Here is a 46,759-nt window from a genome sequence, read left to right as displayed (position 1 = left end):
CCCCCCGCGGCCCCCCCGCCGGGCGGCTGCCGCTGGACGTGCCGGGCGCGGTGCTCGCCACGCTCGGCTGCACCGGTCTCGTCTTCGGGCTCACCGAGGGCCCCGAGATGGGGTGGAGCAGCCCGGCGGTGGTCGGCGCGCTGCTCGCCGGTGCCGCGCTGCTCGCGGTGTTCCTCGTCGTGGAGCGCCGCGCCGAGAACCCCCTGCTGCCGTTCGTGCTGTTCCGCAATCCCGACCGGGTCGCGACGTTCGTGTCGATCTTCTTCGCCGGTGCCGTCATGTTCAGCCTCGCCGCGTTCGTCGCCCTGTTCGTGCAGGACATCCTCGGGTACTCGCCGCTGCAGGCCGGTCTGGCGTTCGTGCCGTTCGCCTTCGGGCTGGGCGCCGCCGCTGCGGTCGCGTCGAAGCTCGCGGTCCGGGTGCGGCCCCGGTGGCTCGTCGTCACCGGAGCCCTGATCATGGCGGTCAGCCTGCTGTACGGGTCGACCATGTCGCACACCGTCGCGTACGTGCCGACGCTGTTCGTCCTGGTGCTCGTCGTCGGATTCGGCGTGGGCCTGGCCGTGGTCCCGCTGCCGCTGTGTGCGATCGCCGGCGTCGGCTCGCACGAGATCGGCCCGCTCGCTGCGATCGCCCAGGTGGCGCAGACGCTCGGCGGCCCGATCGGTCTCGCCGTGATCGGCGCGATGGCCACCTCCCGGACCCTGGCCCTGGGGGGTACGTCCGGCGCCGTCGCCGACATGGACCCCGCCCAGCTCTACGCGCTGGGGGAGGGCTATCTGTTCGCTCTCGTCGGCTGCGCGGTGTGCGCCGTGATCGCGGGGGCTGCGGCGTTGTTCATCCGCTTCACCCCGGAGCAGGTCGCGCAGGCCCAGGAAGCGGAGAAGGCGGCGCAGGGTACATAGACCTCCGCCGCCGGAGGCACAGGGTACATAGACCTCCGCCGCCGGAGGCACAGGGTACATAGACCTCCGCCGCCGGAGGCACAGGGTACATAGACCTCCGCCGCCGGAGGCACAGGGTACATAGACCTCCGCCGCCGGAGGCACAGGGTACATAGACCTCCGCCGCCGGAGGCACAGGGTACATAGACCTCCGCCGCCGGAGGCACAGGGTACATAGACCTCCGCCGCCGGAGGCACAGGGTACATAGACCTCCGCCGCCGGAGGCACAGGGTACATAGACCTCCGCCGCCGGAGGCACAGGGTACATAGACCTCCGCCGCCGGAGGCACAGGGTACATAGACCTCCGCCGCCGGAGGCACAGGGTACATAGACCTCCGCCGCCGGAGGCACAGGGTACATAGACCTCCGCCGCCGGAGGCGCAGGGTACACAGACCTACGCCGCCGGAGGTGCAACAGCACACAGACCTCCGCCGCGGTGGCCGCCCGCAGCGGGGTGTGACCGCCGTGCGTCCCGGGTAGCCGGAGCACATGCTGTCCGCCTTCACCGACCGGGTTCGATACTCGGCGTCGTGGACGGTACGTGCCGTCCGCGAACGAGGCCACGAGCGCCACATCGCCACCCAGGCTGCCAAGGCGTCCGTCGCTGCGATGATGGCCTGGCTCGTCGCCGCCGAGTGGCTCGCGCTGCCGCAGGCCTATCTCGCGCCGTACGTCGCGGTGTTCCTCGTCGAGACGACGGTGTTCCGGTCGGTCCGGCAGGCGTTCGTGCAGATGGCGATCGTCCTGTCCGGGGTACTGCTCGCCGCGGCGGCGATCGCGCTCGTGCCCGGACCGACGCTGTCGATCGGCGCAGCCGTGCTCGTCGGCTGGTTCGTCGGCCGGTGGCGGGTGTTCGGCACCAACGGGATCTGGGTGGCGATCACCGCCCTGTTCGTCATCGCGACGGGCGTCGCGGGCGATCCGGTGATGCTGGGAGACCGGTTGATCGAGACCGCCATCGGCGCGGTCTGCGGACTCGTGGTGACCGCGGTGCTCTTCCCGCCCGTCTACCCGGTCGGAGACGAGCTCGAGGTACTCACCCGGGAGATCCGATCCCTGCTGTGCGACATGGCCGCCGGGACGGGCGACGACGCGGGGCCGGGCACCGGGGGCTGGGCGCGCTGGGCGGAGGAGATCGACCGGATGATGGAGCGCGCGGCGGAATCCTCGCAGTGGGCACGCGAGAGCGCGCGGCTCAATCCGCGTCCGATCGCAGACCGGGTCCGGGACCAGGCCACGGCCTCCCAGGGCGTCCTGGACCGGCTGTGGTACGCCGTGCCGGCGCTGCGCGAACTCGCACGTGTCGCCGAGGCGGCGTCGGACGGTGTTCTCGCCGAGGCGGACGACGCGGCGCGGTGTTCCGTGCCCACCCTCCTGACGGCCCTTGCCGGGCTCGTGGACCGGATCGGGGACGCCCACGACGACCCCGCGCGATTCGACGAGGCCCGCGACCGGTGCGCCCGCCGGCTCGCCGAACTGCAGCGCTCGGCCGCCGGGTCCGGTGATCCCCGGGTGGCGGCCGTGCTCGGGAGCTTCTGGCACCCGGCGCACCGGTTCCTCACCGCGGTGCAGGACACCGGGCGCACACCGCAATCAGGTCAGAATCACGAGTTCGGTGGCTGACGCCGTCTCCACCCGCAGACCCGCGCGGGCCGCGACCCGCGCGACACCGTCGACGTCCGCCGGCTCCGCGCGGGTCAGCACGAGCGCACGTGCCAGCAGGCCCTTGTGGTGCTTGTTGAAGTGGCTGACCACCTTGCGGCTGCCGTCCGGCTGCTCGGTGAGCACGGTTGCCGTGACCGCACCGGGGACAGGTCCGAGTTGCTGGTACACCCCCGAGCGCAGGTCCACGACGAGCTCCCCGGCGGCCTCCGCGGACAGTGCGTCGCTCAGTTCCGGGCGCCACAACGACGCGAGGGTGCCGAACCCGGGCAGCTTCGATCCGCCCGACAGGCGATATGCAGGGACGGGATCGCCCGCACGGACCGCGCCGAACAGCGCCGACCCGATCGCGAGCCGCCGGTAGGCCTTCGCCCGCTGCGCCCTGGTGAACCCGGCGGCGTCGAGGGCGTCGAACAGCACTCCGGTGTATCGCGCGAGCGCCGGTCGCGTGGGCGAGACCCACAGCTTGGCGTTGCGTTCGATCTCGTCCGCCTGCGTGGGACCCAGGCCGAGCGCCACGGTCGACGCCTCGTGGTCCGCGGCCAGGTCGACGAGTGCCTGCACCAGCGCCTCGCGAGTCACGGTCAGCTGCGGCATCGACAGTTCGCCCAGGTCGAGGGGCGCACCGTCGCCGCCGTCGGACTTGGTTTCGGAAGGAGGCAGAAGCACCAGCACAAGCGGTAACCGTACCGAGGCCGGTCCGGGGGCGGCAGGTAGGCTGCTCTCCCGTGATCACCCGCATGTCGCACCTGTTTCTCCGCACCCTCCGCGACGATCCGGCCGACGCCGAGGTCGCCAGCCACAAGCTGCTCGTGCGCGCCGGCTACGTCCGCCGCATAGCGCCGGGGGTGTACTCGTGGCTGCCACTGGGTCTGCGGGTGCTGCGGCAGGTCGAGCGCGTCGTGCGCGAGGAGATGAACGCGATCGGCGCGCAGGAGATCTCGCTGCCGGCACTGCTGCCGCGCGACCCCTACGAAACCACGAACCGGTGGACCGAGTACGGCGACGGGCTGTTCCGGCTGCACGACCGCAAGGGCGCCGACTACCTGCTCGGGCCCACCCACGAGGAGATGTTCGCGCTCACCGTCAAGGGCGAATACAACTCCTACAAGGACTTTCCGGTCACGCTGTACCAGATCCAGACCAAGTACCGGGACGAGGAGCGGCCGCGTGCCGGGATCCTCCGCGGCCGCGAGTTCGTGATGAAGGACTCCTACAGCTTCGATCTCACCGACGAGGGCCTGGCCGAGTCCTACCGGGCCCACCGCGACGCCTACGAGCGGATCTTCGCGCGTCTCGGGGTGAAGTACGTCATCGTCTCCGCGACCTCGGGCGCGATGGGCGGGAGCGCGTCGGAGGAGTTCCTCGCCGAGAGCGAGGTGGGTGAGGACACGTACGTGCGCTGCCTCGAGTCGGGCTACGCCGCGAACGTCGAAGCGGTGCGCACTCTGGCTCCCGAGCCGGTTGCGTTCGACGGGCTGCCCGAGCCGGTGGTGCACGACACCCCCGACACCCCGACCATCGAGACTCTCGTCGAGTGGGCAGCTGGGGCGCTCGACCGCCCGGTGACCGCCGCCGACACCCTGAAGAACATCCTCGTCAAGACGCGGCGACCCGGCGGGGAGTGGGAACTGCTCGGTATCGGCATCCCCGGCGACCGAGAGGTGGACGACAAGCGGCTCGGGGCATCGCTCGAGCCGGCCGAGTACGAGCTGCTCACGGACGCCGACTTCGCGGCCCACCCGTTCCTCGTCAAGGGGTACATCGGTCCGAAGGCGCTGCTGGACAACGGGGTCCGTTACCTCGTCGATCCGCGGGTCGTGGACGGCACGTCGTGGATCACCGGCGCCGACGAACCCGGCAGGCACGTCGTCGGACTCGTCGCGGGCCGGGACTTCGTCCCGGACGGCACGATCGAGGCCGCCGAGGTGCGCGACGGTGATCCGTCGCCCGACGGTGCCGGGCCCCTGGTGTCGGCGCGCGGCATCGAGATCGGCCACGTGTTCCAGCTCGGCCGCAAGTACACCGATGCCTTCGCCGTCGACGTGCTCGGCGAGAACGGCAAGCCGGTGCGGCCGACCATGGGTTCCTACGGTGTCGGCGTCTCGCGGCTCGTCGCGGTGATCGCCGAGCAGCAGCACGACGACAAGGGTCTGCGCTGGCCGGCCGAGGTCGCTCCGTTCGGCGTGCACCTGGTGATCGCCAACAAGGACGAGGCGGCCCGGGCGGGCGCCGAGAACCTGGCGGCCGAACTCGACAAGGCCGGAGTCGAGGTCCTGCTCGACGATCGCAAGGCCTCGCCCGGGGTGAAGTTCAAGGACTCCGAGCTGCTCGGCGTGCCGCTGGTGGTCGTCGTCGGACGGGGATGGGCGGACGGCAAGGTCGAGCTGCGCGACCGGTTCGGCGGCGAGTCCCGGGAGGTTCCGGCCGACGAGGCGCTGCAGGAGATCCTCGGCCGCTGAGGCGCGTCGGACCCCACAATCGGTGTCATGACCGACAGCGACACGGCCGACGACTGGGCCGCCACCGACAGCTACCTCGCCGAGCTCCTCGTCGGCGACGACCCCGCCCTGACCGCGGCGCTCGAGGCCAACGCCGCGGCCGGGTTGCCGCCGATCGACGTGGCACCGGTGCAGGGCAAGCTGCTGCACCTGCTGGCCCGGATCCGCGGTGCCCGGCGCATCCTCGAGATCGGCACGCTCGGCGGGTACTCGACCATCTGGCTGGCGCGGGCCGTCGGCGACGACGGGCGCGTGGTCACCCTCGAGTACGAACCGCGGCACGCCGAGGTCGCCCGCGCCAACCTCGACCGCGCCGGGGTGGGGGAGCGCGTCGAGGTCCGCGTGGGCGCCGCCCTCGACCTCCTGCCGTCCCTCGAGGGCGAGGCCCCGTTCGACCTGGTCTTCGTCGACGCCGACAAGGAGAACAACCCGCACTACGTGCGGTGGGCGCTGCGGCTCGGCCGACCCGGAACCGTGATCGTCGTCGACAACGTGATCCGCGGCGGATCGGTGACCAATGCCGACCTCGACGACGAGCGTGTGCGCGGCGCCCGGGAGGTGCTCGAACTCATGGGGGCGGAGCCCCGCCTCGACGCGACCGCGCTGCAGACCGTCGGGGTCAAGGGCTGGGACGGCGTGGCGATCGCCGTGATGACCGGCTGACCCGCCGCGCCGGACGGCTCAGGGTTGCCCGGGCAGCGCGACGGACGGCGGGGCGATCCCCAGGTTGACGCGCCACCGTGCCGCCCGCATCGCCGACTCGGTGAGCGCCTCGATCGCCGCTCCACGGGTGTGCTCGCTGCGGGCCCGCTCGACGACGGAACGCCACGCCACGGCGACATCGGCCTCGATCTGTACCGCCAGCTGTGCCGCCGAGACCGGATCGGTCACCGGGAAGGGCGTGGTGTACCCGGCGGCAGCGGGGGGCGGGGTCACGCCCGCGGCCCGCAGCGCATCCGTGGTGGCGTCGCGCCGGGCGCGGTGGGCCGCGGTGTCGGCCGAGACCTCGGCCGCCCGGGCGGGGTTGGAGAAGGCGGCGACGATTCCGTACCCGAACACCGCGGCGTACTCGGCGTTCAACGCGTCCACGAGGGCCTGCTGCTCGACACCCAGCGACTGCGAACTCACGGCAGCAGCACCCCCGTGTGCACGGCGCACGCGGCGCTGATCGAGGCGAGCAGGCCCGCCCGGTACCCCTGCAGGGTGCGGGCGAGATCGGCGGCGGCGCGCCGCGAGGTGCCCAGCCGGTCGCGCATCAGATCGAGGGTCGGTGGATCCGCGGCCGGAGCGACGGTCGTCGTCGTGACGTCCGACACCGTCGGGTCGGTCCCGGCGAGCCGGGCCACTTCGGCGTCCAGGGTCTGGGCGTGGGTCGTGCGTTCGGCGGCGACGGCCTGCAGCGCCTGCGCACGGTCCGGAAGCAGCGCGACGAGCAGGGCGGCGGTCGCGGCGTCGACGCGCGCCCGCTCGGCCTGCGCGATCAGCGGATCGACCTCTCCGCTGCCGTCGTCCTCGCCGGCAGCGCACCCGGCGACGGCGAGCGCGCCGAGACCGCCGAGCGCGGCGCCGGACCACCGCAACACGGTGCGGCGGGATACGGGCGGTGAGGATGCGAGCGTCGGCACCGCACCATCGTGCCAGCCCGGTCCGCGTGGATCCGACGGTGGTCGGCCGCGGGGGTTGGTCACGGGGGCACCGAATGCGCGATATCCTGGGATACCTGCCGGTCCGCTCGTGCGCCGGCATGTCGTCCGCTGCGATCACAACTGAACGAGGAGCTTGTCGCGATGCCGGTGCCGCCCCCGGAGAGAATTGCCGAACTCGTCTCCGGACCGATCGAGCGCGAGGGATACGACCTCGAGGACGTCGTGGTCACGTCTGCGGGCAAGCACAGCACGGTGCGGTTGTTCGTCGACAGCGACACCGGACTGAGCCTCGACGAGGCCGCCCGTCTGAGCACTCTCGTCTCGGAGGTTTTCGATTCCGTCGCCGACTTCGGCGAGTCGCCCTACGTGCTCGAGGTGACCAGCCCCGGCATCGGCCGCCCGCTCACCCTCGAACGGCACTGGCGCCGGTCCCAGGCCCGCAAGGCGCGGATCGACCTGGACGACGAGACGATCGTCGGCCGCATCGGTGAGCTCGTCGGCGACGAGGTCCGGGTCGTCGTCCCCGGCCGCAACGGGCCGTCCGTGCGGGTGCTTCCGCTCGCGGATGTGCGCCGCGCCGTTGTCGAGGTCGAGTTCAACGCGCCGAATCCGCGCGAACTCGAACTCGCGGGCGGGGTGCCGGACGGCCGGGTGCGTGCGGGCGAGATCGCCGAGAGCGACGGCGAGGATCCGGACGACGAGAACGGCACCGACTACAACGGCACGGACGAAGTGAAGGTGGACAAGTGAATATCGACATCGCAGCCCTGAAGGTCCTCGAGGCCGACAAGAACATCCCGTTCGATGCGCTGATCGAGACGATCCAGACGGCCCTGCTCACCGCCTACCGGCACACCGACGGGCACCAGCCGCACGCGAGTGTCGACGTGGACCGCAGGACCGGCGCTGTGCGGGTGATGGCGCAGGAGTTCGACGCGGACGGCAACCTCGTCTCCGAGTGGGACGACACCCCCGAGGGCTTCGGCCGCATCGCGGCGACCACCGCGCGCCAGGTGATCATGCAGCGCATTCGCGATGCCGAGCACGAACAGCGGTTCGGGGAGTTCGCGACGCACGAGGGCGAGGTCGTCGCCGGCGTCGTCCAGCGCGACACCCGCGCCAACGCCCGCGGCATGGTCGTGGTGAAGATCGGTGGCGAGACCACCGGCGCCGAGGGGCTGATCCCGCCGGCCGAGCAGGTGCCCGGCGAGACGTACGAGCACGGTGACCGGATCCGCTGCTATGTCGTCGGGGTCTCCCGTGGGCAGCGCGGTCCTCAGATCACGCTGTCCCGGACGCACCCCAATCTGGTGCGCAAGCTGTTCGCCCTCGAGGTGCCGGAGATCGCGGACGGGTCGGTGGAGATCGTCGCCGTCGCGCGGGAAGCCGGCCACCGTTCCAAGATCGCGGTCCATTCGCGAGTGCCGGGGCTCAACGCCAAGGGCGCGTGCATCGGCCCGATGGGGCAACGGGTGCGCAACGTCATGCGTGAACTCGGGGACGAGAAGATCGACATCATCGACTTCGACGAGGACCCGGCGAGGTTCGTCGGCAACGCACTGTCCCCCTCGAAGGTGGTATCCGTCACAGTCGTCGATCCCGACGCGCGTGCGGCCCGGGTCGTCGTCCCCGACTATCAGCTCTCCCTCGCGATCGGCAAGGAGGGGCAGAATGCCCGCCTGGCTGCGCGGCTGACCGGGTGGCGGATCGACATCCGCAGCGACGCCGCGGCCGGTGGTTCGGAGTCGGCGGGGTCGCCCGCGACAGGCAGGTAGGGGTGGAATGCACGGTTCCGGCCCGATCAGCGGTAGAGTGGTCGATGGCTCAGCATGAGCTGCCCTCGGCCGGCCGAGAGCGCATCGCTCCGGTGCGCACCTGCGTCGGGTGTCGGCAGCGGGTGCTGGCTGCCGATCTGCTGAGGGTCGTGGCGCGGGCGACGGAGTCGACAGGTTTCGTGCTGGTGCCGGATCCGGGGCGGAGGATGCCCGGTCGGGGCGCGTGGCTGCACCCCGACCCGGAATGCCTCGGTCAGGCGGAGCGGCGTCGAGCATTCGGCAGAGCGCTGCGGGTGTCGGGAACAATCGACCCGTCCGCGCTTGTTCAGCTGGTCGGGGTCCGGAACGAGGGGAACTCGGCGTAGCGATACGCGCCGGACCGGGGACACCAACTCTGAGAAGAACAGGTACGAACACTCATGAGCACACCGTGAAGCACCAGCGATGAACGTCCATCGGAGATAACCCGAGGTCGTGCGGGCACCAGCCGCTCGACCTCATCAGTGAGGAGAGCAGTGGCAGGCAAGGCCCGTGTACACGAGTTGGCCAAGGAACTCGGTGTCACCAGTAAGGAACTTCTCGCCCGTTTGAAGGAACAGGGCGAATTCGTGAAGTCGGCGTCCTCGACAGTCGAGCCGCCGGTGGCGCGCCGACTGCGCGAGTCCTTCGCGAAGGCGAACGGCGACGGCGCAGCCCCGTCGGCGGCCCCCAAGCCCGGGGCGCCGCGCCCCGGTCCCCGTCCGGCTGCGCCCGCCCAGGCCGCACCGGCACCCGCCCCGGCCCCGCAGCCGGAAGCCGCCGCCCCGGCGCCCAGCCCGGCTCCGGCGGCGCGTCCCGCCGCGTCCGGCCCCAAGCCCGGCGCTCCGCGCCCGGCCGCCCCGAAGCCGGCCACCCCGGAGGCCCCGGCCGCGCAGGCCGCGCCGCAGGCACCGGCCCCGCAGGCACCGGCCCCGCAGACGCCGAGCCCCGGCCCCAAGCCGGGCGGTCCCCGGCCCGGTCCCAAGCCGCCGCGCGTCGGCAACAACCCGTACTCGTCCGCCCCCGCGGAGCGTCCTGCGCCGCGTCCGGGCGCCCCGCGTCCGGTTCCCGGTCAGGGTCGCCCCGCTGGCGGTCCCGGTGGTGCCCGTCCGGCCCCCGGCCAGGGTCGCCCCGCGGCCGGTCCCGGCGGTCCCCGTCCGGCCCCCGGCCAGGGTGGCCCCCGGCCGTCCCCGGGATCGATGCCCCCGCGTCCGAACCCGGGCGCGATGCCGCAGCGTGCTGCACGTCCCGCCCCGACCGGTCGTCCCGGTCGGCCCGGTGCCCCCGGCGGGCGTCCGGCCGGCGGTGGCGGCGGTTACCGCGGTGGTGGTGGCGGCGCTCCGGGTGCCGGCACCGGTGCCGGCGCTCCCGGTGGATTCCGCGGTCGCCCCGGTGGTGGCGGCGGTGGTGCCGGTCGCGGTGGCCGCGGTGGCACCGCGGGTGCCTTCGGCCGTCCCGGTGGCGCTCCGCGCCGTGGCCGCAAGTCGAAGCGGCAGAAGCGGCAGGAATACGATTCGATGCAGGCACCGTCGGTCGGCGGTGTGCGGCTGCCGCGCGGCAACGGCGAGACCATCCGTCTCGCTCGCGGGGCGTCGCTGTCCGACTTCGCGGAGAAGATCGACGCGAACCCGTCGGCCCTCGTGCAGGCGCTGTTCAACCTCGGTGAGATGGTCACGGCCACTCAGTCGGTGAACGACGAGACTCTCGAGCTGCTCGGCTCCGAGATGAACTACAACGTTCAGGTCGTCAGCCCCGAGGACGAGGACCGCGAGCTGCTCGAGTCGTTCGACATCACCTACGGCGAGGACGAGGGCACCGAGGAAGACCTCGTGCAGCGCCCGCCGGTGGTGACCGTCATGGGTCACGTCGACCACGGCAAGACCCGCCTGCTCGACACGATCCGCAAGGCCAACGTCCGCGAGGGCGAGGCCGGCGGCATCACCCAGCACATCGGTGCCTACCAGGTGATGACCCACCTCAACGGCGAAGACCGGCTGATCACCTTCATCGACACCCCGGGTCACGAGGCGTTCACCGCCATGCGTGCCCGTGGCGCGAAGTCGACCGACATCGCGATCCTCGTGGTCGCGGCCGACGACGGCGTCATGCCGCAGACGGTGGAGGCGATCAACCACGCTCAGGCTGCGGACGTGCCGATCGTGGTCGCGGTGAACAAGATCGACAAGGAGGGTGCGAACCCTCAGAAGATCCGCCAGCAGCTCACCGAATACGGCCTGGTCACCGAGGAGTACGGCGGCGACACCATGTTCGTCGACATCTCGGCGAAGCAGGGCCTGAACATCGACCAGCTGCTCGAGGCCGTGCTGCTCACCGCGGACGCGTCCCTCGATCTGCGGGCCAACCCGGACATGGAGGCGCAGGGCGTCGCGATCGAGGCGCACCTCGACCGTGGCCGCGGCCCCGTGGCCACCGTCCTGGTCCAGCGCGGCACGCTGCGGGTCGGCGACTCGATCGTCGCGGGTGACGCGTACGGCCGGGTCCGCCGCATGGTGGACGAGCACGGCGACGACGTCCTCGAGGCGTCGCCCTCGCGGCCGGTCCAGGTCATCGGCTTCACGTCGGTGCCCGGCGCCGGTGACAACCTCGTCGTCGTCGAGGAGGACCGCATCGCACGGCAGATCGCGGACCGCCGCAATGCGCGCAAGCGCAACGCGCTGGCCGCCAAGAGCCGCAAGCGGATCAGCCTCGAGGACCTCGATGCCGCGCTCAAGGAGCACAACGAGCTCAACCTCATCCTCAAGGGCGACAACGCCGGTACGGTCGAAGCCCTCGAGGAGGCCCTCATGGGTATCGAGGTCGGGGACGAGGTGCGGCTGCGAGTCATCGACCGCGGTGTCGGTGGTGTGACCGAGACCAACGTCAACCTGGCTGCCGCGTCCAACGCTGTGATCATCGGCTTCAACGTCCGCGCGGAGGGCAAGGCCACCGAGCTCGCCAACCGCGAGGGTGTCGACATCCGCTACTACTCGATCATCTACCAGGCGATCGACGAGGTGGAGAAGGCGCTCAAGGGCATGCTCAAGCCCATCTACGAGGAGGTCGAGCTCGGCCGCGCCGAGATCCGGGCGATCTTCAAGTCGTCCAAGGTCGGCAACATCGCGGGCTGCATGGTCCAGTCCGGCATCGTCAAGCGCAACGCGAAGGCCCGTCTGCTCCGCGACAACAACGTCGTCGCCGAGACGGTCACCATCTCCTCGCTGCGGCGCGAGAAGGACGATGTGACCGAGGTGCGGGAAGGCTTCGAGTGCGGTCTGACGGTCACCTACTCCGACATCAAGATCGGTGACGTGATCGAGGCGTACGAGCTGCGCGAGAAGCCGCGCGACTGACGCGGCCGGATACACCCGACGGTCTCGTCGGCGGCGGTGGGCGAGATGATCGCCCGCCGCCGTCGGCGTGCCGGAGATCGGCACCGCACGACATCGGAGGACGGATGTATCTCGGGGCTCTGGAACTGGACGTTCTGCTCGGCGACGTGCGCTCGCTCAAGCAGAAGCGGTCCGTGATCCGTCCTGTGCTCGCCGAGCTGCGGCGGATGACGGTCAGTGCCGCCGAGACCGGTGACCAGGACCTCTACCGCCGCGCCGAGATCGGGGTGGCGGTGGCCGCGTCCGCGGTGCCGTACCTCAACGAGGTGCTCGACACGTGCGAGCGGCTCGTCGCCGAACGCCCGGAGTTGCAGCTGCTCTCCGTGCGGCGAAGAATTTTCGGTCCGGAGGACTGACCGGACCGGTCGAACAACATGTGGTCGCCGTCGGCGGCCGGGGAGAGGAACCGACTGACATGGCCGATCCAGCACGGGCACGCCGACTGGCCAAGCGCATCGCCACGATCGTCGCCACGGCCATCGATCACGAGATCAAGGATCCGAGGCTGGCGTTCGTCACGGTGACCGACGCGAAGGTCACCGCCGATCTGCACGACGCCACCGTCTACTACACGGTCCGCGGCGAGAATCTGGACGCCGAACCCGACCTGGCCGCGGCTGCCGCCGGCCTGGAGAAGGCCAAGGGTGTGCTGCGCTCGAAGGTCGGAGCGGGAACCGGAGTGCGATTCACCCCCACGCTGACCTTCGTCACCGACACCGTGCCGGACACCGCCCGGCACATGGAGGAACTTCTCGAGCGCGCACGGGCTGCCGACGAGGAGCTGGCCAAGGCCCGGGAGGGAGCCGCACCCGCCGGCGAGCCCGACCCATACAAGGAGCCCCGGACCCGTCCCGACGGTGACGATCTGTCGCGTCCCGACGACGGTGACGATCTGTAGCGCACCGATGGCCGAATCGACGCAGGCCGCCCCGGCGGTCGATCTCCGCGACGCCGTCGCGCTCCTCGAGGACGCGACGTCGGTGACGATCCTCTGCCATGTCCAGCCCGACGCCGACACCTTCGCCTCCGGCCTGGCCCTCGGCACGGTGCTCGAGCGGCGTGGCACTCCGGTGCAGGTGGCATTCGCGTCTCCGGCTGCCGTTCCGGCCTCGATGCGCGACCTGCCCGGCGGTCACCTACGGGTGCCCGCCGGGCAGGTCCGTCACGAGGTGGATCTCCTCGTCACCGTGGACTGCGGCACGGTCGGCCGACTCGGGCAACTCGCGGGCCGCCTGGCCGGAGCGAAGCGCATCCTGGTGATCGACCACCACCGCTCCAACACGCGGTTCGGCACCCACAATCTGATCGACGAGGCCGCCGAATCCACCACCGCCGTGCTCGCCGATCTGTTCGACGAGTGGGGCGTGCAGATCGACGCGGACCTCGCCCACTGTCTGTACGCGGGGCTGGTCACCGACACCGGATCGTTCCGCTGGGGGCGTGCGGGCTCGCACCGCCTCGCGGAACGGCTGCTGGCGACCGGGATCGACGGCGCCGCGATCACCCGCCGGCTTCTCGACACCCACCCGTTCGGGTGGCTGCCCATGCTGTCGATGGTGCTCGCCTCGGCGACGCTCGTCCCCGATGCCGCCGGCGGTCGCGGACTCGTCCACGCGACAGTGCGCCGCGCGGACTCCGCGCATCTGGGAGCCGAGGAGATCGAGAGCGTCATCGACATCGTTCGAACGACGGCAGAGGCGGAGGTCGCCGCCGTATTCAAGGAGTGCGGGCCGGACGTGTGGACGGTGTCGCTGCGATCGAAGCGGCACATCGACGTTTCCGCGACCGCCGCCGCGCTCGGGGGAGGCGGGCACCGGTTCGCATCCGGCTACACCGCGTACGGCGACCGCGACCTGGTCGTCGCGGCACTGCGCGCGGCACTGGACTGACGATGCCGGCGCCGCAGGACACCGCCGGCCCGGAACCGGACGCCGCGTCCCACCTCGTCCCCGAGGCCACCGCAGGACGCATCTTCGGGCTCGCGGTGCCGGCACTCGGAGTACTCGCCGCCGAACCCCTGTACCTTCTGTTCGACATCGCCGTCGTCGGCCGGCTCGGCGCCCTGGCCTTGGCCGGACTGGCCATCGGCGGCCTCGTCCTCGCCCAGGTCAGCACCCAGTTGACCTTCCTGTCCTACGGCACCACCGCCCGGGCCGCCAGATTCCACGGCGCCGGACGGCGGGACGCCGCCGTCGCCGAGGGGGTGCAGGCCACCTGGCTCGCACTCGCCGTCGGGACGGCGATCCTGATCGTCGGCCAGCTCCTGGCCGAACCGGTGGCCGCGCTGATCGCCGGCGACGAGCAGATCGCCGAGGCCGCGGTGTCGTGGCTGCGCGTCGCCCTGTTCGGCGCACCGCTGATCCTCGTCGGCCTCGCCGGCAACGGCTGGATGCGCGGTGTGCAGGACACCGCCCGCCCCCTGCGGTACGTGCTCGCCGGGCTCGCGCTCTCGGCGGTGCTGTGCCCGCTGCTCGTGCACGGCCTGGCCGGAGCCCCCCGCTGGGAACTCGTCGGCTCCGCCCTCGCCAACGTCGCCGGCCAGAGTGTGTCCGCAGCGCTGTTCGTCGGGGCACTGCTCCGGTCCGGTGTGCCGCTACGACCACAACGGACGGTGATCGCCGCGCAGGTGCGGCTCGGCCGCGACCTGATCGCCCGCAGCCTGGCCTTCCAGGCGTGCTTCCTGTCCGCGGCCGCGGTCGCCGCCCGGTTCGGGGCGGCCGCCGTCGCAGCACACCAGGTGGTGCTGCAGTTGTGGAACTTCGTCTCGCTCACCCTCGACTCGCTCGCCGTCGCCGCCCAGGCGCTGGTGGGCGCGGCCCTGGGGGGAGGAGCCCGCTCCGATGCGAAGCGCCTGGCGTGGCGGATCACCGCGTGGTCCACGGTGTTCGCCACCGGCCTGGCGCTGGTGTTCCTCGGGGGCGGCGACGCGATTCCGGCGCTGTTCACCAGCGATCCCGGGGTGCTCGAGCAGATCGACGTCGCCTGGTGGTTCTTCGTCGCGCTCCTACCCGTCGCCGGTGTCGTGTTCGCGCTCGACGGCGTGCTGCTCGGCGCCGGCGACGCCGCCTTCCTCCGCACCGCCACGCTCGCGTCCGCACTGTTCGGATTCCTGCCCCTCGTGTGGTGTTCGCTCGTGTGGGACTGGGGTCTCGCGGGTATCTGGACTGGGCTTACGGTGTTCATCGTGTTCCGGATGGCGGCCGTCGTGTGGCGGACGCGGTCGGGGCGGTGGGCGGTGACCGGTGCGGACCGGCAGGCTCGGCCCCCGCACGAGACGGCGCGCGACGAGACGAAGAAGGAGAGCCGGTGACGGGGAAACTGTGGGCGGTCAGCGACATCCACGTCGGGCATCGAGGCAATCGCCCCGTCACCGAGGATCTGTACCCGGAATCGCCGGACGACTGGCTGATCGTCGCCGGCGACGTCGCCGAGAAGTCCGACGACATCCGCTGGGCACTGTCGCTGCTGCGCAGCCGTTTCGCGAAGGTGATCTGGGTTCCCGGCAACCACGAACTGTGGACCACCGCCAAGGACCCGGTTCAGATGCACGGCGCCGCCCGGTACGACTACCTGGTGACGATGTGCCGCGAACTCGACGTGCTCACCCCGGAGGACCCGTACCCCGTGTGGCACGGCGAGGGCGGACCGGTGACGCTCGTGCCGATGTTCCTGCTCTACGACTACTCCTTCCTTCCCGAGGGCACCGCGACGAAGGCCGAGGGCCTGGCGCTGGCCCGTGAACGCAACGTCGTCGCCACCGACGAATTCCTGCTCGCGCCCGACCCGTACGTCACTCGGGACGTGTGGTGCCGCGTACGGCTCGACGAGACCCGCAAGCGTCTCGACGCCCTCGATCCGTCGCTGCCGACGGTGCTGATCAACCACTTCCCGCTGGTGCGCGAGCCCACCCGGATGTTGTTCTATCCGGAGTTCTCCCTGTGGTGCGGCACGACCGAGACCGCCGACTGGCACCTGCGCTACCGCGCCCTCTGCGCCGTGTACGGGCACCTGCACATCCCGCGTACCACGTACTACGACGGCGTCCGCTTCGAGGAGGTCTCTCTCGGCTATCCGCGGGAATGGCAGCGCCGGGGCCTGCCGGATCGACTGTTACGCCAGATCCTGCCCGTGCCGGAGTACCCGCCGGGATCGTTGAACAAATGGGGCGGACACTTCCGGGTCACGCCCGAGATGGAAGCCGAAGTCGAGAAGATGCGTGCAGCGCGCACTGCACAGAGCATGCGCGCGGGGCGCGAAGGGAAGTTGCGATGACCGACCCGACCACCGCGACCCGCACCGGGCTGATCAGCCGGATCCTGCCCGACGGGATCGCCGCCGCGGAGTTGTTCGAGGACCCGCCCGGTCTGCGACCGCACCCGCAGGAAGAGCCGCTGGTCGCCCGCGCGGTGGACAAGCGCCGGCGGGAGTTCGCCGGGGCACGGCACTGCGCCCGGCTGGCCATGCGGCAGCTCGGGATGGAACCCGGCCCGGTGCTCAAGGGCGACAAAGGGGCACCGGTCTGGCCGCGAGGGGTGGTCGGCAGCCTCACCCACTGCGACGGATACCGCGGAGCTGTTCTGGCCTATGCGTTGCAAGTGCGGTCGCTGGGGATCGACGCCGAGCCGCACGGACCTCTCCCCGACGGGGTGCTCGAAGCGGTCTCCCTGCCCCAGGAGCGCACCTGGCTCGCGGGCACCGATCCGAGTCTGCACTGGGACCGCCTGCTCTTCTGCGCCAAGGAGGCCACCTACAAGGCGTGGTTCCCGCTCACCGGACGCTGGCTCGGCTTCGAGGACGCCCACATCACGTTCGAGCGCGACGGCGCGGCCGCACCGGGCGCAGTCGCGTCGGGCACGTTTCGCTCCGACCTGCTCGTCCCCGGAGACACCCGGACGGGTGCCCCCCTGGCCGCGTTCGACGGGCGCTGGCTGATCGCCGACGGTCTGGTGCTCACGGCGATCGTCGTGCGCTGACGTCGCAGTCGTCGTGGCAGAATCGGGCCCCGTGTCTGCCTCCGAGAACCCCGCCCTCACCCGTGCCGGTCTGCTCGTCGTCGACAAGGACGCGGGCATGACGAGCCACGACGTGGTGGCCCGCTGCCGGCGACTGCTCGGCACTCGCAAGGTCGGTCACGCCGGCACCCTGGATCCGATGGCGACGGGCGTGCTCGTCCTCGGGGTGGAGCGCGCGACGAAGATCCTCGGTCTGCTCGCCCTCACCACCAAGGCGTACGCGGCGACGATCCGGCTCGGCCAGAGCACCGTCACCGACGACGCCGACGGCGAGGTGCTCGCGACCACCGACGCCGCCGCGGTCACGGACGAGGCGATCGCTACGGCCGTCGCCGCGCTCACGGGGGACATCTCCCAGGTGCCCGCCAGCGTCAGCGCGATCAAGGTGGACGGCAAGCGTGCCTACGCCCGGATGCGCGACGGGGAGACCGTCGAGCTGGCGGCCCGCCCGGTCACGGTCTCCCGTTTCGCGGTACTCGCCCGGCGTGAGGTGCGCGCGGACCGCGGGTGTTTCGTCGACCTCGACGTCGAGGTGGAGTGCTCGTCGGGCACCTACATCCGGGCGCTCGCCCGCGACCTGGGGTCCGCGCTGGGTGTCGGCGCGCATCTGACCGCGCTCCGCCGCACCCGGGTCGGCCCGTTCGGGCTCGAGCACGCTCGCACGCTCGCCCAGCTCGAGGACGACCCGACCGTGAGCCTGGACATCGACGCCGCGATCCGGACGGCGTTCCCGTGCCGGGACGTCACCGCCGCGGAGGCGGCACTGCTCGCGAACGGCCGGTGGCTGGACCCGGTGGGGATCCCCGGCGTGTACGCGGCGATCGATCCGTCCGGCCGCGCCGCGGCGCTGCTCCAGGAGAAGGGCACGCGGGCCTCGGCGGTGTTCGTCGTGCGCCCGGCCACCATTTGACGTCCTCCCCGTCGTGAACAGCGGGGATTCCGGTCTGCGCCGCTCATGCGGTGCTCCCGGCGGGTTCTCGCTTCACGGCCGGGTGCGGGACCGGGGTCCCGGCTGACACCGGCTCCACGAGCGTTGGGCTGTCCGCGCGTCCCGCGGCCAGGATGTTCTTCGCGGCGTTCACATCTCGGTCGTGGACCGCGCCACACGGGCAGGTCCACGACCGGACGTGCAGGGGCTTGGCCTCCCCGATGGCCCCGCACACCGAGCACGCCCGCGTGGAGGGGAACCACCGGTCGACCCGGGCGAAGGTGCGCCCGTGCCGCCGTGCCTTGTACTCGAGCATCGCCGTGAACGTCGACCACCCGGCATCGTGCACCGAGCGGGCGAGCTTCGTCCGGGCCAGCCCGGACACGGCGAGGTCCTCCACGTACACCGCTTGGTTCTCGCGGACGATCGTGGAGGAGAGCTTGTGGAGCCAGTCCCGGCGGGTGTTCCCGACCCGGGCGTGGCAGCGCGCCACCTTTCGGCGCGCACGCTCCCGGCGGGCCGAGCCCTTCTGCCGCCGGGCGAGTTCCTTCTGCGCGGTCCGCAGCTTGGCCTGCGCCTTGCGGGCGAGGCGGGGGGCGTCGACCTTCGTGCCGTCCGACAGTACCGCGAAGTGTGTCAGCCCCAGGTCGATCCCCACCTCGTGCGGCACGAGGGGCAACGGCTGGTCGGGGACGTCGACGACGAACGAGGCGTGGTACCGCCCGGCCGCGTCCATCGTCACCGTCACGCTCGACGGCGCCGAGGGCAGGTCGCGCGACCAGCGCACCGGGACGTCCCCGACCCCCGGCAGCCGCAGCCGCCCGTTCGGGAGCACCCGGAACCGGGCGGCCTTGGTGAACCGGATCGACTGGGCCCGGTCCGTCCGTGACCGGAACCGGGGCGCGCCGAGCTTGCGACCCTTCCGGGTGCCGTCGAGGGAGGCGAAGAAGTTCCGGTAGGCGGCGCAGGCGTCGGCGAGGGCCTGTTGCAGGACGACGGCGGACACCTCGGCCAGCCATGCCCGTTCCGGGGTCCGTTTCGCCGCGGTCAGCGCCTTCGACAGCGCCGCGTCGGTCGGGAACGGCGCCCCCGCCTCGTGCGCCGCCCGCCGAGCGGCGATGGCGTCGTTGAACACCACCCGGGCGCAGCCGAACACCCGCGCCAACACTCGGCGCTGGGCCGGGGTCGGGTCGAGCCGGTAGGCGTACCGGAGCTGCACACAGACCACTGTACCGTATTGGTTTATGGGCGATGAAGACGACATCCGCACTGGCAGACACTGCACGTTCCTCATGCATGTGCACTTGGTTTTCGTCACGAAGTACCGGCGCCAGGTGTTCGGTGACCGGCACCTGAACCGGATGGAAGAGATCATGCGCGCGGTGTGCACGGACTTCGAGGCCGAGCTGGTCGAGTTCCACGGCGAGGCCGACCACGTACACCTGCTGGTCCACTACCCGCCCAAGGTCGCCGTCTCGAAGCTGGTCAACAGCCTGAAAGGCGTCTCCTCCCGTCGTCTGCGCCAGGAGTTCCCCGAGCTGGTCCGGCACTACTGGCGCGCGCAACGGCTGTGGTCCGGGTCCTACTTCGCCGGGTCCGTCGGCGGCGCGCCGCTGAGCATCGTGCGCCAGTACATCGAGCAGCAGAACCGTCCCGTCCAGGGCACGGCTCGGCCCTGGCGGCCCTTCCCGCGCGGGCCTTCACCACCGCCGTGAACGGCGGCGCACTGACCCACATCCCGGTAGCGGCGGAGCCGCCTACACCAGCCAGATCGCGTCGGCGGCGGGATGTCCCAGGTCGACCGTGCTGCCGGCGTCGCCGCCGATGCGAACCGCGACGGTGCCTGCGAAGTCGCGGCGTTCGACGACGCGGATGTCGGTGTCGAGGGCGATGCCCACGTCGTCGAAGTAGCGCAGCATTGCCGGGTCGGCGTCGGAGATGCGGGCGACCCGGCCGTGCTCACCGTCGACGAACGCGCTGAGCTGGCGGGCCGGCGGCGTGGGGATCGTGCCGTCGACCGCCGGGATCGGATCTCCGTGCGGGTCCCGTTCCGGATGGCCGAGCTTGGCGTCGATCGCGGCGACGAGCCGGTCGGAGACGGCGTGCTCGAGCACCTCGGCCTCGTCGTGCACCTCGTCCCAGCCGTAGCCGAGTTCCCGGACCAGATACGTCTCGAGCAGGCGGTGCTTGCGGACCATGGCCACGGCCGCCGCGCGCCCGGCCTCGGTGAGCGAGATCGCGCCGTAGCGTGCGTGGTCGACGAGACCCTGCTCGGCGAGCTTGCGGACGGCCTCGGAGACGGTCGAGGCCGACACTCCGAGCTTCTCGGCGAGCAGCTTCGTCGAGACCTTCTCACCCGACCATTCCCGGACGGTCCAGATGATCTTGAGATAGTCCTGCGCGACCGGCGTCAGCATGTCCGTCGCCGCCACCTCGGTCGCCCCGCTCCTGTCGCCCACGGGGACAGCTTAGGCAACTCTCACCGTCGAATCATCCGGCTCGCGCAGCCGAGTGCGCCGTCGCAGGGCTCCGGTGACGAGTCCCTGGTGGGGCGAGAACAGATAGGCCATCGTGAACACGACCGCTTGGGCCAGAACGACGACGCCGCCGGTGGAGGCATCGGTGTAGTAGCTGACGTATACGCCGGTCGCCGACGTCAGTGCAGCCAGGGTGGGAGCGAGCACCAGCATCCGCGACAGCCGTTCGGTGAGCAGGTACGCCGTCGCACCGGGGATGATCAGCATCGCCACGACGAGGATGACCCCGACGGCCTGGATGGCGGCGACGATGGTGACCGCCAGCAGCGCGAGCAGCAGCGCGGACAGCCGGGCCGGGGAGATCCCGAGGGCGTGGGCCTGCCCCCGGTCGAACGCGAACAGGGTCAGGTCGCGGCGCTTGGCGATCAACACGACGAGCACCACCACTGCGAGCGCGGTGACCTGCCACATGTCCGCGGTGGCCAGGCCCAGCAGGTTGCCGAACAGCACATGGTGCAGGTCCACCTGGCTCGGGTTCTTCGAGATCAGCACGACACCGAGGGCGAACAACGTCGTGAAGACCACGCCGATCGCGGCGTCCTCCTTGACCTTGGTGGTGTTGCGGACGAGCCCGATCAGAGCGACGGCGGCCCCGGCGAACAGCAGCGCGCCCACCGCGAACGGCGCTCCCACCAGGTAGGCCAGCACCACGCCGGGCAGCACGGCATGGGAGACGGCGTCGCCCATCAGCGACCACCCGATGAGTACGAGCCAGCAGCTGAGCAGGGCACACACGATCGTGGCGGCCACCGCGACGACGAGGGCGCGCTGCATGAAGCCGTACTGCAGAGGTTCGACGATCAGTTCGACGAGGTTCACCGTGCCTCCTGGGCGACGTGGGGGGCCGGCAGCAGGGGGTCGACGCCGAAGGCGCGCGCGAGGTTCTCCGGCCGCAGCACCTCGTCCGGGGCGCCGTGGACGAGGATGCGCCGCTGCAGCAGCGCGGCCTCGTCGCACAGCAGCGACAGTCCGGCGAGGTCATGGGTGGCGACGAGGATCGTGTGCCCCGAACCGGCAAGGTCCCGGATCACCTCCGTCAGGGCAGCCTCGGTGCGCTTGTCCACGCCGGCGAACGGCTCGTCGAGCAGGAGCAGGGGAGCGCCCTGGGCGATGGCACGGGCGACGAAGACACGCTTGCGCTGACCCCCGGAGAGCTGGCCGATCTGCCGCTGCACGTAGCCGGCCATGTCGACGCGTTCGAGCGCGGCCCGGACGGCGGCGTGGTCGGCGGGCCGCGGCCGGCGCAGCCAGTTCTGCCGGCCGTAGCGGCCCGTCATCACGACTTCGCCCACGCTGATGGGGAAGTCCCAGTCGACGGCCTCGCTCTGCGGCACGTACGCGACGGCACCGGCCTTCCGGGCGGTGACGGTGTCGGTCCCGCCGATGGACACGGTGCCGGTGCTCGGTCGCACGATGCCCATGATCGCCTTGAAGAGGGTGGACTTGCCCGAGCCGTTGGTACCGACGAGCCCGCACACCCGGCCGGGGATGAGCGTCAGGTCGACGCCGTCGAGCGCCGTGACGGTGCGATAGTGCACGCTGAGCCGCGAGACGGCCAGGGCGGGGGTGGGTGTCGCGGTCATGGACGCAGCCCTTCGGTGATGGTGCGGACGTCGTGCCGGAGCAGGTCGAGGTAGGTGGGCACGGGACCGTCCGGCTCGGAGAGCGAGTCGACATACAGGGTTCCGCCGAACCGGGCTCCGGTGTCCTCGGCGACCTGCCGCTGGGCCTTGTCCGAGACGGTGGACTCGCAGAACACGGCAGGCACGGCGTTGGTCCGGACGAAGTCGACGGTGCGGGCGATCTGCTGCGGGGTGCCCTGCTGGTCGGCGTTGACCGCCCACAGGTAGGCCTCGCTCAGGCCGGCGTCGCGGGCCAGGTAGCTGAAGGCCCCCTCGCAGGTGACCAGCGCCCGGTGGTTCGGCGGCAGCACGGCCAGATCGGCGACGAGTTCTTCGTGCAGCGCCTGTAGTTCGGTGCGGTACGCCGCGGCGTTGGCGGCGTAGTCCGCGGCGTGCTCGGGGTCGAGGTCGGTGAAGGCGGCGGCGATGTTGTCGACGTAGGTCTGGGCCGCCAACGGGGACATCCACGCGTGCGGGTTGTGCCGCCCCGCGTAGGCGTCCTCGCCGATCGGCAGCGGCGGAACCCCGTCGCTGAGCACGGCGTGGGCCGCGTCGGTATCGGCGAGGAACTGCTCGAACCAGCGCTCGAGGCCGAGGCCGTTGTCGAGGACGAGGTCGGCGCGGGAGGCGTAACGCAGGTCGCCCGGGGTGGGTTCGTAACCGTGGACCTCGGCGCCGACCTTGGTGATCGACTCGACCCGCAGGTGCTCCCCGGCGACGTTGCGGGCCATGTCCGCGAGCACGGTGAAAGTGGTCAGTACCAGGGGCCGGTCGTCGTCGGAACTCTGCGCCGCGGCACAGCCCGCCAGGACCGTCGTGGCCGCGACGACCACCACGATTTTGCGTAGTCCAACGAAAATGTTCGGCATGCCGAAATTATGGCGGGACACTGGCGGAGTTGTCCATGAGGCGCTCCGGGCGAGCCGGAGATGACCGCCCGGCCGCCGGGTCGTAGGCTGCAGCGTGTGCAGAGATGGCGAGGTCTCGACGAAATTCCTGCGGATTGGGGTCGTTGTGTCCTGACGATCGGGGTGTTCGACGGTGTGCACCGCGGGCATCAGCAACTGATCGCGCGGGCGGTGAAGTCGGCGAAGGAACGCGGCACGGCCAGCGCCCTGATGACGTTCGATCCGCACCCGATGGAGGTCGTCCGGCCGGGCAGCCACCCGGCACAGCTCACGACCCTGGCGCGACGTGCCGAACTGGCCGAGGAACTCGGCATCGACGTCTTCTGCGTCATGCCGTTCACGCCCGAGTTCATGAAGTTGTCCCCCGAGCGGTACGCCCACGAGATCCTCGTCGAGCGGCTCCATGTCGCCGAGGTCGTCGTCGGCGAGAACTTCACCTTCGGCAAGAAGGCCGCCGGCAATGTGGATCTGCTGCGCACCATCGGCGAGCGTTTCGGCTTCGCCGTCCAGGGCCTGACCCTGCTCAGCGAACATGCGGTGACGTTCTCGTCCACCTATATCCGCTCGTGCGTGGACGCCGGCGACGTCGCCGCCGCGGCCGACGCGCTGGGCCGCCCCCACCGCGTCGAGGGCGTCGTGGTGCACGGCGACGGCCGGGGCCGCGATCTCGGCTTCCCCACCGCGAACGTCGCGCCGCCCATGTACTCGGCCATTCCCGCGGACGGCGTCTACGCGTGCTGGTTCACCGTCCTCGGTCCGGGTAGCGGTGGACTCGGCACCGTCACCCCGGGGGAGCGGTACCTCGCGGCCGTATCGGTGGGCACCAACCCGACCTTCTCCGGGCGTACCCGCACGGTCGAGGCGTTCGTCCTCGACGAGGAGGCCGACCTGTACGGCCAGCACGTCGCGGTCGACTTCGTCGAGCGGCTGCGCGGGATGGAGCGGTTCGAATCGGTGGAGGCCCTCGTCTCGGCGATGCACCGTGACGCCGAGCGGGCACGCGAAGTGCTCGAGCGCGCTCGCGGCTAGGGGCCGTTCCGGCCCGGGATCGCGCCCCGATCGGGGACAATTCCCGGTGTGTCGATACGTCAGTGGCGGCACGCGCGCCTGACCTGGGCAGATGCCGCGAACTACTACGAGTCGAAACCGGGCCGGCCGACCGACTGGTCCGCATTCGTCGTGTTCGATGAGCAGGACAGGACCGTTCGCGGCCCCGGGGACGCGCTCGCTCACCTGCGTTCCCGGACGCATCTGCTGACGGCGCTGGACCGGCGGATCGTCGAGGCGCCCGGCCGGCTGGACTACCCGTACTGGGTGCGGGCGCAACTCCCGCCCGAGCAACGTATCGAGTACCGCGAGTGGGCCGGCGGCTCGTTCACGGACTGCATCGACGCCATCGCCGACCTCTGCGCGGACCCGCTGGACGTCCGGCGGCGTGCGTGGTGCCTGCACGTCTTCGCCGGAGTGTCCGACCCCGACGACCCGACGGCGACCGTGACGGTCGTCGTGCTGCAGGTCAGCCACGCCGTGATGGTCGGTTCGGCGTTGGGTGCCTTCCTCGGCGCACTGTTCGGCGCGGACGGGCAGCCACTGCGCGTTCCCGGTCTGGCGCCGGCCGCGACGCGCCCGCACCACGCCGCCGCAGCGGTGTCGGGGGTGGCACGCTTCGCTCGCTGGTACCTGGGGCTCGGCGCGGTCCTGGTGCGGCGGGCGGCATCGGCGCGGTCCGCGGACACCCCGGCGGTCCCGTCGCCGGCGGCGCGGCCGATGCTCGCCCGCGCCCCCGGGCGCGACCGGGCGATCCGGATCGTGCGTCCGGACCTGGGCAGTCTCGTGGGCCGGACCTACACCGTGACAGCCATGGGCCTGGCGGCGGTATCCCTGGCGCTGCAGCGCTACCTCGGCGAGCACTGCGCGCCCGTCGTCGATGTACGCGTCGCGGTTCCGGTCGCGGTGGGTGCGGCCGGTGTCGCGCTGGGCGTCAACCGGCTGACTGCCGCGATCGTTCCGTTGTGCACCGAGGTCGCCGATCCCCGCGACCGGGTGGCGGCCGTGGCCGACGCGCTCGCCCACGAGCGGCGGATCGCGACGTCTCCCGAGGTGTTGGACCGCCTCGCGGGCGCGGGTGCGGTGCCGTATCCGGTGTACCGCCGGGTGACGGACCGGCACGACCGCGCGGCGTCGGCAGGGGGAGCCCCGGGCCCGGCCCAGACGGCGGTCACCAGTGTCGACTGTGGCGGCGAGGCCGACTGGACCTACGGCGGCGCGGCATTCCGATTCGTCGCCGGCATCCAGTCTCTGCGTCCGGGGATGGGTCTGGTGCACTCCTTCAGCCGGGCCGGCGATTCGTTCGCCGTCACCGTCATGAGCTCCCCGCTGCTGATGCCGGACCTCGATCGGTACGCGACCCTCCTCGAGGAGGGGTTCGCCGAGGTGATCGAGGCCACCGGCGGCCGGCGATCCGGCACCGGCCCCCGGGGGCGAGGGTGACCGAAGCGGGTGCGCACCCCTCTGGTACGCTCATCCGCTGGTGTGTGCTGTGGTTCGCGGTGGCCGCACCGACGGGTTCCGGCCCGTTTCACGAAGCGCGCGGACGTCATCGATCAGGAGTATCACCAGTGGCATTGACCACCGAGCAGAAGAAGCAGATCCTCGGCGAGTACGGCCTCCACGAGACCGACACCGGATCGCCCGAGGCGCAGGTCGCGATGCTCACCAAGCGCATCCAGGACCTGACCGAGCACCTGAAGCAGCACAAGCACGACCACCACTCCCGCCGCGGCCTGCTGCTGCTGGTCGGTCGTCGTCGCCGGCTGCTCAAGTACGTCGAGAAGGTCGACGTCAACCGCTACCGTTCGCTGATCCAGCGTCTGGGTCTGCGTCGATAGGAGCGCGACGAAGCGACGACGCGATCTGCGTTCGCTGATCTTTCCGATAGCCAACGAGGCAATGCTTAGACTGAGCCTCGTTGGCTATCGGTGTTTGGCCGCTGTGCGGTCGGAGACGGGCTACGTGCCCGTCGGACACCGGCAGCGGCACCCGCGGACGGCGACACCGCCCGCGGAACCGTATGCACCGACGGTGTCGGTCTTCGGTAGTGACCTTCCGGACCCGGTCCGGACGGTTTCGATCGACGACCGCCTCCGCACGCTCGGCCCGTGAGACGCGGGTACGGGCGATCGGTGCGCAGCTGCAGCCACGAGGGTTGTGGCGCCCGCGCGGGTACGGCGAAGACGAGAGGGAAGAGAAGAGTAGAGATGACCAGCAATTCCGCAGTCGAGGTCGACGAGGGCGTGTTCGAGTCCGTCGCGGTCCTCGACAACGGGTCCTTCGGCACCCGTCAGATTCGTTTCGAGACCGGCCGCCTCGCCCAGCAGGCCGCCGGCTCCGTCGTCGCGTACCTCGACGACGAGACCATGCTGCTGTCGGCGACGAGCGCCTCCAAGCAGCCCAAGGAGCACTTCGACTTCTTCCCGCTGACGGTGGACGTCGAGGAGCGCATGTACGCCGCGGGACGCATCCCCGGCTCGTTCTTCCGTCGTGAGGGCCGGCCCTCGACCGACGCGATCCTGACCTGCCGTCTCATCGACCGGCCGCTGCGCCCGTCGTTCGTCGACGGCCTGCGCAACGAGATCCAGGTCGTGGTGACGGTGCTCAGCCTGAACCCGAACGACCTGTACGACGTCGTCGCCATCAACGCCGCGTCGGCATCCACGCAGATCGCCGGCCTGCCGTTCTCCGGACCCGTCGGTGGCGTGCGGGTCGCGCTGATCACCTCGGAGGAGAACAAGACCGGCCAGTGGGTCGCGTTCCCCACGGTCGAGCAGCTCGAGAACGCCGTGTTCGACATGGTCGTCGCGGGCCGCATCGTGGGTGGCGGCGACAACCCCGAGACCGCCGACGTCGCGATCATGATGGTCGAGGCCGAGGCCACCGGGAACGTCGTCGAGCTGGTGGCCGGCGGGGCGCAGGCACCGACCGAGACCGTCGTCGCCGAGGGCCTCGAGGCCGCCAAGCCGTTCATCGCGCGGCTGTGCATCGCCCAGCAGCAGCTCGCCGCCGCCGCGGCGAAGCCCACCGGTGACTTCCCGGTGTTCCCGGCCTACGAGGCAGACGTGTACGAGGCCGTCGAGGCCGCCGCGTCGGCCAAGCTGTCCGAGGCGCTGACCATCGCCGGCAAGCAGGAGCGCGACGAGCGGACCGACGAGGTCAAGGTCGAGGTCCTCGAGCAGGTGGCCCCCAACTTCGAGGGCCGCGAGAAGGAGATCGGCGCGGCGTTCCGTTCCCTGACGAAGAAGCTGGTCCGCCAGCGGATCCTGCGGGACCAGTTCCGCATCGACGGCCGCGGTGTCACGGATATCCGTGCCCTGTCCGCCGAGGTCGCGGTGGTGCCGCGCGCGCACGGCTCGGCGCTGTTCGAACGCGGCGAGACCCAGATCATGGGTGTCACCACGCTGGACATGGTGAAGATGGCGCAGCAGATCGACTCGCTCGGTCCCGAGACCAGCAAGCGGTACATGCACCACTACAACTTCCCGCCGTACTCCACCGGTGAGACCGGCCGCGTCGGCTCCCCGAAGCGCCGCGAGATCGGCCACGGCGCCCTCGCCGAGCGGGCCCTGATCCCGGTCCTGCCCAGCCAGGAGGAGTTCCCCTACGCGATCCGTCAGGTCTCCGAGGCGCTCAGCTCGAACGGATCCACCTCGATGGGCTCGGTGTGTGCCTCCACGCTCTCGCTGCTGAACGCCGGCGTGCCCCTCAAGGCGCCCGTCGCCGGTATCGCGATGGGCCTGGTCTCCGACGAGGTCGACGGTGAGACCCGTTACGTCGCACTGACCGACATCCTCGGCGCCGAGGACGCGTTCGGTGACATGGACTTCAAGGTGGCCGGCACGAAGGACTTCGTCACCGCGCTGCAGCTCGACACCAAGCTCGACGGGATCCCGTCCCAGGTGCTCGCCGGCGCGCTGGCGCAGGCTCGCGACGCCCGCGCCACCATCCTCGAGGTGATGGCCGAGGCCATCGAGACCCCGGACGAGATGAGCCCGTTCGCTCCGCGGATCACCACCATCAAGGTCCCGGTGGACAAGATCGGCGAGGTCATCGGCCCCAAGGGCAAGATGATCAACTCGATCACCGAGGAGACCGGCGCGAACATCTCCATCGAGGACGACGGCACGGTGTACGTCGGCGCCGCCGACGGCCCGTCCGCCCAGGCCGCGATCGACAAGATCAACGCCATCGCGAACCCGCAGCTGCCGAAGGTGGGCGAGCGGTTCCTGGGGACCGTGGTCAAGACCACGGCGTTCGGTGCGTTCGTCTCGCTGCTGCCGGGCCGCGACGGCTTGGTGCACATCAGCAAGCTCGGCAACGGCAAGCGCATCGCCAAGGTCGAGGACGTCGTCAACGTCGGCTCGAAGATCCGCGTCGAGATCGCCGACATCGACAACCGGGGCAAGATCAGCCTGGTGCCGGTGCCCGACGAGGACACCGCCGGCGCTTCGGACGCGACACCCGCAGTTCCGGCCGAGTCCGGCGACACCGCCGAGAGCTGACACTCGGATCCCGGCCGCCCGCGTCTCCGTCTGTCCCTGGGACGGACGGAGACGCGGGCGGTCGCGTGTTCTCCCGCCGGCGCGGCGCCTGCTACGGCCCCTGGGAGGTAGTCGGGGCGCCTGCGCTCGACAGCAGTCCGAGTTCCCGCGCCCGCACCACCGCCTGGCGGCGACTCGTGGCACCGAACTTGCGGTACAGAGACTTCAGATGTGCCTTGACGGTGTTCACTGACACGAAGAGCTCGTCGGCGATCTCGGCATTGCTCATCATGGTGGGCAGGAGCAGAAGGACAGCCCGTTCGCGACTGGTCAACGGCTCGAGCAGTTGCGGGGCCTCGGACCGGTCGGCGGTCCCGCCCATCCTGCCGATCAGCATCGAGACGAACTCGCGGTGGGCGTCGTCGAGGCGGTTGTGTCGTTCCAGCAGTGCTCGGACTCGGCCCCCGGCCAGGAGGAACGGCCGCGCGATTCCTTCGGGCGCGGCCACGACGAGGGCACGTGCCAGGGCAATCTCGGCTTCGCCATCCGCCTGCAGCCGGTCGTGTGCGAGTGCGGTGAGCAGCCAGGCATCGACGGTCGGCCCGTTGTCGATCGGTTCTCCCCCGAGCAGCGGTGCCACCAGTTGCAGGCATCGGCGCGGTTCGTCGGACGCCAGGTACGACCGCGCCACGAGGACCACACGGTGCGCGCCGGGGCGCGCGAGATCCGCTCGTCCCTTCTCGGCGGACAGCAGCGCCGCAACCTCGTGGGCCCGTCCTTCGGCGAGCAGGATCTCTGCCTCGACGAGTTCGTACCACTCGGCAAGGAAGCGCGGGATGACCCAGTCGGACATGCGCTGCCGCAATCGCCCCAGGTGCGCCCGTGCCGCCGCCGGGTTGTCCGCCGAGAGCGCGAGCCGTGCCTGTACGAGCCCGAAGCTGGTTTCGATGTAGCGGTCGCGGAACTCGCCCAGGCTCGTGTGCCCCCGCTCGACCGCAACGGAACAGGCCTCGATGTCCGCCTCGAGCAGGCGGATCATGGACTCGGCCAGCAGCGCCGTGGCCGACGGCGGCAGGAAGGTCCATCCCAGCTCGTCGGCGACAGCCAGTCCGAGATCGACCTCTCTGCGTGCCGCCCGCAACCGGCCGGCCATCGCCATGAGCACGGCTGTGTTGCCGTGCAGGTGCAGCGCGAGTACCGGTGTCATCGCCGATCCGGCGGCCAGCGCCGAAGTCGTGGACGCGAGCATCGCCTCGGCGGCATCGAGTTCTCCGGACCACAGCTTGCCCATCGCGAGGACGGTGCCGGCGGCGATTCGGTATACGGGAGAGGCCGGCATGTCCGCCGGCGAGATCCCCTCGAGTTGGCGGATCGCTTCTCGTGCGGCGCTGACCTGCCGCGACGGATCTGCCTTCATCCAGGCGAGCACCGCATCGAGAGTGACCAGGACCGTCCCGGTGAGCCGCGCGTCGGCGGTCGGGAGAGGGTCGAGCAGCTCGCGGGCGCGGGCCATGTGGGTGGCGACGCCGACCGGATCGTACTCCGCATACGCGGCGACCGCGGCGGCCGCCGCCACCTCGGCATGCCCCCCGACCAGCTCGGCGGGTGCGTCCCGCAGCAGTGCCACCAGCGCCGGACGTTCCGGACCCAGGATTTCTGCTCCCGCCGCTCGCAGGACGAACCGGGCAAGTCCGAGCCAGTCCTCCGCGGCGCGCAGGTGGCGGGCCGCCTCGAGGAGTTCGCCGTGGTCCGCGAACCACCGGGCGGCACGCCGGTGCAACACGCGGCGGCGCTCGGGATCCTGGGACTTGAGTCGGTGTCGCAGCAGGTCCCCGAACAGTTGGTGATAGCGGTACCACTCCCGCCGGTGGTTCAACGCGACGACGAACAGGTTGTCCCGTTCGAGCCGAATCAGAAACTGCTGGCCGTCGGTACGCCCCGTCAGGACGTCGGCCAGTTCGGCGGAAATCCGCCCTACGACGCACGTGTCGAGCAGGAACCGGCCCAGTGCCGGATCCTGGTTGGCCAGAACCTCTTCCGCGAAGTAGTCGGCGACCGACCGTTCGTCCCCCGCAAGCGACTCCACGGTGGCCTCCACATCGTTCGAGGTCCGGAGCGACAGGGCCGCGAGCCGCAGGCCGGCCGCCCATCCCTCGGTCTTGGTGAGGAGGGTCTGCATCTGCGCGGGTTCGAGGAGGACATCGTGGTCGGCCAGGAGCTGTTTCGCCTCGGCGGCATCGAACCGCAACGCTTCCGCGCGGATCTCGGTCAGCTGACCGCTCAGGCGGAGTCGTTGCAGGGGCAACGCGGGATCGCTGCGAGTGGCGATCACCAGTCGCACGTTGCCGAGCCCCCTGCGGACGGCTGCCGCGAGCGACTCCACGGCCGGCGTCCCCGCGAGCAGGTGCATGTCGTCCAGCACCAGGACGACGGGATGGGGAAGCCGGCCACACGCATCGGCGAACACGGAGACGAATCGGGGGTCGAAGCTGGGTGGGACCTGCATCGTCGCCAGCAACGACCCGGCGGGGAACCCGCCGACGGCGCGGAGCGAGTCCAGGACCCGGCTCCAGAACTGCGTCGGTTCGGCGTCCTCACGTTCCACCGAGAGCCATGCCACGGGCCCGGGATGTGCCGCTGCCCAGGAGGCCAGCAACAGCGTCTTACCCGACCCGGCCGGTGCCGATACGAGCACGGTGCCGGCACTCACCCCGTCTTCGAGGATGCGTTCGAGACGCGCGCGCCGCACCACCCGGCCGGGAAGCCGAGGCACGAGGGAACGCACCATCGACAACGCGGGAGCATGCTCGTCCTGCGCGCCGGCCGGTGGCCCCGTCATGCGACGAGAGTAGTCCTGTGCGGCGGCCGGTGCCCTCGTCATGGGACGGGTTCGGTGATCCGCGGTGAACGGAGGCGGATCGGAAGCCGGGTCACGTGCCCGGCGAGCCGGTGACGGATCGACCGCGCTCCGGCGCCTGCGACCGTTCCTCCGCGGCGCGGTCGGACCCGGGAACAGTGTCGTTCCCGTAGTCGAACATCGCGGTGATCCGGGTCTTGATCTCTTCGGTGGTCATCGTGGCCGTCGGGGTGAGGCCACCCGCGGTCTGTCGTCTCCTCATGGGGTCCTTCGGGAGTTCCCGGTAGGGATCGTCGAGGGCTGAGGGTCAGGCCCGGATCATCAACGCGGCGGACGCCACGGCCGCGGTCGTTGCCGCCGCAGTGACGACGCCGGCGAGAACGGAGCCGGTGTACGCCCCCACGGGTGCCGCGGCGGCCGCTGCGGCGCCGAGGACGATGGCCGGAATCGGCAGCGACCAGGGCATGTCGTGGCGGGACGCACCGCCCCTGCGTGACGTCGCGTTCTGCGCGCGGGTACGGACGGTGGAGTGAGTGGGTGCGGTCATCGTCGATCCACTTCGTTCGATCGGGACGCGGGTGCGCCTTTCGGCCGCGAGTGAATCCGCGGTCGATTCCGACGGTAGGTCGTACCCCTGTGCGGCGCCTCACCCCTGGAGGGTGAAACCGCAGGCCGAAACCGCAGCCCGAAACCGCAGCCCGAGGGTGAACACCCGGCCTCGAACAGGAGGAGCACCCGCCCCTGCCGCGGCTCCGGGGCGGAACGGACCGTCGGTATTTTCCTCGAATTCACCCCGCGTGCGCGTGTCGATGATTTGCTGGATCCGTGACGGCTTCGGTAGGTGTTACAGAGGCGCGGCGGAGCTCGAACCTCGCGCTGGCAACGTGGGTCTCGGCAATCAATTTCTGGGCATGGAACATGATCGGCCCCTTGTCCACGACGTATGCGGGCGACCTCTCGCTCAGCAGTACACAGGCCTCGATCCTCGTCGCGACGCCCATTCTCGTAGGATCCCTGGGGCGCATCGTGGTGGGCTCGCTCACGGATCGTTACGGCGGCCGCGTCATGTTCATCGCGATCTCGCTGGCCTCGATCGTCCCGGTGCTCGCCGTCGGTGTGGCCGGCAGCGTCGGCTCCTACCCTCTGTTGCTCGTCTTCGGCTTCTTCCTCGGTATCGCCGGAACGATCTTCGCAGTGGGTATCCCGTTCGCCAACAACTGGTACGAGGCGTCCAGGCGGGGCTTCGCGACCGGCGTCTTCGGAGCCGGCATGGTGGGGACGGCCCTGTCCGCGTTCTTCACTCCGCGGTTCGCAGAGTGGTTCGGGCTGCTGGTAACCCACGTCATCGTCGCCGCGGCGCTTGCCGTCACGGCAGGGGTGTGCTTCCTCGTGATGCGTGATTCGCCGCAGTTCCGCCCGAACACCGACGCGGTCGTCCCGAAGCTTGCCGCTGCGCTGAAACTCCGCGTGACCTGGGAGATGTCGTTCCTCTACGCGGTCGTCTTCGGTGGCTTCGTGGCCTTCAGCAACTACCTTCCCACCTACATCAAGACGATCTACGGCTTCTCCGCTGTCGACGCCGGCGCGCGGACAGCGGCGTTCGCTCTGGCCGCAGTGCTGGCCCGGCCGATCGGGGGTGCCCTGTCCGACCGCATCGCCCCGAAGTACGTCGTGCTCGTGTCGTTCGCCGGGACGGCAGCGATGGCCGCGATTGCGATCGCCCAGCCGCCCCCGGACGTGTGGTCCGCGGCGACGTTCATCCTGCTCGCGATCTTCCTCGGCATCGGCACCGGTGGCGTCTTCGCGTGGGTGGCGCGTCGCGCACCCGCCACGTCCGTGGGATCGGTCACCGGCCTCGTCGCGGCCGCCGGCGGGCTCGGCGGGTACTTTCCGCCGCTCGTCATGGGCGCCACCTACGACTCCGCCGACAACGACTACACCATCGGTCTGCTGCTGCTCGTGGCGACCGCGCTCGTCGCGCTCGTCTACACCGCGGTGAAGCTGCACGCGCACGAGCCCGTGCAGGCCGACAGCCGCTGACGATTCCGTCCCGAAGGAGTGCATGTGACCATCCACCACACCGGCGGTGCCGCCGAAGAGTTGCTGCGCAGCAGCGGACGTTTCTTCACCTCGGGGGAGATCTCCGCGGACGGTCGTACGATCACCCGCCGCGGCGGCCGCGAAGGTGACGTCTTCTACCGTGACCGCTGGAGTCACGACAAGGTGGTTCGCTCCACCCACGGCGTCAACTGCACCGGGTCGTGCTCGTGGAAGATCTACGTCAAGGACGGGATCATCACCTGGGAGACGCAGGAGACGGACTATCCCACGGTGGGACCGGACCGTCCCGAGTACGAACCCCGCGGCTGCCCGCGCGGGGCGGCGTTCTCGTGGTACACCTACTCGCCGACGCGGGTGCGCTATCCCTACGCCCGCGGCGTGCTCGTCGAGATGTTCCGCGAGGCCAGGGCCCGGCTCGGTGACCCCGTGCTGGCCTGGGCCGACATCCAGAACGACCCGCAGCGACGCCGCCGGTACCAGCGGGCCCGCGGCAAGGGCGGTCTGGTCCGGGTCACGTGGGCCGAGGCCACCGAGATGATCGCCGCCGCGCACGTGCACACCGTCAAGGAGTACGGCCCCGACCGGGTGGCCGGATTCTCGCCCATCCCGGCGATGTCGATGGTGTCGTTCGCGGCCGGTTCCCGGTTCGTCGAGTTGATCGGCGGCGTCATGACCTCCTTCTACGACTGGTACGCCGACCTGCCCGTCGCATCGCCCCAGGTGTTCGGCGACCAGACCGACGTGCCGGAGTCCGGCGACTGGTGGGACGCGGCGTACCTGATGATGTGGGGATCGAACGTCCCCGTCACCCGGACACCGGACGCGCACTGGATGACCGAGGTCCGTTACCGCGGCACCAAGGTCGTCGTCGTCAGCCCCGACTACGCCGACAACACGAAGTTCGCCGACGAGTGGATGCCGTGCGCGGCGGGCACCGACGGGGCGCTGGCCATGGCGATGGGGCACGTCGTGCTCACCGAGTGCTTCGTGCGACGGCGGGTGCCGTTCTTCGTCGACTACGTCCGCCGGTACACCGACCTGCCGTTCCTGGTCCGGCTCGAGGAACGCGACGGCAGGCTGGTGCCCGGCAAGAACCTCACCGCCGCCGACCTCGGCCAGGACGTGGAGAACGCGGCGTTCAAGCCGGTGCTGCTCGACGGTGCCACCGACACGGTCGCGGTGCCGCACGGCTCCCTCGGGTTCCGCTACGGCGACGACGGAGCCGGAAAATGGAACCTGGACCTGGGCGATCTCGTGCCGGCGCTGACCGTCGCGCATCGGGACGACGCCGCGGACGAGACCGCGCTCGTCCATCTGCCCGGTTTCGACACCGTCGACGGCCACGGCGAGACCGTCGAACGCGGCGTCCCCGTGCGGCGGGTGGGCGGACATCTGGTGTGCACGGTGTTCGACCTCATGCTGGCCCAGTACGGCGTCGCGCGTCCGGGACTGCCCGGACACTGGCCCAGCGGGTACGACGACCCGGCCTCGCCGTACACCCCCGCCTGGCAGGAGCCGATCACCGGGGTCTCCGCCGCACAGGCCGTCCGGATCGCGCGCGAGTTCGCCCGCAACGCGGAGGAATCCGGCGGCCGGTCCATGATCATCATGGGTGCCGGCATCTGCCAGTGGTTCCACGGCGACACCACCTACCGGGCAATTCTCGCCTTGCTGATGCTCACCGGTTCCATGGGCCGCAACGGCGGCGGCTGGGCACACTACGTGGGTCAGGAGAAGTGCCGTCCGGTCACCGGGTGGGCCGCGATGGCCATGGGAACGGACTGGTCCCGCCCGCCTCGGCAGATGGCGGGAACCTCCTACTGGTACGTCCACACGGACCAGTGGCGCTACGACGGGTACCGCGCCGACGCGCTCGCGAGCCCGCTCGGGCGGGGCCGGTTCCGCGACAAGCACACGATGGACGTGATGGTCTCCGCCGTCGCGATGGGGTGGACTCCGTTCTACCCGCAGTTCGATCGCAACACGCACGACCTCGCCGACGAGGCGCGAGCAGCAGGCGAGGACATCCCCGCGTACGTCGCCCGGAAACTCGCGAGCGGCGAGGTGAAGCTGTCGGTCACCGACCCGGACAACCCGCGCAACTGGCCGCGGGTGCTGAACGTGTGGCGGTCCAACCTGCTCGGCTCGTCCAGCAAGGGCAACGAGTACTTCCTGCGGCACCTGCTCGGGACCGACGCCAACATCCAGGGCGCCCCCACCGGCCCGGACCAGCGTCCACACGACGTCGAATGTCCGGACGAGGTGCCCGAAGGCAAACTCGACCTGCTGATGTCGATCGACTTCCGGATGACGTCGACCACCCTGTTCTCCGACGTGGTGCTGCCCGCCGCGACATGGTACGAGAAGGGCGACCTGTCGAGCACCGACATGCATCCCTATATCCACGCGTTCAGTCCCGCGATCGACCCGCCGTGGGAGACCCGTTCCGACTACGAGGCATTCGGCGCCGTCGCGAAGGTGTTCAGCGCGCTGGCGTCGAAGCACCTCGGCACCCGCACCGACATCGTGCTCGGCACTCTGCAGCACGACACCCCGGGGGCGATGGCGTATCCGTCGGGCACGGAGAACAACTGGCGCGTGACCGGGGAGGTGCCGGTCCCGGGCAGGACCATGGGCCCGCTCGCGGTCGTCGAACGGGACTACGGGGCGATCGCCGACAAGTGGTCGACCCTCGGGCCGCTCGTCGACACCCTCGGCCTGACCACCAAGGGCGTCACGACGCACCCGGTGCAGGAGGTCGCGGAACTCGCCGAGAAGTTCGGCGTGATGAATTCCGGTGCGGGCGAGGGCCGCCCGGCGGTCACCAGCGCCGAACGCATGGCCGACGTCATCCTCGCGCTGTCGGGCACCTCGAACGGACGGCTCGCGGTCGAGGGCTTCCGCGAACTCGAGAAGCGTACCGGCCGCCGGCTCGTGCACCTCGCCGAGGGCAGTGAGGAACGCCGTATCACCTACGCCGACACCCAGTCCCGCCCGGTCCCCGTGATCACCAGCCCGGAATGGTCCGGCAGCGAGACCGGTGGGCGCCGCTACGCCCCGTTCACGGTGAACATCGAGGAACTCAAACCGTTCCACACGCTCACCGGCCGCATGCACTTCTACGTCGATCACGACTGGATCGAGGAACTCGGCGAACAACTCCCCACCTACCGCCCGCCGCTGGACATGTCGCGCCTGTTCGGTGAACCGGCCGTCGGCAGCGGCAGCGGCAGTGAACCGGCCGTCGGCAGCGGCGACGGCGTCGGACTGACCGTGCGGTACCTGACCCCGCACTCGAAGTGGTCGATCCACTCCGAGTACCAGGACAACCTGTTCATGCTCTCGCTCTCGCGCGGCGGACCGACCATGTGGATGAGTCCGGCGGACGCGGCGAAGATCTCGGTGCGGGACAACGACTGGGTCGAGGCCGTCAACCGCAACGGCGTCGTGGTGTGCCGCGCGATCGTCTCGCACCGCATGCCCGAGGGTGTCGTGTACGTCTACCACGCGCAGGAGCGCACCATCGATGTGCCGCTCACCGAGACCACCGGTACCCGCGGCGGCATCCACAACTCGCTCACGAAGATCCTGATCAAACCCACCCACATGGCGGGTGGCTACGCGCAGACCGCCTTCGCGTTCAACTACCTCGGGCCCACCGGAAATCAACGCGACGAGGTGACGGTCGTACGCCGCCGGTCGCAGGAGGTCAGGTACTGATGTCGATGCCCACGACCACGACCAGCGAAGCGAGGCCGGCATGAAGGTGATGGCCCAGATGGCGATGGTGATGAACCTCGACAAGTGCATCGGCTGCCATACCTGCTCGGTCACCTGTAAGCAGGCCTGGACCAACCGATCCGGCACCGAGTACGTGTGGTTCAACAACGTCGAGACCCGCCCCGGCCAGGGATACCCGCGCACCTACGAGGACCAGGAACGCTGGCGGGGCGGATGGATCCGCGACCGCAACGGGCGGCTGCGGCTGCGGGACGGCGGCCGGTGGAACAAGCTCTTCCGGATCTTCTCGAATCCGAAGATGCCGGCGATCGACGACTACTACGAGCCGTGGACCTACGACTACGAGAACCTCACCACCGCGCCGCTCGGCGACCAGATCCCGGTGGCGCCGCCGCGAAGTCTGATCAGCGGCAAGCCGATGAAGGTCGAATGGTCGGCGAACTGGGACGACGACCTCGGCGGCTCCCCGGAGATCGTGCCCGACGATCCGGTCCTGAAGAAGGTCGGCGAGCAGGTCCGGCTCGAACTCGAGCAGACCTTCATGTTCTATCTGCCTCGCATCTGCGAGCACTGCCTGAACCCGTCGTGCGTCTCGTCGTGCCCGTCGGGAGCGATGTACAAGCGCGTCGAGGACGGCATCGTTCTCGTCGACCAGGACCGCTGTCGCGGCTGGCGGATGTGCGTGTCCGGATGTCCGTACAAGAAGGTGTATTTCAACCACAAGACCGGCAAGGCCGAGAAGTGCACGTTCTGCTATCCGCGCGTGGAGGTGGGCCTGCCGACCGTGTGCTCCGAGACCTGCGTGGGCCGGCTGCGCTACATCGGCCTCGTGCTCTACGACGCCGACCGGGTGCTCGAGGCCGCGTCCGTCGAGGACGAGAAGGACCTCTACGACGCACTGCGACAGGTGCTGCTCGACCCTGCAGACCCGGAGGTGATCGCCGGCGCCCGCGCCGAGGGCATCTCCGACGAATGGATCGAGGCCGCCCAGCGGTCACCCGTGTACGCGTTGATCAACACGTACCGGGTCGCGTTGCCCCTGCACCCGGAGTACCGCACGATGCCGATGGTCTGGTACGTGCCGCCGCTGTCCCCGGTGGTCGACGCGGTCTCGCGCGACGGTCACGACGGCGAGGACATGGGCAATCTGTTCGGTGCCCTCGAATCGCTGCGCATCCCGATCGAGTATCTGGCGGGACTGTTCACCGCGGGCGACACCGACGCCGTCGAAGCAGTGCTGCACCGGCTCGCCGCGATGCGGTCGTACATGCGGGACATCAACCTGGGCCGGGACACGCGACCGGAGATCCCCGACGCCGTCGGCATGACCGAGGAGCAGATGTACGAGATGTACCGCCTGCTCGCCCTGGCCAAGTACGACGAGCGGTACGTGATCCCGACCGCCTACGCCGCCGAGGGGCACCGGCTCGAGGAATCCGCCACCGACTGCGCCCTGTCGTACGACGGCGGCCCGGGCATGTACGACTCCGGGCCGTTCGGCGAGGCCAGCGGAGGCCCGGTCCCGGTCGCGGTGGAGACCTTCCACGCGCTCCGGCAGCGACAGACCTCCGAGGGAATGGCGGCGAACGCGTCGAATCCCTCCCGCGTGAACCTGCTCAACTGGGACGGTAAGGGCGTGCCCCAGGGGTTGTTCCCGGCCGGGCATCGTGTCGACGACCGGGGGAGTGGGCAATGAGGGCGCGGATACGCCGGGGGCGCGACACCGCGTCGCGGCAACTGCAGCACCGGCTGATCCGGCAGGCGGCTTCGCTGCTGCTGGCATACCCCGACGACGGGCTGCGGTCGCGCCTCGCGACGGTCGACGGTCTTCTCGGGCACATCACCGGGGCACCGGCGCAGCTGTTGAGCCGGACTCTCGCCGCCCTGCGCGACGCCGATCCGTTTGCTGCGCAGGCCGACTACGTCGACACCTTCGACATGCGCCGGCGGTCGACGATGTATCTCACGTACTGGACCGGCGGTGACACCCGCAACCGCGGCACGGCAATCCACGCGTTCGCGCAGGCCTACCGGGAGGCCGGCGTCGAGCCACCGACCGGCGAGGCGCCCGATCATCTGCCGGTGGTGCTCGAATTCGCCGCGACCGTCGACCCGGATGCGGGGGAGCGACTGCTCGCCGCGCACCGGGTCCCGATCGACGTGCTCCGCATCGCACTCGAGGAACGCAATTCCTGCTATGCGGCGACGATCGGGGCGGTGTGTGCGACGTTGCCTCCGGTCGGCGATCAGGAAGTGCACCGCGCCCGGCACCTCGCCGAGGCCGGTCCACCCGCCGAGGCGATCGGTCTCGAACCGTTCACCCTCACGGTCCCGCCGCGCCGGACCGCACCCGCCGCGGCGCAGACCCGAGTCGAAGGAGCCGGCTGACCATGTCCGCAGGGGAGATCTTCTGGGATGTCGCGCCGTACGTCACGATCGCCGTGGTCGTCGTAGGTACGTGGTGGCGCTACCGTTACGACAAGTTCGGCTGGACCACGCGTTCGTCTCAGCTCTACGAGAGCCGGCTGCTGCGCATCGCCAGCCCGATGTTCCACTTCGGGATCCTCGTGGTGATCGTGGGCCACGTGATCGGTCTGCTCATTCCCCAGTCCTGGACCGAGGCGGTCGGCCTGAGCCAGCACGCGTATCACGTGCAGGCGGTGACGCTGGGCACCATCGCCGGGATCGCCACCCTCGTCGGGATCCTGTTGCTGATCTACCGTCGCCGCACCCGTGGTCCGGTGTTCATGGCGACGACGGCCAACGACAAGCTCATGTACGTCGTCCTCGTCGCCGCGATCGTCGCGGGACTCGCCACGACTCTGATGGGCTCGGGTGTCGTGGGGGAGGAGCACAACTATCGCGAGACCGTCTCGCCGTGGTTCCGATCCATCTGGATCCTGCAGCCGCGCGGCGATCTGATGGTGCAGGCACCCCTGTCGTTCCAGCTGCACGCGCTGATCGCCTTGATCCTGTTCGCGCTGTGGCCGTTCACCCGCCTGGTGCACGCCTTCAGCGCGCCCGTCGGATACCTGTTCCGGCCGTATGTGGTCTACCGGAGCCGGGACGTCGCCGCGAAGGGACAGCTCGTCGGGTCGCAGCCTCGCCGCCGCGGGTGGTGACCGGATCGGGTGCACGGCGCCGCGTGTAGTGTGAGTCGTTCAGTCCAGCACACCCACTCGCCTGTAGGACCGTCGAACATCTTCATGGCTGCCACCCGCCGCTCCGCCGCCCCGTCCGTCGCCGCATCCACCTCGGCGCCCACCGAACCCGACGCCGGGGTTCGGCGCACCCTCCTGCCCGGGGGGCTCCGCGTCGTCACCGAGCACGTGCCCGGCGTGCGGTCGGCCGCCGTCGGTGTCTGGGTGGGCGTCGGCTCCCGCGACGAGCAGCCCTCCGTCGCCGGTGCCGCCCACTTCCTCGAGCACCTGCTGTTCAAGGCCACCCCCACCCGGACGGCGCTCGACATCGCCGAACTCGTCGACGGAGTCGGCGGTGAACTCAACGCGTTCACCGCGAAGGAGCACACCTGCTTCTACGCCCACGTGCTCGACGACGACCTGTCCCTGGCCGTCGACCTCGTCGCCGACGTCGTGCTGCGCGGCCGATGCCGCAGCGCCGACGTCGACCTGGAACGACAGGTCGTCCTCGAGGAGATCGCGATGCGCGACGACGATCCGGAGGATCTGCTCGGGGACGCCTTCCTCACCGCGCTGTACGGCGACCACCCGATCGGCCGGCCCATCATCGGCTCGGTCGAGTCGATCGAGGCGATGACCCGCACCCAGTTGCACTCGTTCCACGTGCGGCGGTACACGCCGGACCGCATGGTCGTCGCCGTCGCCGGCAACGTCGACCACGACCACACCGTGGAACTGGTCCGTCGTGCCTTCGCCGGGCACCTCGACCCCGCCGCGACCGCCGCCCCCCGGCGGGAGGGCAGTCTCCGCCTGCGTACGGCGCCGACGCTGAGCATCACCGACCGCGACGGCGAGCAGGCCCACCTGGCGGTCGGTGTGCGGTCCTTCGGCCGCCACGACTCCCGGCGCTGGGCGCTGTCGGTGCTCAACGCCGCGGTCGGTGGCGGCTTGAGCTCACGGTTGTTCCAGGAGATCCGGGAGCAGCGCGGGCTCGCCTACTCGGTGTACTCGGGCGTGGACACCTTCGCCGACACCGGGGCGTTCTCCGTCTACGCCGGGTGCCAGCCCGAGAACCTCGGCGAGGTGGCCGCCCTCGTCCGCGAGGTGCTCACCGACGTCGCCGACAACGGCGTCACCGAGGCGGAGTGCGCCCGTGCCAAGGGCTCGCTGCGCGGCGCCCTGGTGCTCGGCCTCGAGGACACCGGGGCCCGGATGAATCGGATCGGCCGCAGCGAACTGAGCTACGGCACCCACTGGAGCGTCACCGAGACACTCGAGCGGATCTCGTCGGTGAGCGCGGCGGAGGTCCGAGAGGTCGCCGCCGAACTGCTGCACCGGCCGTTCGCTGCGGCCGTCGCCGGGCCGTACCGGCGGCCCCGGGACCTGCCCGCGTCGGTGCGCGCCCTCGTCGCGTGACCGCGGCCTGACCACGGACAGGGACGTCCGGTTGCGTAGGCTGCTGCGGGACGGAGATCGGACGAGGAAGCGTGGAGAGTCAAGTGAACGCAGCAGCAATCCGGGTGGGTGTGCTCGGCGCCAAGGGCAAGGTCGGACAGGCGATCTGCGCGGCCGTCGAGGCGGCCACCGACCTCGAGCTCGTCGCCGCGGTCGACCGGGACGACAGCCTCGAGGACTTCGTCACCTCCCGGGCGCAGGTGGTGGTGGACTTCACCCATCCCGACGTGGTGATGGGCAATCTGCAGTTCCTCGTCGAGCACGGCATCCACGCGGTCGTCGGCACCACCGGATTCGACGAGGCACGGCTCGACCGGGTCCGCGCCTGGCTGGCCGCGAAACCTGAGGTCGGCGTCCTGATCGCGCCGAACTTCGCGATCGGTGCCGTGCTGTCGATGCGCTTCGCGCAGGCCGCAGCTCGGTTCTTCGACTCCGTCGAGGTCATCGAGTTGCACCACCCCAACAAGGCGGACGCGCCCTCGGGCACGGCGTACCGCACCGCGGCGCTCATCGCCGAAGCCCGCGCCGCGGCCGGCGTGGGCCGCAGCCCGGACGCCACGACCACCGAACTCGACGGTGCCCGCGGCGCCGACGTGGCGGGGGTGCGGGTGCACTCCGTGCGTCTGGCCGGTCTCGTCGCCCACCAGGAGGTCCTGCTCGGCACCCAGGGCGAGACCCTGACCATCCGCCACGACTCGATCGACCGCTCCTCCTTCGCACCCGGCGTGCTGCTCGGCGTACGCGAGATCGGCGGCCGGCCCGGCCTCACCGTCGGCATCGACCCGCTCCTCGACCTGTGAGACGCGACCTGGTCAAGGTCCTGGCGCCGATCGTCTTCATCGTTCTCGCGCTGGGGTTCTACTTCGTGCTCCTCGGCGGGCGTGGGCTCGAACTGGTGCGCTCGGGCGAGGCTGCGGCCGTCGGCCTCGGTATCGGCGTGCTGCTGCTGCCGTTGGTGGGTGTGTGGATCGTCTACGCCACCCTGCGGGCCGGTCTCCAGCACCAGCACCTGGCCCGGCGGATCCACGACGAGGGCCTCGAACTCGACGTGAGCGATCTGCCACGCCGGCCCTCGGGACGGGTCGACCGCGACGCCGCCGACGCCCTGTTCGAGCAGGTCAAGGAGGAGTGGGAGGCCGACCCGGACAACTGGCGCCACTCGTACCGGCTGGCCCGCGCCTACGACTACGCCGGTGACCGCGGCCGGGCCCGGGAGACCATGCGCCGGGCGGTCGCCCTCGAGAAGCTCGAACGCACACAGTCCCCCGACTGATCCCGCGCCGAGCGAATGTATCGGTCCTCTCCTCGGCAGTCGCGGGCGGTACATGCGCTCGATCCACGTCGGCGGCACCCGCACCCGGCCCGGCGCGGGTGGCGGGTGCCGTTGCGGGGCACGGACACCGCGCGGCCGGCGACGTACCCTGCAGGGTGTGACCGAGGCTCCTGCCGACGGCGAGCGCACGCTGCTCGTCGTCCACCACACCCCGTCCCCGTCGACCCGCGAGTTGCTCGAGGCGGTGCTCGCCGGGGCGCACGACCCCGACATCGCCGGGGTGCGGGTGCGGACGGTGCCCGCGCTCGGTGCGACGGTGCCGGATGTGCTCGCCGCCGACGGCTACGTGTTCGGCACCACCGCGAACTTCGGGTACATGTCGGGGGCCCTGAAGCACTTCTTCGACACCGTCTACTACCCGTGCCTCGACGCGGTCGCAGGGCGGCCGTACGGGCTGTGGGTGCACGGCAACAACGACACCGCGGGCGCCGTTGCCTCCGTGCGGAAACTCGTCACGGGCCTCGCCCTGGCGCAGGTCACGCAGGACCTCGAGATCACCGGTCCGATCGACGCGAAGGTCCGGGAGCGCTGCTACGAGCTCGGGGCGACCGTCGCGGTGTCCGTGTCACCGGAGGTCTGACCGCGCGGACACCGCGCGGCGCGTCAGAGCAGCTTCTCGACGAACTTCGTCAGCCCCTTCTCGGCGGTCTCCATCGCCATCCTCTGCGCCTTCTTCACCATGAAGCCGGGCAGCGGGATCTTCGGGTCGATCGTGAGGGTGAAGTCCACCCGGGTGCCGCTCTCGGTGGCGGTGAGGGTGTAGGTGCCGTCCTGCTGATGCTGCTGGTGGCTCTCGATCAGGGTCCAGGACATCGACTCGTCGCCGTTCCAGAAGTAGTCCACCACCTGTTCGTCGTGAATTCCGATGATGGACACGGTCATCCGGACGCGGTGGGGGCGGCCGTCCGGGTGGGTGGTCTCGACGACGACGGTCTTGTGCGGACCGGACCACTCCGGCAGTCGATCGACCGCGGCGATGCCCGCCATCACGCGACTCGGGTCGGCCTTGATCTCGAAACTGCTGGAACTGCTGACGGCCATGCGCTCACTTCCTCGGCTTTCGGGTGACGTGCGTCGGCAATGTACCGCACCGCCTCCCGCTCAACCGTCCTCGCGCTCGGAGGTTTCGGACGGACCCGCTCCGGTTTCGTCGGCGGGGCGCCTCGTGGCGCGCTCGTCGGCGCGGCGCTGGTATCGCATCTGTTCGCGCAGCGCCCCCTGGACGGCCTGCGACACCCACGAGTTCAGCGACACGCCGTTCTGGGCCGCCGCCTCCTCGGCGCGGGCCTTGATCTGCTCGACCAGGCGCAGGGTCACCCGGCTGATGTCTCCGGTGACGTCCTCGAAAGTCTGGGCAGGGCTGGGGGTTTCGGCGGACATCTCCGACCGCACCTCGAGTACGGCGTCGTCGCCGTCCAGACGTACGGTGACCACCCGGTCGCCGAGTTCGCCCGAGATCTCCGCCGCCATGTCCGACAGTGCCTGCAGCACGGCCAGGCGGGCGGGCGCAGCGACCGCTGCGGCGAGGGCCGCCGCGGTCCGGCGGGTCTGTTCGTCGCCGAGTTCCGCGGCGGCGACGAGGGAATCGGTGATCGCATCCAGATACGGATCGAGGCGCATGACGCCATCATGACGTCATATGTGATGTCAGTCAAGGCGTCGGAATGCAGCCCGCGGTCGGGTGCCGCCCCGCGCGGCGCTACGGTCGACTGGATCGACAACCTGGAGGAGAACCGATGGCGCCCGAGCCAGTCACGCTCAAGGTCAGGCTGGTGGCCAAGACCGAGTTCGTCCCGCCCGCCGACGTGCCCTGGGAGACCGACGCCGACGGCGGAGAGGCACTCGCCGAGTTCGCAGGCCGGGCGTGCTACCAGAGCTGGTCCAAGCCGAACCCCCGCACGGCCACCAATGCCGGATACCTGCGCCACCTGCTCACGGTCGGGCACCTGTCCGTGCTCGAGCACGGTTCGGTGAGCTTCTACATCACCGGCATCTCCCGGTCCTGCACCCACGAACTCATCCGGCACCGCCACTTCTCCTACTCGCAGCTGTCCCAGCGGTTCGTCCGCGGCAGCGACGCTCCGGTCGTGGTCCCGCCGGCCGTGGCCGGGGACCCGCGACTCGAGGACCTGTTCCTCGCCGCCACCGAGTCCAGCCGGGCCGCGTACATCGAACTGCTCGACGCGCTCGACGAGAAGCTGTCCCATCTGCCCGAGGGGCCGATCCGTGCGAAGCAGGCCCGCGAGGCCGCGCGATCGGTACTGCCCAACGCCACCGAGACCCGCGTCGTCGTCACCGGCAACTATCGATCCTGGCGGCACTTCGTGGCGATGCGTGCGACCGAGCACGCCGACGTCGAGATCCGCCGCCTCGCCGTCGAGTGCCTGCGCCAGCTGCAGGACGCCGCGCCGAACATCTTCGGCGACTTCACTATCACCCGTCTGCCCGACGGTTCCGAGGTTGCCGCCGGTGCCTTCGCGACCGAGACCTGACCGGCAGGTGTGTGTGGAAGAGCCCGGGTCACGCGGTAGCCTTCTGACCATGACCAACGGTGATTCCGCTTCTGCTGTCGAGCTTCCGTTCGGCACCATCGCCACAGCGATGGTGACCCCGTTCACCGCCGACGGCAAGCTCGACGTGGACGCGGGTGTGCGTCTTGCCGCCTATCTGGTCGACGGCGGCTGCGATGCGCTGGTCCTCGCGGGTACCACCGGTGAATCGCCGACCACCACCGAGAACGAGAAGCTCGAGCTGATGCGCGCCGTGCTCGCCGCGGTGGGGGACCGCGCGAAGATCATCGCCGGCGCCGGCAGCAACGACACCGCCCACAGCGTCGAACTGGCCCGCGACGCCGCGCGAGCCGGCGCCCACGGACTGCTCGTCGTCACCCCCTACTATTCCCGGCCGCCGCAGGCCGGGCTCTACGCCCACTTCACGGCCGTCGCGAACGCCACCGACCTGCCCGTCATGCTCTACGACATACCGCCGCGCTCGGTCGTGCCGATCGAAACGGAGACGCTGCGCCGGCTCGCCGAGCACCCCCGCATCGTGGCGGTCAAGGACGCCAAGGGCGACCTCAACGCCGGCGCCGAGCTCATCGGCACCACCGACCTGAAGTTCTACTCCGGAGACGACCCGCTCAACCTCCCGTGGCTGTCGGTCGGTGCCGTCGGATTCGTCAGTGTCATCGGTCATCTCGTGCCCGGCCGCCTGCGGGAGCTGTACGACGCCTTCCAGGCCGGTGATCTCGTCCGCGCTCGCGCGATCAACCTGAGCCTCATGCCGATCCTGCGTGCCGTCTCCCGCCTCGGTGGGGTGAGCGCGTCGAAGGCGGGGCTGCGGTTGATGGGCCTCGACGTCGGCGAGCCCCGCCTGCCGCAGGTGGCGCCGACCTCCCTGCAGATCGACGCACTGGCCGCCGACCTGCACGCCGCAGGGGTGCTCGCATGAGCCGCCCGTCGCGCGGCCGGGGCCGCGCCACCCGCAACGCCGGACCGCCCAGCACCCGGCCCGTCCGCCGGACCGTGCAGAATTCGGCCGACACCCAGCGGCCCGACCCGCGCAAGGTCGCGGACATGTCGGTGCGTCTGGGCACCCCGCCGAAGGCACCGCGCAAGGGTCTGCGCGTCGTCGCGCTCGGCGGCATCGGCGAGATCGGCCGCAACATGACGGTCTTCGAGCACCAGGGCAAGC

At 70.6% G+C, this 46,759-nt stretch carries 44 protein-coding genes and 1 pseudogene; 32 read left to right on the top strand and 13 right to left on the bottom strand.

The window, feature by feature from the left end; translation table 11 throughout:
- Positions 1-905: MFS transporter (locus tag OEY_RS0104345; protein ID WP_010592714.1), on the top strand; the 905-nt coding region annotated here is incomplete at its 5' end.
- Between the two features lie 531 nt (positions 906-1,436).
- Positions 1,437-2,570, top strand: a complete 1,134-nt coding sequence (locus OEY_RS0104340; RefSeq protein WP_010592713.1) for an FUSC family protein — start codon at positions 1,437-1,439, stop codon at positions 2,568-2,570.
- On the opposite strand, the gene yaaA is transcribed toward OEY_RS0104340, so the two are convergent.
- Positions 2,541-3,284 carry a peroxide stress protein YaaA gene (gene yaaA / locus OEY_RS0104335; protein ID WP_010592712.1) on the bottom strand — a complete coding sequence of 248 codons (744 nt, stop codon included), beginning with the start codon at positions 3,282-3,284 and terminating at the stop codon, positions 2,541-2,543. The genes OEY_RS0104340 and yaaA overlap by 30 nt on opposite strands.
- 53 nt (positions 3,285-3,337) lie before the next feature.
- Here yaaA and OEY_RS0104330 point away from each other — a divergent pair, with 53 nt between their 5' ends.
- Both OEY_RS0104330 and OEY_RS0104325 read left to right on the top strand, forming a co-directional pair.
- The gene (locus OEY_RS0104330) at positions 3,338-5,071 is read left to right on the top strand and encodes a proline--tRNA ligase (RefSeq protein WP_010592711.1); all 1,734 of its coding nucleotides are present in this window, start codon (positions 3,338-3,340) and stop codon (positions 5,069-5,071) included.
- Positions 5,072-5,098: 27 nt separating this feature from the next.
- Entirely contained in the window at positions 5,099-5,773 is a 675-nt protein-coding gene (locus OEY_RS0104325) for an O-methyltransferase (protein WP_010592710.1), read from the top strand.
- A gap of 18 nt (positions 5,774-5,791) precedes the next feature.
- Here the strand turns inward: OEY_RS0104325 and OEY_RS0104320 are convergent, their stop codons facing one another.
- The gene (locus OEY_RS0104320; RefSeq protein ID WP_010592709.1) at positions 5,792-6,238 is read right to left on the bottom strand and encodes a ferritin-like domain-containing protein; all 447 of its coding nucleotides are present in this window, start codon (positions 6,236-6,238) and stop codon (positions 5,792-5,794) included.
- Positions 6,235-6,735, bottom strand: a complete 501-nt coding sequence (locus tag OEY_RS0104315) for a hypothetical protein (protein ID WP_010592708.1) — start codon at positions 6,733-6,735, stop codon at positions 6,235-6,237. Before OEY_RS0104315 ends, OEY_RS0104320 begins: the two co-directional genes overlap by 4 nt.
- Positions 6,736-6,897: 162 nt before the next feature.
- Between OEY_RS0104315 and rimP the strand changes: the two genes are divergently transcribed.
- The 11 genes from rimP to truB all read left to right on the top strand — a co-directional run bounded on the left by rimP (position 6,898) and on the right by truB (position 17,860).
- Entirely contained in the window at positions 6,898-7,506 is a 609-nt protein-coding gene (gene rimP / locus OEY_RS0104310; protein ID WP_010592707.1) for a ribosome maturation factor RimP, read from the top strand.
- Positions 7,503-8,531 carry a transcription termination factor NusA gene (gene nusA, locus OEY_RS0104305; protein WP_003938972.1) on the top strand — a complete coding sequence of 343 codons (1,029 nt, stop codon included), beginning with the start codon at positions 7,503-7,505 and terminating at the stop codon, positions 8,529-8,531. The genes rimP and nusA overlap by 4 nt, the downstream gene beginning before the upstream one ends.
- 44 nt (positions 8,532-8,575) lie before the next feature.
- On the top strand, positions 8,576-8,896 hold the full coding sequence (locus tag OEY_RS29675) for a YlxR family protein (RefSeq protein WP_010592706.1): 321 nt from the start codon (positions 8,576-8,578) through the stop codon (positions 8,894-8,896).
- Between the two features lie 150 nt (positions 8,897-9,046).
- A complete protein-coding gene (infB, locus tag OEY_RS29670; protein WP_083846922.1) occupies positions 9,047-11,899 on the top strand; it encodes a translation initiation factor IF-2 in 2,853 nt (950 codons plus the stop codon).
- A 104-nt stretch (positions 11,900-12,003) separates the two neighbouring features.
- Complete coding sequence (locus OEY_RS0104295; RefSeq protein WP_003935690.1) at positions 12,004-12,294, top strand: DUF503 domain-containing protein; 291 nt, start codon at positions 12,004-12,006, stop codon at positions 12,292-12,294.
- Between the two features lie 59 nt (positions 12,295-12,353).
- Complete coding sequence (gene rbfA, locus OEY_RS0104290) at positions 12,354-12,836, top strand: 30S ribosome-binding factor RbfA (RefSeq protein ID WP_010592705.1); 483 nt, start codon at positions 12,354-12,356, stop codon at positions 12,834-12,836.
- A 7-nt stretch (positions 12,837-12,843) separates the two neighbouring features.
- The gene (locus OEY_RS0104285; RefSeq protein WP_010592704.1) at positions 12,844-13,827 is read left to right on the top strand and encodes a DHH family phosphoesterase; all 984 of its coding nucleotides are present in this window, start codon (positions 12,844-12,846) and stop codon (positions 13,825-13,827) included.
- A gap of 2 nt (positions 13,828-13,829) precedes the next feature.
- Positions 13,830-15,248 carry an MATE family efflux transporter gene (locus OEY_RS0104280; RefSeq protein ID WP_010592703.1) on the top strand — a complete coding sequence of 473 codons (1,419 nt, stop codon included), beginning with the start codon at positions 13,830-13,832 and terminating at the stop codon, positions 15,246-15,248.
- On the top strand, positions 15,245-16,210 hold the full coding sequence (locus OEY_RS0104275) for a metallophosphoesterase family protein (RefSeq protein WP_010592702.1): 966 nt from the start codon (positions 15,245-15,247) through the stop codon (positions 16,208-16,210). The genes OEY_RS0104280 and OEY_RS0104275 overlap by 4 nt, the downstream gene beginning before the upstream one ends.
- On the top strand, positions 16,207-16,911 hold the full coding sequence (gene npt / locus OEY_RS0104270; RefSeq protein WP_010592701.1) for a 4'-phosphopantetheinyl transferase Npt: 705 nt from the start codon (positions 16,207-16,209) through the stop codon (positions 16,909-16,911). Before OEY_RS0104275 ends, npt begins: the two co-directional genes overlap by 4 nt.
- A 31-nt stretch (positions 16,912-16,942) precedes the next feature.
- Positions 16,943-17,860, top strand: a complete 918-nt coding sequence (gene truB, locus OEY_RS0104265; RefSeq protein ID WP_010592700.1) for a tRNA pseudouridine(55) synthase TruB — start codon at positions 16,943-16,945, stop codon at positions 17,858-17,860.
- A 43-nt stretch (positions 17,861-17,903) separates the two neighbouring features.
- On the opposite strand, the gene OEY_RS28015 is transcribed toward truB, so the two are convergent.
- Positions 17,904-19,097: an RNA-guided endonuclease InsQ/TnpB family protein gene (locus tag OEY_RS28015; RefSeq protein ID WP_010592699.1), complete on the bottom strand. Its 1,194-nt coding sequence runs from the start codon at positions 19,095-19,097 to the stop codon at positions 17,904-17,906.
- Between the two features lie 25 nt (positions 19,098-19,122).
- Here OEY_RS28015 and tnpA point away from each other — a divergent pair, with 25 nt between their 5' ends.
- Positions 19,123-19,593, top strand: coding sequence for an IS200/IS605 family transposase (gene tnpA / locus OEY_RS0104255; RefSeq protein ID WP_010592698.1), 471 nt, complete (start codon positions 19,123-19,125; stop codon positions 19,591-19,593).
- Between the two features lie 42 nt (positions 19,594-19,635).
- Here the strand turns inward: tnpA and OEY_RS0104250 are convergent, their stop codons facing one another.
- From OEY_RS0104250 to OEY_RS0104235, 4 genes are read right to left on the bottom strand one after another with little or no spacing between them, the layout of a single operon-like run.
- Positions 19,636-20,295 carry a metal-dependent transcriptional regulator gene (locus OEY_RS0104250; RefSeq protein ID WP_040271917.1) on the bottom strand — a complete coding sequence of 220 codons (660 nt, stop codon included), beginning with the start codon at positions 20,293-20,295 and terminating at the stop codon, positions 19,636-19,638.
- Positions 20,296-20,346: 51 nt separating this feature from the next.
- Complete coding sequence (locus OEY_RS0104245) at positions 20,347-21,234, bottom strand: metal ABC transporter permease (protein ID WP_010592696.1); 888 nt, start codon at positions 21,232-21,234, stop codon at positions 20,347-20,349.
- On the bottom strand, positions 21,231-21,998 hold the full coding sequence (locus OEY_RS0104240; RefSeq protein ID WP_010592695.1) for a metal ABC transporter ATP-binding protein: 768 nt from the start codon (positions 21,996-21,998) through the stop codon (positions 21,231-21,233). Before OEY_RS0104240 ends, OEY_RS0104245 begins: the two co-directional genes overlap by 4 nt.
- Positions 21,995-22,906 carry a metal ABC transporter substrate-binding protein gene (locus OEY_RS0104235; protein WP_072786447.1) on the bottom strand — a complete coding sequence of 304 codons (912 nt, stop codon included), beginning with the start codon at positions 22,904-22,906 and terminating at the stop codon, positions 21,995-21,997. The genes OEY_RS0104240 and OEY_RS0104235 overlap by 4 nt, the downstream gene beginning before the upstream one ends.
- A 96-nt stretch (positions 22,907-23,002) precedes the next feature.
- On the opposite strand from OEY_RS0104235, the gene OEY_RS0104230 reads away from it, so the two are divergent.
- From OEY_RS0104230 to OEY_RS0104210, 4 genes are all read left to right on the top strand, one after another.
- Positions 23,003-23,974 (top strand): bifunctional riboflavin kinase/FAD synthetase, encoded by a 972-nt coding sequence (locus OEY_RS0104230; RefSeq protein WP_026137746.1) that lies wholly within the window; start codon positions 23,003-23,005, stop codon positions 23,972-23,974.
- A gap of 48 nt (positions 23,975-24,022) precedes the next feature.
- Complete coding sequence (locus OEY_RS0104225) at positions 24,023-25,435, top strand: wax ester/triacylglycerol synthase domain-containing protein (protein WP_010592692.1); 1,413 nt, start codon at positions 24,023-24,025, stop codon at positions 25,433-25,435.
- A 128-nt stretch (positions 25,436-25,563) separates the two neighbouring features.
- Positions 25,564-25,833: a 30S ribosomal protein S15 gene (rpsO, locus tag OEY_RS0104220; protein WP_003935677.1), complete on the top strand. Its 270-nt coding sequence runs from the start codon at positions 25,564-25,566 to the stop codon at positions 25,831-25,833.
- A 369-nt stretch (positions 25,834-26,202) separates the two neighbouring features.
- Complete coding sequence (locus OEY_RS0104210; protein WP_010592691.1) at positions 26,203-28,500, top strand: polyribonucleotide nucleotidyltransferase; 2,298 nt, start codon at positions 26,203-26,205, stop codon at positions 28,498-28,500.
- 91 nt (positions 28,501-28,591) lie between these two features.
- On the opposite strand, the gene OEY_RS0104205 is transcribed toward OEY_RS0104210, so the two are convergent.
- From OEY_RS0104205 to OEY_RS0104195, 3 genes are all read right to left on the bottom strand, one after another.
- Positions 28,592-31,318, bottom strand: coding sequence for a LuxR C-terminal-related transcriptional regulator (locus OEY_RS0104205; protein WP_010592690.1), 2,727 nt, complete (start codon positions 31,316-31,318; stop codon positions 28,592-28,594).
- A 91-nt stretch (positions 31,319-31,409) separates the two neighbouring features.
- Positions 31,410-31,598, bottom strand: a complete 189-nt coding sequence (locus OEY_RS30380) for a hypothetical protein (protein WP_124258794.1) — start codon at positions 31,596-31,598, stop codon at positions 31,410-31,412.
- A gap of 45 nt (positions 31,599-31,643) precedes the next feature.
- A complete protein-coding gene (locus OEY_RS0104195) occupies positions 31,644-31,883 on the bottom strand; it encodes a hypothetical protein (RefSeq protein ID WP_010592689.1) in 240 nt (79 codons plus the stop codon).
- Positions 31,884-32,161: 278 nt separating this feature from the next.
- Here OEY_RS0104195 and OEY_RS0104190 point away from each other — a divergent pair, with 278 nt between their 5' ends.
- From OEY_RS0104190 to OEY_RS0104150, 9 genes are all read left to right on the top strand, one after another.
- A complete protein-coding gene (locus tag OEY_RS0104190; RefSeq protein ID WP_072786443.1) occupies positions 32,162-33,376 on the top strand; it encodes a nitrate/nitrite transporter in 1,215 nt (404 codons plus the stop codon).
- A 24-nt stretch (positions 33,377-33,400) separates the two neighbouring features.
- Positions 33,401-37,117 (top strand): nitrate reductase subunit alpha, encoded by a 3,717-nt coding sequence (locus OEY_RS0104185; protein WP_010592687.1) that lies wholly within the window; start codon positions 33,401-33,403, stop codon positions 37,115-37,117.
- Between the two features lie 40 nt (positions 37,118-37,157).
- Positions 37,158-38,834 (top strand): nitrate reductase subunit beta, encoded by a 1,677-nt coding sequence (gene narH / locus OEY_RS0104180; RefSeq protein WP_010592686.1) that lies wholly within the window; start codon positions 37,158-37,160, stop codon positions 38,832-38,834.
- Entirely contained in the window at positions 38,831-39,526 is a 696-nt protein-coding gene (narJ, locus tag OEY_RS0104175) for a nitrate reductase molybdenum cofactor assembly chaperone (protein ID WP_010592685.1), read from the top strand. The genes narH and narJ overlap by 4 nt, the downstream gene beginning before the upstream one ends.
- A gap of 2 nt (positions 39,527-39,528) precedes the next feature.
- Complete coding sequence (gene narI, locus OEY_RS0104170) at positions 39,529-40,260, top strand: respiratory nitrate reductase subunit gamma (RefSeq protein WP_010592684.1); 732 nt, start codon at positions 39,529-39,531, stop codon at positions 40,258-40,260.
- Between the two features lie 84 nt (positions 40,261-40,344).
- Positions 40,345-41,694, top strand: coding sequence for a M16 family metallopeptidase (locus OEY_RS0104165; RefSeq protein ID WP_010592683.1), 1,350 nt, complete (start codon positions 40,345-40,347; stop codon positions 41,692-41,694).
- Positions 41,695-41,777: 83 nt separating this feature from the next.
- Positions 41,778-42,533, top strand: a complete 756-nt coding sequence (gene dapB, locus OEY_RS0104160; RefSeq protein ID WP_010592682.1) for a 4-hydroxy-tetrahydrodipicolinate reductase — start codon at positions 41,778-41,780, stop codon at positions 42,531-42,533.
- Positions 42,530-43,006, top strand: coding sequence for a hypothetical protein (locus OEY_RS0104155; RefSeq protein WP_010592681.1), 477 nt, complete (start codon positions 42,530-42,532; stop codon positions 43,004-43,006). Before dapB ends, OEY_RS0104155 begins: the two co-directional genes overlap by 4 nt.
- Before the next feature lie 157 nt (positions 43,007-43,163).
- Positions 43,164-43,646, top strand: coding sequence for a flavodoxin family protein (locus tag OEY_RS0104150; protein WP_010592680.1), 483 nt, complete (start codon positions 43,164-43,166; stop codon positions 43,644-43,646).
- Between the two features lie 23 nt (positions 43,647-43,669).
- Here the strand turns inward: OEY_RS0104150 and OEY_RS0104145 are convergent, their stop codons facing one another.
- Both OEY_RS0104145 and OEY_RS0104140 read right to left on the bottom strand, forming a co-directional pair.
- Complete coding sequence (locus OEY_RS0104145; protein WP_010592679.1) at positions 43,670-44,107, bottom strand: SRPBCC family protein; 438 nt, start codon at positions 44,105-44,107, stop codon at positions 43,670-43,672.
- A gap of 60 nt (positions 44,108-44,167) precedes the next feature.
- Complete coding sequence (locus OEY_RS0104140; protein WP_010592678.1) at positions 44,168-44,686, bottom strand: toxin-antitoxin system HicB family antitoxin; 519 nt, start codon at positions 44,684-44,686, stop codon at positions 44,168-44,170.
- Between the two features lie 116 nt (positions 44,687-44,802).
- Here OEY_RS0104140 and thyX point away from each other — a divergent pair, with 116 nt between their 5' ends.
- From thyX to OEY_RS28010, 3 genes and pseudogenes are all read left to right on the top strand, one after another.
- Complete coding sequence (thyX, locus tag OEY_RS0104135) at positions 44,803-45,558, top strand: FAD-dependent thymidylate synthase (RefSeq protein WP_010592677.1); 756 nt, start codon at positions 44,803-44,805, stop codon at positions 45,556-45,558.
- Between the two features lie 49 nt (positions 45,559-45,607).
- The gene (gene dapA / locus OEY_RS0104130) at positions 45,608-46,516 is read left to right on the top strand and encodes a 4-hydroxy-tetrahydrodipicolinate synthase (RefSeq protein ID WP_010592676.1); all 909 of its coding nucleotides are present in this window, start codon (positions 45,608-45,610) and stop codon (positions 46,514-46,516) included.
- A pseudogene (locus OEY_RS28010) lies at positions 46,513-46,759 on the top strand (ribonuclease J); the annotation flags it as partial. The gene dapA and the pseudogene OEY_RS28010, both read left to right, overlap by 4 nt.

Origin of the sequence: Rhodococcus sp. P14 (assembly GCF_000256505.1) — a bacterium.
In the GTDB taxonomy this organism is placed as follows: Bacteria; Actinomycetota; Actinomycetes; order Mycobacteriales; family Mycobacteriaceae; genus Rhodococcus; species Rhodococcus ruber.
The sequence above is the reverse complement of the archived record's forward strand: the minus strand, read 5'-3'. Positions and strand labels throughout refer to the sequence as shown.

Coding starts and splice junctions, on each gene's coding strand:
- OEY_RS0104340 (WP_010592713.1), top strand. CDS start 1,437: ATGCTGTCCGCCTTCACCGACCGGGTTCGATACTCGGCGTCGTGGACG.
- OEY_RS0104325 (WP_010592710.1), top strand. CDS start 5,099: ATGACCGACAGCGACACGGCCGACGACTGGGCCGCCACCGACAGCTAC.
- rimP (WP_010592707.1), top strand. CDS start 6,898: ATGCCGGTGCCGCCCCCGGAGAGAATTGCCGAACTCGTCTCCGGACCG.
- OEY_RS29675 (WP_010592706.1), top strand. CDS start 8,576: ATGGCTCAGCATGAGCTGCCCTCGGCCGGCCGAGAGCGCATCGCTCCG.
- OEY_RS0104295 (WP_003935690.1), top strand. CDS start 12,004: ATGTATCTCGGGGCTCTGGAACTGGACGTTCTGCTCGGCGACGTGCGC.
- rbfA (WP_010592705.1), top strand. CDS start 12,354: ATGGCCGATCCAGCACGGGCACGCCGACTGGCCAAGCGCATCGCCACG.
- OEY_RS0104285 (WP_010592704.1), top strand. CDS start 12,844: ATGGCCGAATCGACGCAGGCCGCCCCGGCGGTCGATCTCCGCGACGCC.
- OEY_RS0104280 (WP_010592703.1), top strand. CDS start 13,830: ATGCCGGCGCCGCAGGACACCGCCGGCCCGGAACCGGACGCCGCGTCC.
- npt (WP_010592701.1), top strand. CDS start 16,207: ATGACCGACCCGACCACCGCGACCCGCACCGGGCTGATCAGCCGGATC.
- tnpA (WP_010592698.1), top strand. CDS start 19,123: ATGGGCGATGAAGACGACATCCGCACTGGCAGACACTGCACGTTCCTC.
- OEY_RS0104250 (WP_040271917.1), bottom strand. CDS start 20,295: ATGCTGACGCCGGTCGCGCAGGACTATCTCAAGATCATCTGGACCGTC.
- OEY_RS0104240 (WP_010592695.1), bottom strand. CDS start 21,998: ATGACCGCGACACCCACCCCCGCCCTGGCCGTCTCGCGGCTCAGCGTG.
- OEY_RS0104235 (WP_072786447.1), bottom strand. CDS start 22,906: ATGCCGAACATTTTCGTTGGACTACGCAAAATCGTGGTGGTCGTCGCG.
- OEY_RS0104210 (WP_010592691.1), top strand. CDS start 26,203: ATGACCAGCAATTCCGCAGTCGAGGTCGACGAGGGCGTGTTCGAGTCC.
- OEY_RS0104205 (WP_010592690.1), bottom strand. CDS start 31,318: ATGACGGGGCCACCGGCCGGCGCGCAGGACGAGCATGCTCCCGCGTTG.
- OEY_RS30380 (WP_124258794.1), bottom strand. CDS start 31,598: ATGAGGAGACGACAGACCGCGGGTGGCCTCACCCCGACGGCCACGATG.
- OEY_RS0104195 (WP_010592689.1), bottom strand. CDS start 31,883: ATGACCGCACCCACTCACTCCACCGTCCGTACCCGCGCGCAGAACGCG.
- narH (WP_010592686.1), top strand. CDS start 37,158: ATGAAGGTGATGGCCCAGATGGCGATGGTGATGAACCTCGACAAGTGC.
- narJ (WP_010592685.1), top strand. CDS start 38,831: ATGAGGGCGCGGATACGCCGGGGGCGCGACACCGCGTCGCGGCAACTG.
- narI (WP_010592684.1), top strand. CDS start 39,529: ATGTCCGCAGGGGAGATCTTCTGGGATGTCGCGCCGTACGTCACGATC.
- OEY_RS0104165 (WP_010592683.1), top strand. CDS start 40,345: ATGGCTGCCACCCGCCGCTCCGCCGCCCCGTCCGTCGCCGCATCCACC.
- OEY_RS0104145 (WP_010592679.1), bottom strand. CDS start 44,107: ATGGCCGTCAGCAGTTCCAGCAGTTTCGAGATCAAGGCCGACCCGAGT.
- OEY_RS0104140 (WP_010592678.1), bottom strand. CDS start 44,686: ATGCGCCTCGATCCGTATCTGGATGCGATCACCGATTCCCTCGTCGCC.
- thyX (WP_010592677.1), top strand. CDS start 44,803: ATGGCGCCCGAGCCAGTCACGCTCAAGGTCAGGCTGGTGGCCAAGACC.
- dapA (WP_010592676.1), top strand. CDS start 45,608: ATGACCAACGGTGATTCCGCTTCTGCTGTCGAGCTTCCGTTCGGCACC.